General features: G+C 73.0%; 50 protein-coding genes (2 of these 50 running past the window's edge). 10 read left to right on the forward strand and 40 right to left on the reverse strand.

Going from position 1 to position 57,671, the window contains the following annotated elements; translation table 11 throughout:
• From Q1V71_RS15980 to Q1V71_RS16035, 12 genes are all read right to left on the reverse strand, one after another.
• A protein-coding gene (locus Q1V71_RS15980) for an Ig-like domain-containing protein (RefSeq protein WP_300645053.1) crosses the window boundary here: on the reverse strand, nucleotides 1-74 show its start. It extends 940 nt beyond the left edge of the window; 74 of the gene's 1,014 nt are visible here — the first part of the coding sequence; the start codon lies at nucleotides 72-74; its stop codon lies off the left edge, out of view.
• Nucleotides 75-206: 132 nt separating this feature from the next.
• A complete protein-coding gene (guaA, locus tag Q1V71_RS15985) occupies nucleotides 207-1,790 on the reverse strand; it encodes a glutamine-hydrolyzing GMP synthase (protein WP_300645054.1) in 1,584 nt (527 codons plus the stop codon).
• Nucleotides 1,791-2,137: 347 nt separating this feature from the next.
• A complete protein-coding gene (locus Q1V71_RS15990) occupies nucleotides 2,138-3,862 on the reverse strand; it encodes a GMC family oxidoreductase (RefSeq protein ID WP_300645055.1) in 1,725 nt (574 codons plus the stop codon).
• A gap of 5 nt (nucleotides 3,863-3,867) precedes the next feature.
• The gene (locus tag Q1V71_RS15995; protein WP_300645056.1) at nucleotides 3,868-5,490 is read right to left on the reverse strand and encodes a succinic semialdehyde dehydrogenase; all 1,623 of its coding nucleotides are present in this window, start codon (nucleotides 5,488-5,490) and stop codon (nucleotides 3,868-3,870) included.
• A gap of 177 nt (nucleotides 5,491-5,667) precedes the next feature.
• A complete protein-coding gene (locus Q1V71_RS16000; protein WP_300645057.1) occupies nucleotides 5,668-6,903 on the reverse strand; it encodes a hypothetical protein in 1,236 nt (411 codons plus the stop codon).
• 260 nt (nucleotides 6,904-7,163) lie between these two features.
• Nucleotides 7,164-8,618: an aldehyde dehydrogenase gene (locus tag Q1V71_RS16005; RefSeq protein WP_300645058.1), complete on the reverse strand. Its 1,455-nt coding sequence runs from the start codon at nucleotides 8,616-8,618 to the stop codon at nucleotides 7,164-7,166.
• A gap of 55 nt (nucleotides 8,619-8,673) precedes the next feature.
• Nucleotides 8,674-9,825 carry a hypothetical protein gene (locus Q1V71_RS16010; protein ID WP_300645059.1) on the reverse strand — a complete coding sequence of 384 codons (1,152 nt, stop codon included), beginning with the start codon at nucleotides 9,823-9,825 and terminating at the stop codon, nucleotides 8,674-8,676.
• Entirely contained in the window at nucleotides 9,825-10,973 is a 1,149-nt protein-coding gene (locus Q1V71_RS16015) for a phosphotransferase family protein (protein WP_300645060.1), read from the reverse strand. The genes Q1V71_RS16010 and Q1V71_RS16015 overlap by 1 nt, the downstream gene beginning before the upstream one ends.
• Before the next feature lie 73 nt (nucleotides 10,974-11,046).
• A complete protein-coding gene (gene glpD / locus Q1V71_RS16020) occupies nucleotides 11,047-12,777 on the reverse strand; it encodes a glycerol-3-phosphate dehydrogenase (RefSeq protein ID WP_300645061.1) in 1,731 nt (576 codons plus the stop codon).
• Between the two features lie 30 nt (nucleotides 12,778-12,807).
• Nucleotides 12,808-14,271, reverse strand: a complete 1,464-nt coding sequence (locus tag Q1V71_RS16025) for an alpha/beta hydrolase domain-containing protein (RefSeq protein WP_300645062.1) — start codon at nucleotides 14,269-14,271, stop codon at nucleotides 12,808-12,810.
• 163 nt (nucleotides 14,272-14,434) lie between these two features.
• Nucleotides 14,435-14,665: a hypothetical protein gene (locus Q1V71_RS16030; RefSeq protein WP_300645063.1), complete on the reverse strand. Its 231-nt coding sequence runs from the start codon at nucleotides 14,663-14,665 to the stop codon at nucleotides 14,435-14,437.
• Nucleotides 14,666-14,779: 114 nt separating this feature from the next.
• Nucleotides 14,780-15,778, reverse strand: coding sequence for a nitronate monooxygenase family protein (locus Q1V71_RS16035; RefSeq protein WP_300645065.1), 999 nt, complete (start codon nucleotides 15,776-15,778; stop codon nucleotides 14,780-14,782).
• Between Q1V71_RS16035 and Q1V71_RS16040 the strand changes: the two genes are divergently transcribed.
• A complete protein-coding gene (locus tag Q1V71_RS16040) occupies nucleotides 15,777-16,463 on the forward strand; it encodes a hypothetical protein (RefSeq protein WP_300645067.1) in 687 nt (228 codons plus the stop codon). The genes Q1V71_RS16035 and Q1V71_RS16040 overlap by 2 nt on opposite strands.
• Nucleotides 16,464-16,479: 16 nt before the next feature.
• On the opposite strand, the gene rnhA is transcribed toward Q1V71_RS16040, so the two are convergent.
• The 3 genes from rnhA to Q1V71_RS16055 are packed head-to-tail and all read right to left on the reverse strand — an operon-like array spanning nucleotide 16,480 to nucleotide 18,984.
• The gene (gene rnhA / locus Q1V71_RS16045; RefSeq protein WP_300645068.1) at nucleotides 16,480-16,962 is read right to left on the reverse strand and encodes a ribonuclease HI; all 483 of its coding nucleotides are present in this window, start codon (nucleotides 16,960-16,962) and stop codon (nucleotides 16,480-16,482) included.
• An 11-nt stretch (nucleotides 16,963-16,973) separates the two neighbouring features.
• Nucleotides 16,974-17,957, reverse strand: coding sequence for a carbon-nitrogen hydrolase family protein (locus Q1V71_RS16050; RefSeq protein ID WP_367280155.1), 984 nt, complete (start codon nucleotides 17,955-17,957; stop codon nucleotides 16,974-16,976).
• Entirely contained in the window at nucleotides 17,878-18,984 is a 1,107-nt protein-coding gene (locus Q1V71_RS16055) for a GuaB3 family IMP dehydrogenase-related protein (protein WP_300645070.1), read from the reverse strand. Before Q1V71_RS16055 ends, Q1V71_RS16050 begins: the two co-directional genes overlap by 80 nt.
• Nucleotides 18,985-19,064: 80 nt before the next feature.
• Between Q1V71_RS16055 and Q1V71_RS16060 the strand changes: the two genes are divergently transcribed.
• Nucleotides 19,065-21,161, forward strand: a complete 2,097-nt coding sequence (locus Q1V71_RS16060) for a hypothetical protein (RefSeq protein WP_300645071.1) — start codon at nucleotides 19,065-19,067, stop codon at nucleotides 21,159-21,161.
• 18 nt (nucleotides 21,162-21,179) lie between these two features.
• On the opposite strand, the gene guaB is transcribed toward Q1V71_RS16060, so the two are convergent.
• Both guaB and Q1V71_RS16070 read right to left on the reverse strand, forming a co-directional pair.
• Nucleotides 21,180-22,682 (reverse strand): IMP dehydrogenase, encoded by a 1,503-nt coding sequence (guaB, locus tag Q1V71_RS16065; protein WP_300645073.1) that lies wholly within the window; start codon nucleotides 22,680-22,682, stop codon nucleotides 21,180-21,182.
• A 9-nt stretch (nucleotides 22,683-22,691) separates the two neighbouring features.
• A complete protein-coding gene (locus tag Q1V71_RS16070) occupies nucleotides 22,692-23,636 on the reverse strand; it encodes a GNAT family N-acetyltransferase (protein ID WP_300645075.1) in 945 nt (314 codons plus the stop codon).
• Between the two features lie 135 nt (nucleotides 23,637-23,771).
• On the opposite strand from Q1V71_RS16070, the gene Q1V71_RS16075 reads away from it, so the two are divergent.
• A complete protein-coding gene (locus tag Q1V71_RS16075; RefSeq protein WP_300645077.1) occupies nucleotides 23,772-25,292 on the forward strand; it encodes a hypothetical protein in 1,521 nt (506 codons plus the stop codon).
• Between the two features lie 55 nt (nucleotides 25,293-25,347).
• Here the strand turns inward: Q1V71_RS16075 and groL are convergent, their stop codons facing one another.
• On the reverse strand, nucleotides 25,348-26,976 hold the full coding sequence (groL, locus tag Q1V71_RS16080) for a chaperonin GroEL (protein ID WP_300645079.1): 1,629 nt from the start codon (nucleotides 26,974-26,976) through the stop codon (nucleotides 25,348-25,350).
• A gap of 117 nt (nucleotides 26,977-27,093) precedes the next feature.
• Nucleotides 27,094-27,390 carry a co-chaperone GroES gene (gene groES / locus Q1V71_RS16085; protein WP_179530124.1) on the reverse strand — a complete coding sequence of 99 codons (297 nt, stop codon included), beginning with the start codon at nucleotides 27,388-27,390 and terminating at the stop codon, nucleotides 27,094-27,096.
• 211 nt (nucleotides 27,391-27,601) lie between these two features.
• On the opposite strand from groES, the gene Q1V71_RS16090 reads away from it, so the two are divergent.
• Complete coding sequence (locus Q1V71_RS16090; protein WP_300645080.1) at nucleotides 27,602-28,771, forward strand: class I SAM-dependent methyltransferase; 1,170 nt, start codon at nucleotides 27,602-27,604, stop codon at nucleotides 28,769-28,771.
• Between the two features lie 56 nt (nucleotides 28,772-28,827).
• Here Q1V71_RS16090 and Q1V71_RS16095 read toward each other — a convergent pair whose 3' ends face one another.
• Nucleotides 28,828-29,448, reverse strand: a complete 621-nt coding sequence (locus Q1V71_RS16095) for an MBL fold metallo-hydrolase (protein ID WP_300645081.1) — start codon at nucleotides 29,446-29,448, stop codon at nucleotides 28,828-28,830.
• Complete coding sequence (locus Q1V71_RS16100) at nucleotides 29,448-30,548, reverse strand: S-(hydroxymethyl)mycothiol dehydrogenase (protein ID WP_300645083.1); 1,101 nt, start codon at nucleotides 30,546-30,548, stop codon at nucleotides 29,448-29,450. Before Q1V71_RS16100 ends, Q1V71_RS16095 begins: the two co-directional genes overlap by 1 nt.
• 156 nt (nucleotides 30,549-30,704) lie before the next feature.
• On the opposite strand from Q1V71_RS16100, the gene Q1V71_RS16105 reads away from it, so the two are divergent.
• A complete protein-coding gene (locus Q1V71_RS16105) occupies nucleotides 30,705-31,211 on the forward strand; it encodes a SigE family RNA polymerase sigma factor (RefSeq protein ID WP_300645085.1) in 507 nt (168 codons plus the stop codon).
• Nucleotides 31,208-32,410, forward strand: coding sequence for a hypothetical protein (locus Q1V71_RS16110; RefSeq protein WP_300645086.1), 1,203 nt, complete (start codon nucleotides 31,208-31,210; stop codon nucleotides 32,408-32,410). The genes Q1V71_RS16105 and Q1V71_RS16110 overlap by 4 nt, the downstream gene beginning before the upstream one ends.
• Nucleotides 32,411-32,426: 16 nt before the next feature.
• On the opposite strand, the gene tsaD is transcribed toward Q1V71_RS16110, so the two are convergent.
• Nucleotides 32,427-33,482, reverse strand: coding sequence for a tRNA (adenosine(37)-N6)-threonylcarbamoyltransferase complex transferase subunit TsaD (tsaD, locus tag Q1V71_RS16115; RefSeq protein ID WP_300645088.1), 1,056 nt, complete (start codon nucleotides 33,480-33,482; stop codon nucleotides 32,427-32,429).
• 32 nt (nucleotides 33,483-33,514) lie between these two features.
• Here tsaD and Q1V71_RS16120 point away from each other — a divergent pair, with 32 nt between their 5' ends.
• The gene (locus tag Q1V71_RS16120; protein WP_300645090.1) at nucleotides 33,515-34,264 is read left to right on the forward strand and encodes a GNAT family N-acetyltransferase; all 750 of its coding nucleotides are present in this window, start codon (nucleotides 33,515-33,517) and stop codon (nucleotides 34,262-34,264) included.
• Here Q1V71_RS16120 and Q1V71_RS16125 read toward each other — a convergent pair.
• From Q1V71_RS16125 to Q1V71_RS16190, 14 genes are all read right to left on the reverse strand, one after another.
• Nucleotides 34,227-34,868: a uridine kinase gene (locus Q1V71_RS16125; protein WP_300645092.1), complete on the reverse strand. Its 642-nt coding sequence runs from the start codon at nucleotides 34,866-34,868 to the stop codon at nucleotides 34,227-34,229. The genes Q1V71_RS16120 and Q1V71_RS16125 overlap by 38 nt on opposite strands.
• Nucleotides 34,865-35,638, reverse strand: a complete 774-nt coding sequence (locus tag Q1V71_RS16130; RefSeq protein WP_300645093.1) for a sulfite exporter TauE/SafE family protein — start codon at nucleotides 35,636-35,638, stop codon at nucleotides 34,865-34,867. The genes Q1V71_RS16125 and Q1V71_RS16130 overlap by 4 nt, the downstream gene beginning before the upstream one ends.
• 61 nt (nucleotides 35,639-35,699) lie before the next feature.
• The gene (locus Q1V71_RS16135; RefSeq protein WP_300645094.1) at nucleotides 35,700-36,185 is read right to left on the reverse strand and encodes an N-acetyltransferase; all 486 of its coding nucleotides are present in this window, start codon (nucleotides 36,183-36,185) and stop codon (nucleotides 35,700-35,702) included.
• On the reverse strand, nucleotides 36,182-36,829 hold the full coding sequence (gene tsaB / locus Q1V71_RS16140) for a tRNA (adenosine(37)-N6)-threonylcarbamoyltransferase complex dimerization subunit type 1 TsaB (protein WP_300645095.1): 648 nt from the start codon (nucleotides 36,827-36,829) through the stop codon (nucleotides 36,182-36,184). Before tsaB ends, Q1V71_RS16135 begins: the two co-directional genes overlap by 4 nt.
• 32 nt (nucleotides 36,830-36,861) lie before the next feature.
• Nucleotides 36,862-37,608: a lytic murein transglycosylase gene (locus Q1V71_RS16145; protein ID WP_300645096.1), complete on the reverse strand. Its 747-nt coding sequence runs from the start codon at nucleotides 37,606-37,608 to the stop codon at nucleotides 36,862-36,864.
• Nucleotides 37,609-37,656: 48 nt separating this feature from the next.
• Nucleotides 37,657-38,526 (reverse strand): phosphate ABC transporter ATP-binding protein, encoded by an 870-nt coding sequence (locus tag Q1V71_RS16150; RefSeq protein ID WP_300645097.1) that lies wholly within the window; start codon nucleotides 38,524-38,526, stop codon nucleotides 37,657-37,659.
• A gap of 91 nt (nucleotides 38,527-38,617) precedes the next feature.
• Nucleotides 38,618-40,132: a substrate-binding domain-containing protein gene (locus Q1V71_RS16155; RefSeq protein ID WP_300645098.1), complete on the reverse strand. Its 1,515-nt coding sequence runs from the start codon at nucleotides 40,130-40,132 to the stop codon at nucleotides 38,618-38,620.
• Nucleotides 40,133-40,286: 154 nt separating this feature from the next.
• The gene (locus tag Q1V71_RS16160) at nucleotides 40,287-41,081 is read right to left on the reverse strand and encodes a sortase (protein WP_300645099.1); all 795 of its coding nucleotides are present in this window, start codon (nucleotides 41,079-41,081) and stop codon (nucleotides 40,287-40,289) included.
• A gap of 212 nt (nucleotides 41,082-41,293) precedes the next feature.
• The gene (locus tag Q1V71_RS16165) at nucleotides 41,294-43,912 is read right to left on the reverse strand and encodes a hypothetical protein (protein WP_300645100.1); all 2,619 of its coding nucleotides are present in this window, start codon (nucleotides 43,910-43,912) and stop codon (nucleotides 41,294-41,296) included.
• The gene (locus tag Q1V71_RS16170) at nucleotides 43,909-45,561 is read right to left on the reverse strand and encodes a substrate-binding domain-containing protein (RefSeq protein WP_300645101.1); all 1,653 of its coding nucleotides are present in this window, start codon (nucleotides 45,559-45,561) and stop codon (nucleotides 43,909-43,911) included. Before Q1V71_RS16170 ends, Q1V71_RS16165 begins: the two co-directional genes overlap by 4 nt.
• A complete protein-coding gene (pstA, locus tag Q1V71_RS16175) occupies nucleotides 45,558-46,877 on the reverse strand; it encodes a phosphate ABC transporter permease PstA (RefSeq protein WP_300645102.1) in 1,320 nt (439 codons plus the stop codon). Before pstA ends, Q1V71_RS16170 begins: the two co-directional genes overlap by 4 nt.
• A complete protein-coding gene (gene pstC, locus Q1V71_RS16180; RefSeq protein ID WP_300645104.1) occupies nucleotides 46,877-47,893 on the reverse strand; it encodes a phosphate ABC transporter permease subunit PstC in 1,017 nt (338 codons plus the stop codon). Before pstC ends, pstA begins: the two co-directional genes overlap by 1 nt.
• 234 nt (nucleotides 47,894-48,127) lie before the next feature.
• Entirely contained in the window at nucleotides 48,128-48,748 is a 621-nt protein-coding gene (locus Q1V71_RS16185; protein WP_300645106.1) for an HAD family hydrolase, read from the reverse strand.
• A 16-nt stretch (nucleotides 48,749-48,764) separates the two neighbouring features.
• Entirely contained in the window at nucleotides 48,765-49,559 is a 795-nt protein-coding gene (locus tag Q1V71_RS16190) for a 3'(2'),5'-bisphosphate nucleotidase CysQ (protein WP_300645107.1), read from the reverse strand.
• 438 nt (nucleotides 49,560-49,997) lie between these two features.
• Here Q1V71_RS16190 and Q1V71_RS16195 point away from each other — a divergent pair, with 438 nt between their 5' ends.
• The gene (locus Q1V71_RS16195; RefSeq protein ID WP_300645108.1) at nucleotides 49,998-51,488 is read left to right on the forward strand and encodes an HNH endonuclease signature motif containing protein; all 1,491 of its coding nucleotides are present in this window, start codon (nucleotides 49,998-50,000) and stop codon (nucleotides 51,486-51,488) included.
• Nucleotides 51,489-51,809: 321 nt separating this feature from the next.
• On the opposite strand, the gene pth is transcribed toward Q1V71_RS16195, so the two are convergent.
• Both pth and Q1V71_RS16205 read right to left on the reverse strand, forming a co-directional pair.
• Entirely contained in the window at nucleotides 51,810-52,412 is a 603-nt protein-coding gene (pth, locus tag Q1V71_RS16200; RefSeq protein WP_300645109.1) for an aminoacyl-tRNA hydrolase, read from the reverse strand.
• A 52-nt stretch (nucleotides 52,413-52,464) separates the two neighbouring features.
• On the reverse strand, nucleotides 52,465-53,133 hold the full coding sequence (locus Q1V71_RS16205) for a 50S ribosomal protein L25/general stress protein Ctc (RefSeq protein ID WP_300645111.1): 669 nt from the start codon (nucleotides 53,131-53,133) through the stop codon (nucleotides 52,465-52,467).
• A 264-nt stretch (nucleotides 53,134-53,397) separates the two neighbouring features.
• On the opposite strand from Q1V71_RS16205, the gene pepN reads away from it, so the two are divergent.
• On the forward strand, nucleotides 53,398-55,839 hold the full coding sequence (gene pepN / locus Q1V71_RS16210) for an aminopeptidase N (protein WP_300645112.1): 2,442 nt from the start codon (nucleotides 53,398-53,400) through the stop codon (nucleotides 55,837-55,839).
• 19 nt (nucleotides 55,840-55,858) lie between these two features.
• On the opposite strand, the gene Q1V71_RS16215 is transcribed toward pepN, so the two are convergent.
• Nucleotides 55,859-56,713: an SDR family oxidoreductase gene (locus Q1V71_RS16215; RefSeq protein ID WP_300645113.1), complete on the reverse strand. Its 855-nt coding sequence runs from the start codon at nucleotides 56,711-56,713 to the stop codon at nucleotides 55,859-55,861.
• A 118-nt stretch (nucleotides 56,714-56,831) separates the two neighbouring features.
• Between Q1V71_RS16215 and Q1V71_RS16220 the strand changes: the two genes are divergently transcribed.
• Nucleotides 56,832-57,200 carry a helix-turn-helix domain-containing protein gene (locus Q1V71_RS16220; RefSeq protein WP_300645114.1) on the forward strand — a complete coding sequence of 123 codons (369 nt, stop codon included), beginning with the start codon at nucleotides 56,832-56,834 and terminating at the stop codon, nucleotides 57,198-57,200.
• A 192-nt stretch (nucleotides 57,201-57,392) separates the two neighbouring features.
• Here the strand turns inward: Q1V71_RS16220 and Q1V71_RS16225 are convergent, their stop codons facing one another.
• Nucleotides 57,393-57,671 carry the final stretch of a ribose-phosphate diphosphokinase gene (locus Q1V71_RS16225; RefSeq protein WP_300645115.1) on the reverse strand. Its footprint extends 702 nt past the window's final position, so 279 of the gene's 981 nt are visible here — the last part of the coding sequence; the start codon falls outside the window, past its right edge — the gene reads right to left on this strand; its stop codon occupies nucleotides 57,393-57,395.

A 57,671-nucleotide genomic window follows, 5' to 3' on the forward strand; every position in this document is an offset into this window, starting at 1 on the left:
AGCGAGGTGACCAGGGTGGCGCCGAGCGCTCGACGTCGGAGGGGTCGGGGGGCGGTGGTGCTGGGGGCGGACATGGTGGTCCTTCCTGTGGGGGGTCGGTTCGGTGGACCGACCCTCGCGGTCCCCGCGTCCCGGCCCCCAGGGGCTGCAGCACCCCTCGTGTCCCCCCGTTGTCCCGGCTCCCCGGGACACGGCTCAGCCCCGGGTCACTCCCACTCGATGGTGCCCGGCGGCTTGCTGGTGACGTCGAGGGTGACCCGGTTGACCTCGGGCACCTCGTTGGTGATCCGGGTGGAGATCCGCTCCAGCACCTCGAAGGGCAGCCGGGCCCAGTCGGCGGTCATGGCGTCCTCGGAGGTGACCGGGCGCAGGACGACCGGGTGGCCGTAGGTGCGACCGTCGCCCTGGACGCCGACGGACCGGACGTCGGCGAGCAGCACGACCGGCATCTGCCAGATGTCACGGTCCAGGCCGGCGCGGGTCATCTCCTCGCGGGCGATGGCGTCGGCCTCGCGCAGGACGTCGAGCCGTTCGCGGGTGACCTCGCCGATGATCCGGATCCCCAGGCCGGGTCCGGGGAACGGGTGGCGCCACACGATCTCGGGCGGCAGCCCGAGCTGCTCGCCCACCAGCCGCACCTCGTCCTTGAACAGGGTGCGCAGGGGCTCGACGAGCTCGAACTCCAGATCCTCGGGCAGTCCGCCGACGTTGTGGTGGCTCTTGATCGTCGAGGCGCCCGCTCCTCCGCCGGACTCCACGACGTCCGGATAGAGGGTGCCCTGCACCAGGAAGGCGACCTTGTCACCGTCGTCGCCGCTGACGGCGTCGGCGAGGATCTCCCGCTCGGCGGCCTCGAAGGTGCGGATGAACTCGCGGCCGATGATCTTGCGCTTCTCCTCGGGGTCGCTGACCCCGGCGAGCGCGTCGAGGAACTGCTTCTCGGCGTCCACGACCCGCAGGTCGACGCCGGTCGCGGCCACGAAGTCCCGCTCGACCTGCTCGGTCTCGCCCTTGCGCATCAGGCCGTGGTCGACGTAGACGCAGGTGAGCCGGTCACCGATCGCGCGCTGCACGATCGCCGCCGCCACCGCGGAGTCCACGCCGCCGGACAGCCCGCAGATGGCCTGGCCACGGTCGCCGATCTGGCTACGGATCTTCTCGATCTGCTCCTCGACGATGTTGACCATCGTCCACGTCGGGCGGCAGCCGGCGATGTCCCACAGGAAGTGCTCGAGCACCTTCTGGCCGTGCTCGGAGTGCAGGACCTCCGGGTGCCACTGCACCCCGGCCAGGCCGCGGCCGACGTCCTCGAAGGCCGCCACCGGGGTGACGTCGGTGGAGGCCAGCACGGTGAAACCGGCCGGGGCGGCCGAGACGGAGTCGCCGTGCGACATCCACACCCTGTGCTCGGCGGGTACGTCGGCGAGCAGCGTGCCCGGCTCGGTGACCCGGACCGGGGTGCGGCCGTACTCCCGCGCGCCGGTCGCCGCCACGGTGCCGCCCAGGCCGCGGGCCATCAGCTGGAAGCCGTAGCACATCCCGAAGACCGGGGTCCCCGAGGTGAAGATCGCCTCGTCGATGCCGGGCGCGTCCTCGGCGTACACCGAGGAGGGCCCGCCGGAGAGGATGATCGCCTTCGGGCCACGGGCCAGCATCTCCGCGACCGGCATGTGGTGCGGCACGATCTCGGAGTAGACCCGCGCCTCGCGGACGCGCCGGGCGATCAGCTGCGCGTACTGCGCCCCGAAGTCGACGACGAGGACCAGGTCGTGCTCAGGGGCATCCGTCATGGGCCGCATCGTATCGGCGGGCGGCGTCCCGCTCCCCCGCCAGGTCGGCGTCTGGGCACCAGCCGGCACGGGCCGGAGGGACAGCCGTAAATGCACCAGGGCCCGGCCGGGGAGGGAGGGTGGCCGGGCCCTGATCGTCCACGCTCTGCTGGACAGCGCCTGGACCGCGACCCGGCCTTGTGGGAGGGAGCATGACTGCCGGGTCTGACCACCTCAACGACGGCCCGGGGCCGGGGTTACGTCCGGGTGACGCCGGTCGTGGGAAAACTTTCCCGGTCTAGACGTCGACCCCTCCCGGCCGGTGGCCGGGAGGGGTCGAGGTGGGTGTCCAGCGATGCGGCTGCGGGTCAGGAGACCCCGACGATCGGCAGCCGCAGCGCGCCCGGGGCAGCCTCGGGCACCGCAGGCGCGGCCGGCGGCACCGGGGCGATGCGCTGGTAGTCGGCGCCGAGCGGGGGCCGCGCGTCGGCCTCGCCCTTGTTGGGCCACATCGCCATCATCCGCTCCGCCTGGGCGGTGATGGTCAGCGACGGGTTGACGCCGAGGTTGGCGCTGATCGCCGAGCCGTCGGCGATGTGCAGGCCCGGGTAGCCGTAGACGCGCTGGTAGGCGTCGATGACGCCGGTCTCCGGCGAGTCACCGATCGCGCAGCCGCCGATGAAGTGCGCGGTCAGCGGCATGTTGAACGGCTCGCCGATGTTGCCGCCCGGGGTGCCCCCCAGGACGCCGGCGATGCGGCGCACGGCGTCGTTCGCGACCGGGATCCAGGTCGGGTTCGGGGCGCCGTGGCCCTGGCGGGAGGTCATCCGCCAACCCAGCAGCCCCTTCTTGCCGTACGTCGTGATCGAGTTGTCCAGCGACTGCATGACCAGCGCGATGACGGTGCGCTCGGACCAGTGCTTGAGGTCGTAGAGCTCCTTGATGTTCGAGCGCTGCGTCCACAGCTCCTTCAGCCAGGCGCGCCAGCGCGGGCCGTCGCCGTCACCGTCGGTGAGGACGGTCTGCATCATCGCCATCGTGTTGAAGCCCTTGCCGTAGCGGCAGGGCTCGATGTGGGTGTCCTCGTCGGGGTGGAAGCTCGAGGTGATGGCGACGCCGTAGGAGTAGTCCGTGGTGTCGCTGGACGGCGCGATCGCCCCGAGGATCGACTCGGAGTTGGTGCGCGAGAGGTAGCCGAGCCGGTCGGAGAGCTTGGGCAGGACGCCCTCGTCCTTGAGCCGGTGCAGCAGCTTCTGGGTGCCGAGCGAGGCTGCGGCGAAGATGACGTGCTCGGCGGTGAGGGTGCGCGTGGTGCGCGGCGTGGCGCGCTTGGCCTTGGTGAACTTCACCGCGACGTCGTACCCGCCGCCGTCGCGGGGGCTGACCTGGGTCACCGTGGTCAGCGGCATCACCTTCGCGCCGTTCTGCTCGGCGAGGTAGAGGTAGTTCTTGACCAGGGTGTTCTTGGCGTTGTGGCGGCAGCCCGACATGCACTCGCCGCAGTTGCGGCAGGGGTTGCGGTCGGGGCCGGCGCCGCCGAAGTAGGGGTCGGCCACGACCTGGTCGGGGTCGGCTCCGGGCCCGCCGAAGAAGACGCCCACCGGCGTCGGGTGGAAGGTGTCGCCGACACCCATGTCCGAGGCGACCTTCTCCATCACGTCGTCGGCCGGCGTGCGGACGGGGTTCTCCACGACGCCGAGCATCCGCTTGGCCTGGTCGTAGTAGGGCGCGAGCTCCTCGCGCCAGTCGGTGATGTGGCTCCACTGGGCGTCCTTGTAGAACGCCGGGAGCGGTTCGTAGAGGGTGTTGGCGTAGACCAGCGAACCACCGCCCACGCCGGCACCGGCGACGATCAGGGTGTCGCGCACCGCGTCGATGCGCTGGATGCCGTAGCAGCCCAGGGCCGGTGCCCAGAGGTACTTGGTGATGTCGAGGGTGCCCTTGGAGAAGTCCTTGTCCTCGAAGCGGGGACCCGCCTCGATGACGCCGACCTTGTAGCCCTTCTCGGTCAGCCGCAGCGCGGAGACCGAGCCGCCGAAGCCGGAGCCGATGACGAGGACGTCGTAGTCGAACCGGCGCGTGGTGTCGCTCATGTGTGTCAGGCCCTTCCCAGCTTCTTCATCAGGCGCAGGTTCGCCGTCATGACGGCGGCGTACTGCTCGTCGGACATGCCCAGCATCGGGGCGAAGCGCACCAGGCGCTGCGTGCCCACCGACTGGGACTCGGTGTAGCGGTGGATGCCCTCGCTGCCCTGGCGACGGCCCATGCCGGACTCGCGCATGCCGCCCATCGGGGAGTCGATGCTCGCGAACGTGGCCCCGAAGGCCTCGTTGATGTTGACGGTGCCGCACTTGACCTGTCGCGCCATGGCCCGGGCGCGGGCCCCGTCGCGGCTGTAGATCGAGGCGTTGAGGCCGTACTCACCGTCGTTGGCACGGGCCACGGCCTCGGCCTCGTCGTGGAAGCGGTAGACCGAGATGACCGGTCCGAAGGTCTCCTCGCCGAAGCACGTCATGTCGGGGGTGACCCCCTCGAGGATCGTGGGCTCGAAGAAGAACGGGCCGAGGTCGGGGCGCGCCTTGCCGCCGGCCAGCACGCGTGCGCCCTTGGCGACGGCGTCCTCGACGTGGCGGGTCACGGTGTCGAGCTGGTCCTGGCTGATGAGCGAACCCATGTCGGTGCCCCACTCCAGGGTCGCGCCCAGGGTCATCGCCTGCGTGCGCGCCACGAACCGCTCCACGAACCGGTCGTAGACCTGGTCGGCGACGAACAGCCGCTCGGTGGACACGCAGAGCTGGCCGGCGTTGGAGAACGAAGCCCGCACGGCCCCCTCGGCGGCGCGCTCGACGTCGGCGTCGCGCAGCACGAGCATCGGGTTCTTGCCGCCGAGCTCCAGCGAGCAGCCGATCAGCCGCTCGGCGCAGCCGGCCGCGACCCGCTTGCCGGTCGCGGTCGAGCCGGTGAAGCAGATGTAGTCGGCCTTCGCGATGACCGAGGTGCCCACGCGGGAGCCGGGGCCCGCCAGGACCTGCCACAGGTCCTTGGGGAAGCCGGCCTCCTCGAGGAGCTGTGCGCCGTAGAGGGCGGTCAGCATGGTCTGGGCGTCGGGCTTGGTGACCACGGCGTTGCCGGCGAGCAGGGCCGGGAGGCCGTCGCACAGCGCCATGGTGAAGGGGTAGTTCCAGGGCGAGATGATGCCGACGACGCCCTTGGGCACGCGGTTGACCTCGACCCGGGTCAGGCCGGGCACCACGCCGAGCTTGCGCTGGGTGCCGAGGTGCTGCTGGGCGGTGCGTGCGTAGTAGCGCGCGGTCAGCGCGATGTGCAGCGGCTCGTCGAACGCGTGCTTGCGGGCCTTGCCCGACTCCCACACGATCAGGTCGAGGATCTCCTCCTGGCGCTCGAGCACGAGGTCGTGCAGACGCATGAGGATCGCCGAGCGGTGCTCCAGGCTGGTGCGGGCCCAGGACTCCTGCGCGCGCCGGGCCCGGGCGAAGGCCTCGACCACGTCCTCCTCGCGCGACTGCGGGATGTGCGCCAGCGGCGCGCCGCTCAGCGGCGTGCGCACCTCCTTGGTCTCCCCCGAGGTGGCCAGGATCCGGCGCGTCAGCGCCTCGACGTACTCCGGCTCCAGGGCGTACGCCGCGGTCGGGTCGTGCTCGGGGTCGTGCGGCCCGTCGACGAGCGGGCTGCCTGCGGGGTCGGGGCTCGAGGCGCTCATGTACCGAGAGTATGTGACCGGGGTCTCCGTCACTACCCTTCGGTAGACAAGTGAGGCGCTTGACACATTCCTTTGCTCTGTCAAGCAGTCTGTGCCGAGCGCAGGCCCCCGGACCGGAGCGGTCCGGGGGCCTACTCCCGCGGGGTCGGGACGGACCGCGCGGGTGGGGGGCACAGGTCAGGGCACCTCGACGTCGACGTCCTTGGTGACCGTCGTGGTGCCACCGGCGGCGAGCACCAGGACCAGGGCGTCGACCGCGGCTCCCGGCACCAGGTCGGCGCGGCTGACCGCCAGCCGCATCGGTGTCGCGGGGCCGGAGTAGCGGACCTTGCCCGTGGCGACCCGTGGGCCCCGCGAGCCGTCGGGGTTCTGCACGAAGGCCTTGGCCACGACCGTCCCGCACGACGCCGGGAAGTTCGAGCACGTGACCCGCGCGGCGAGGAACGGCTTGCCCCCGATGACCCGCTTGTTGACCTTGTCGTTGTCCTCGGTGATGGTGCGCGGCGGCGGCGGGACCGCTGCCGAGGTGAGGCAGACGACGTCGGTGCTGACCGTGCTGGAGGCTCCGGAGTCGTTGTAGAAGCGCTGGCGGAAGTCCCGTGTGGCGGACTCCGCCCCCAGGTGGTAGACCCCTGCGCCCAGCGTCTCGAACGTGCCGGCGACAGCCAGCGAGTCCACGGGGCAGCTGCGGGTGGCGTCCCAGCTCGACCCGTCCGCCACCACGCTGGACGTCGGCGGGACGGCGGCGGTCGGCAGCAGGCCGATCGTCACCGCCTCGGTGCCGGCGACGGCACCGTCGTCGACGCAGTAGACCCAGGAGCTCACCGCGGTGGCGCCCGCACCCTCGAAGGAGTAGGTCCAGCTCGATCCGTCGCTGGTCGAGGCGTTGAGGTAGGCGTCCCCACCGGTCAGCTCCCACCCGGCTCCGACCGCGATCGGCTGCGCCGCCGGGCAGGTCGCGGTGGTGTCGCCGAACCCGTCGAGCTCGACGTCACCGAAGGGGTCCGACGCGGCGCCCTGGCCGAACCCGAGCACGTGACCGCCGGCCGTGGTCGTCCCCAGGCAGGTCACCCGGACGTTGCCGGTGATGCGCACGGGCGAGCCGTTGGAGACCGTGGCGGTCCAGTCCCGGAAGCCGGTACGGCGGTTCTGGCCGATCCCCAGGTCGGCGGCGCGCCCCGTGTGGTCGCTGTCCACCTGGAAGCTGCCGTTGATGGCGATCGTGCCCACCGGGCAGGTGGCCGTGGCCGACGCGGTGGCGCCGGGGTCGACGGCCACGAAGGTCTGGGCCCGCGAGTAGGTCAGGTCCGACGAGGCCGCGTGGGCCGGAGTCGTTGCTGCCGCGAGCGGCAGTGCGAGGGCCAGGGCGCACAGCAGCGCCCCCGTCCTGCGTCGAGCGCGCCAGATGCGCATGGTGATTCCTCTCCCCCTGACGTGGCACCCTCCCGGGCCACGTTCCATCGCGACGCTAGCCACGGGGAGCCCTGCTGCCCACAGGTAAAGACTTCAGGTTCTCTTCACGGCGCCCGGGACGTCGCGACGGGCCCCGCGAGCCCCTCGCCCACGCTCCGGTCCAGCCCAGCTGACCAGTCACCCCGACCGGACAACCCGACCAGTCATCCGGACCAGACAGGCGGGTCGGAGGGGTGGACCGGATGGTGGCCGGTCGGCGATCAGCCGGCCGGGAGCGGGGTGTAGATCGACTTCAGCTCGGTGTACTGGCCCAGGCCCTCGGGGCCGAACTCGCGCCCCAGCCCGGAGGCCTTGAAGCCGCCGAAGGGGGCGGCGAAGTCCATCGTGTAGGTGTTGATGCCGTAGGTGCCGGTGCGGACGCCGCGGGCCACCTCGAGACCGGCCTCCACGTCGGCGGTCCACACGGTGCCGGCGAGCCCGTAGTCGGAGTCGTTGGCGATCCGCACGGCGTCCTCGACGCCGTCGTAGGCGATGACCGACACGACCGGGCCGAAGATCTCCTCCTGGGCGATCCGCATCCGGTTGTCGACGTCGGCGAAGACGGTGGGCCGGACGTACCAGCCGTGGTCGAGGCCCTCGGGCATCCCGACGCCGCCCGCGACGAGGCGGGCGCCCTCCTCCTGCCCGAGCGCGATGTACTTCTGCACCCGCTCCTGCTGGCGCTGGGCCACCATGGGGCCGATCTCGGTGGCGGGGTCCATCGGGTCACCGACGCGCATCCCGCCGATGCCCTGGGCGATCGCGTCGACCAGCTCGGCCTGGCGCGAGCGCGGCACCAGGACGCGGGTCTGCGCGACGCAGGCCTGCCCGGAGTTCATCACCGAGAGGAACTTCAGCCCCTCGACGGTGGTGGTGAGGTCGGCGTCCTCGAGCACGATCGCGGCCGACTTGCCGCCCAGCTCGAGGGAGACCCGCTTGAGCTGCTCGCCGCACACGGCGCCGATCGCGCGGCCGGCGGCCGTGGACCCGGTGAAGGCGACCTTGTCCACGCCGGGGTGCGCCACCAGGTGCTGGCCGACCTCGCGACCGCCGGCGACGATGTTGATCACGCCGGCCGGGACGCCGGCCTCCTGGAGCAGCTCGGCCATCAGGTAGCAGTCCAGCGGCGACTCCGGCGCGGGCTTGACCACCACGGTGCAGCCGCTCAGCAGGGCCGGCACGACCTTGGACAGCACGGTGAACTGCGGGACGTTCCACGGCGGGATGGCCGCGACCACGCCGACCGGCTCGTGCCGCACGACCACGTCGGAGCCCAGGGCGCCGGGGCGGGTGGCCTCCCACGGGAACTCCCGGGCGATCGCCAGGAAGGCCTCGATCTGCATCCACGGCGCGGGGGCCTGGGCCAGCTGGGAGAAGGAGGTCGGCGAGCCCATCTCGAGGGTGATCAGCTCGGCCATCTCGGTGAGCTTGCCGGCGTAGAGCATCGAGAACGCCTCGATCACCGCGATCCGCTCGGCCGGCGACATCCGCGGCCACGGGCCGTGGTCGAAGGCCTGGCGGGCAGCGGCGACGGCCGCGTCGACGTCGGCGTACGACGCCTCGGGGACGGTGGCGATGACCTGCTCGGAGTGCGGGGAGACGACCTGGATGGTCGAGGTGGTCTCGGGGGCGCGCCAGCCGCCGTCGATGTAGAAGGCGTCGCGGTCGAGGGTCATGTCGGCTCCAGATGTGAGGGAGTGGATGGGTTTCGAGACGGGACTTCGTCCCTCCTCAACCAGCGGCCACGGAGAAGAAGTCGGTGAAGCCGGACGGCTCGTGCTTGCCGACGCAGAAGTGCTCGAAGAGGCCGAAGCCCTCGGCGGTGCCGCTCCCCCGCGAGGGCTCGGTGACGACGGCGCGGCCGACGTGGTCGACGCAGCCGAACATCAGCATGCTCCGCACGGCGTCGCTGGTGAGGTCGTAGGTGCGGCGCTCGACGAACTCCTCGCCGTGCCACTGCCCGTGCAGCCAGTCCTGGTCACCGCCGTACCCGCCGCCGAAGTGCAGCGGAGCCGCGAGCCGGGACTCGACCTCGAGGCGCAGCGGGCCCTGGCGGGTCTGGCACTCGATGCTCGCACCGGTGGGCAGCCGCCCGCCGGGGGTGTAGTGGATGGTGACCTGCGGCCAGCCGAGCTGCTCGACCCGACCGTCTCCCCACACGCGGGTGCAGTCGTTGAGGGTGCGGGTGCCCTCGCCGTCCTCCTGGATGATCAGGCAGATCATGTAGTCGTCGAAGCGCATCGGGACGTAGAGCCACCACATGCCGTCGAAGTCGGCCGGTCGTCCGGCGGGCTCGGCCTCCCCCACCGGGCGGATGCCCCAGGAGCGGTCGCGCGAGCCGACCCAGGTGTCCGGGCTGACGGCGATCTCGGTGCCGTCGACCGACAGCGAGCCCGACCAGGTGCCGACCTGCGCGAAGCGCTGGGCGTCGAGCACGACCCGGGTGCCCTGGCGCATGACGTGCCGCTGCTCCTGCACGACCTCGAAGGAGCCCTCCCAGGTCAGGTCGCAGGCGAGGCCCTCGGTCTCCTCGAGCACCATCCGGATCTTGTGCAGCGGCTCGATGACCTCGAGCCGGTACCCGCCGACCCGCTGGTCGAGCTGGCTGTGGCCGTCGTCGATCGCGCCGCCCAGGTGGACGGCGGTCTGCTCGGTGCCGCGCGTGACGAGGAAGTAGGCGTCCTTGGTGCGCAGGTTGGGGTAGTAGCCCATCCCGCTGATCACGAAGATGTCGCCGGTGCGGTCGTGGGCGTTGAAGTAGCAGCGGTCGTAGAAGTGCCGGTCGCTCGGCCCGGGCCAGCCGATCGGCTGCGGGACCTGGTGGATCGGGTACTCGTCGAGGGGGCCCAACCCGCCGCGGGCGCTGCCCTGAGATGCGGCCATCAGGCGCCGACCCTCTCCAGGATCGAGAGCAGCAGCGGCTTGCAGTGGAACAGCGACTCGATGTCGTCGGGCATCTCGATCTCGCCGAAGTGCACCTGGCGCGCGCCGGTGCGCATGAAGACGATGCACCACATCAGGCCGTTGTAGACGTGGTACCAGTCGAGGTCGCCGAGCTGGACTCCGGACTTCTCGGCGTACGTCGCCACCACGTCCTCCTCGCGCAGGAAGTGCGGCATGCCGGGCAGCTCGAGCATCCCGACGATGGACTCGAAGACCTGGTGGGCGAAGAGCAGCCAGCTCACGTCGAGCGCGCGCGGGCCGAGGGTGACCATCTCCCAGTCGAGGACGGCGACCGGCTCGAAGTCGCGGTAGATCACGTTGCCGATCCGGGCGTCGCCCCAGCACAGCACCGGCTCGCCCTGCTCGGCCTCGGACGGGATGTGCGCCTCGAGCCAGGCCAGCGCCCGCTCGGCGGTCGGCGAGGGCGCGAGGTCGCGGACGGCGAAGTCGTACCAGGCGCGGACCTTGGCCAGGTTGCGGTGCAGCAGCGTCTCGCCGACCTGCTCGGGGGCGAGGTAGCCGAACCGGTCGAGCGGGTCCGGGATCGCGTGCAGCCGGGCGAGGACGTCGACGGTGGCGTCCTGGAGGCGCCGCTGGTCGGCTCGTTCGGCGTCGTAGAGCCAGTTGTCGCCGAAGGGGTAGGGCAGCACGTCGGGCGGGACGACGCCCTCGACCCGGTCCATGAGGAAGGAGGGGGTGCCGAGGACCTCGCCGGCCTCGTCGAGCCACCGCACGCCCGGGACCGGGACGTCGGTGAGCTCCCCGACCTGGCGGATGACCTCGAACTGGTGGCCGAGGTCGTAGCGCGGGAAGACCGGGAAGTCCTGGGGAGCGGGGGCGACGCGGGCGACGAGCGGGTGCGACGTGCGCTGCCCACCCTCGGTCCAGGTGGCGTCGAGGACCAGCGTCTCGGAGGACATGCCGTTGGAATCGATGCCGCTGTGCAGCACGACCTCGGGGTCCGCGCCCTCGGGCAGCAACGTGGACAGCCACCGCTCGAGCGCCGCGGGCACCAGCGCGGCGTCCCGGCTGCTGCGCTGCATCTTCAGGTCGGCCGGGGGCGCCTCGGGAGGTGTTGCCTGGGTCACACGGACACCTTCCTAGAACGTGTTCTAGGTGTCAACAGATTCGTTGACACGTGTCAGGTGACCGGCGCCTCGCTCAGACGAGGTCGGTGACCTGCACCCGCGCCTCGTCGGCCTCCTGGTCGGTGAGCTTGAGCTGGGACTGCCGCTCGGCCTCGACCCGGCGCAGGTAGTGCGCGACCTCCTGGGCGATCCGGGCCTCGTCCCAGCCGAGGACCTCGGCCATCAGCCGGGCGGCGTGCGGGGCAGCCCGGACGCCGCGGTCGAAGGTCTCGATCGAGATCCGGGTGCGTCGGGTCAGCACGTCGTCGAGGTGCAGCGCACCCTCGTGGGTCACGGCGTAGACGACCTCGGCCGCGAGGTGGTCCTCCGCGCCCTCCAGCGGCAGCGCGAGCTGGCGTCGGGAGGCGACGAGGGCCAGCAGGTCGTCGACCTGCCCGCCGTACCGGCCGAGCAGGTGGTCGATCCGCGCCACGTGCAGCCCCGAGCGTCGCGCGAGCAGCACGCGCTGGTTGCTGCGGGTCTCGTAGGACTCGGCGCCGTCGAGGGGGACGCGGTCGGTGATCGACTCGCGCACCGTGCCCGTGCCGGTGGCCTTGAGGCTGTGGGCGGCGGCGTCGATGGCGTCGCGCGCCATGACGCGGTACGTCGTGTACTTCCCGCCCGCGATCATCACCAGGCCGGGCACGGGGGTCACCACGGTGTGCTCGCGCGAGATCCGCGAGGTCGGCTCGGACTCCCCCGACAGCAGCGGCCGGAGCCCGGCGTACACGCCCTCGACGTCCTCGTGGTCCAGCGGCTCGCGGAGGATCCGGTTGACGTGGTCGAGGATGTAGTCGATGTCCTTGCGGCTGGCCGCGGGGTGGGCCTTGTCGAGGTCCCACGGGGTGTCGGTGGTGCCGATGATCCAGTGGCGACCCCAGGGGATGACGAAGAGCACGGAGGTCTCGGTGCGCACGATGAACCCGGTCTCGGAGCGGATCCGGTCGCGCGGGACCACGATGTGCACGCCCTTGGACGCCTGCACGTGCAGGGCGCCGCGCCCGCCGACCATGTCCTGGATCTCGTCGGTCCAGACCCCGGCGGCGTTGACCACGACCCGGGCCCGGACCTCCAGGTCCTGGCCGTTCTCGAGGTCGCGGGCGGTCACGCCGACCACCCGCTCGCCCTCGCGCAGGAAGCCGGTGACCTTGACCCGGGTGGCGACGTGGGCGCCGTGGCGGGCGGCGGTGCGGGCGACCGCGACGACCAGGCGCGCGTCGTCGACCTGGCAGTCGTAGTAGCGGATGGCGCCGGTGATGGTGTCGGTGCGGAAGTCCGGGGCCATCCGGGCGACCTGGCGGCGGGTGAGGTGCCGGTGCAGCGGCACCCCCATGTCGTACTTCCCGGCCTTGGCCATGCCGTCGTACAGGGCCAGGCCGGCGCCGACGTAGGCGCGCTCCCAGACCGGCTTGGTCAGCGGGTAGAGGAACGGCACCGGGCGCACGAGGTGCGGGGCGAGCCGGGTCAGCAGCAGCCCGCGCTCCTGCAGGGCCTCGCGGACCAGGCCGAAGTCCATCATCTCCAGGTAGCGCAGCCCGCCGTGGATCAGCTTGCTGCTGCGGCTGGAGGTGCCGCTGCCGAGGTCGCGCTGCTCGAGCAGGCCGGTGCTGAGGCCGCGGGTGACGGCGTCGAGCGCCACCCCGGTCCCGGTGATGCCGCCACCGACGACGAGCACGTCCAGCTCGGGCTCACCCGCCTGTCCGGTCATCGCGGCCAGGGCGGCGTCTCGCGCGTCGGGTCCGAGGGCTCCAGGCGTGGGAGTCATGGCTCCACTGTGCCAGGTCCCTCGACGACCTCAGCCGCCGAAGCGCGGCGGCCGGTAGTCGGTGCACTCCTCGGTCGCCGTCGGGTAGCGGTCTCGCACCGCGCAGGCCCGCCGCATCTGGTCCCGGGCGTCGGCGGGCAGCAGCCAGCCCCGCCGCACGGCCCGGTCGGTGGCCCGGGCCAGCCGCTGCTCGTAGTCGGCGTACGTCGAGTAGCGCTGCTGCAGGGTCAGCGGGTCGAACGGGACGGTGGTGCCGCCGAGCTCGCAGTCCGTGGAGCGGTACGTCGCCACCGGGACCTCCACGGGCGGCAGCCGCATCCCGCCGAGCACGTTGCCGTCGGCGTCGCGGGCCGGGGTCACGCCGTCGGCGGCGTACTCGAACCGGGGCGCGGGGCGCGGCCGCTCGCCGGTGCGGATCCACTCCTCGAGCTCGCGGAGCGCCGTGTTGACGGCGTACCTCATGGGGAAGGAGGCGCCGGCCACGATGCAGCCGGCGTAGAGCGGGTTGAGCGCGGACTGGCCGTAGTCGCCGGCGGCCTCGATGGCGTCGCGGTAGCCCTGCTCGTCGACCTGGGGCAGACCGACCACGCGCTGGCCGGAGCCGAAGACCTGCTGGTAGCCGATGAAGAGGCCGGCGTGCGCGGAGCCGGCGACCTCCCAGAGCCGGTAGAGCGGGTCGTCGTCGGCGGTGCCGGTCGACTCGGCCCAGTCGCTGTTGAGCTGGAGCACCGGGACACGCAGCCGCGGCTCGTACTCCAGCCCGGCCAGGCCGCCGTGGACCAGGAACCCGTCGATCACGCCCGCCCCGTCGCGGAAGGCCCGCACGATCCCGGCCAGCCGGCCCGCGGACTGCGACTGCCCCGCAGCCACGACCCGCTCGACCCGCAGCCCGCCCATCGGGCGGACGTCGCCGACCTGCCGGGTGCGGAGCGCGCGGGCGACCTGGAGGAACATGTCGTCGGCGTACGCGTCGCCGGGGTGGTCGATGGCGGCGTAGCGCACCGGGTCCCACACCTGGGGGGTCAGCGGAGTGCAGCACAGGCCGGCGGCCTGGGCGCTGACGTGGACGAACGCCCAGCCGCTGCGCAGCAGCTCCTCGCGACCCTCGAGGCTGTCGACGGCGTTCTCGAACTGGGCGGTGACGTTGACCCACTCCAGCATCACCGCGCCGTTGAAGTCGCGCTGGCGCTGGGGACGGGTGATGACCACCCGCGTGGTGTACGGCGCGGTCGACCCGTCGGCGGCGCGGGCCGTACCGGAGACGAAGAGCTCCTGCTCGGTGTAGCCGAAGGGCTCCAGCTGGTGCCAGGAGTCCCACATCGGGCGGCCCTGGATGCCGGCCGGCGGGAGGCTGAGGGTCGGGAGCGGGACCCGGGCCCGTCCGCCCTCGGCGGCTCCGGCGCTGCTGGGCGCCGCGCCCGCGACGGTCGGCACCGGCGGCGTCGCCGCCAGCAGGGTCAGGAGCAGAAGGACGACGAGCAGTCTGCGGAGCACGCCGCCTCAACGAGCCGCGTGTGACGGCGGTTACGTCCGGGCCGGGCGACGGATGCTCGTCAACGAGCGGGCACACGTCGCCTGGCGACCCGAGTCGAGAGCCGAGTCCCGCGGCGAGGCGGTACCAGCTCGGGACTTGTGCCCGCTGGTTGACGACGCGGACTCAGGAGCGTCCGTGACCGTTCCTGCCGTCGCCGACCGAGCGGGCCGTCATCGAGCCGAAGTCGCGGTTGATGGTCTTCTCGCCGCGCACCTGGAAGTGGTCCAGGTCGTCGCGGCCCTGCCCGCCCTGGAGCCGCCGACGCTGGCGGCGGCTGTCCCACAGGTCGACGAGGAGGTAAGCCACCACCCCGAGCACGACCAGTCCGACGAAGATCATCCAGCCGACCGACATCACACACCTCCCGACGGGCCCGGCGCCCGGAGGACCAGTCTGCCCCCACCGTCAACACCCACCGTCACCATGCGGCGCGATGCGCCGTCAGGATCCGTCCGTGCCGAGCCCGGGTCAGCCCAGGCGCGCGTGACCCGCGTCGAGGGCGGCCCGGCACCCCACCCACATCTCGCGTACGACGTCGGCGACCGGGCGCACGGAATCGATCCGGCCTGCGACCTGCCCGGTGTTGGCGAGGCTGGCGTCCAGGTCGCCGTCGAAGTAGAGCTCCTGCACCCGGTCCATCAGCTTGTCCGCGGGCGGGTCGGCCGCCCACGCGTGGGCGCGCTCGGTGGCGATGACCCGCATCGTCGGGTTGCCGGGGACGCTGACGAGCATCGTGCCGGTCTCGGGGGCCGCGACGACGGCGTCGGTGAAGGCGGGGTGCACGCCGGACTCGTGGGTGGCCAGCATCCGGGTGCCCATCTGCACGCCCTCGGCGCCGAGCACCATGGCGGCTGCCATCGAGGTGGCGTCGCAGATGCCGCCGGCGGCGATGAGCGGCAGCGAGGTGCGCGAGGCCACCAGGGGCAGCAGCACCATCGTGGAGGCGCCCGTCGCGCCCTTGAACCCGCCGCCCTCGACGCCCTCGACCACGAGGCCGTCGACGCCGGCGGCCTCGGCCTTGAGCGCGGCACGCAGCGTGCCGACGACGTGGAAGACGGTGATGCCGGCGTCCTTGAGCCGGGCGGTGAACAGCCCGGGGTCACCGGCCGAGGTGGCGACGTACGAGACCCCGGACTCCACGAGGGTGTCGACGATGGAGTGGTCGTGCTTCCAGCCTCCCACCAGCAGGTTGGCGCCGACCGGCTTGTCGGTGAGCTCCTTGACCCGCAGCAGGTCCTCGCGGCCCTCGGGGGTGAGGGTCTCGATGATGCCCATGCCCCCGGCCTCGGAGACGGCCGCGGCGAGCCGGGCCCGGGCGATGAAGGTCATCGGGGCCTGGACGATCGGGACGTCGACGCCGAGGAGCTGCTGCACGCGGTTCACGCCAGGCACCGTAGCCGCCGCCACCGAGCGGTCGCTCGGGCGGGTGGGCGTGCCCGGGCGTACCGCGGGGAACCACAAGGACATGTGGACGACCCTGCTCTACGCCGGTGGCGCCTCCCTCCCGCTCGCGGTCGGGGCGGCCGTCGGCGTGCGCTGGCAGCCGCCGCAGCGACTGGTCGCCGCGCTGCTGGCCTTCGCCGCCGGCGCACTCGTGGTGAGTGCGGCCTTCGAGCTGTTCGAGCCGGCGTACGAGGACGGCGGGGCGGGGCGGGCGACGGCGGCCTTCCTGGCCGGCGCGGTCGTGTTCGTCGTGGCCGACGGCCTGCTGGAGCGTCGCACCGCGGGCAGCACGGCCGGCTTCGCGCTGCTGGCCGGCGTGACCCTGGACGGCATCCCGGAGAACGCCGCGCTCGGGGTCTCGCTCAACGACGCCGCGAGCGTGGCCCTGCTGGTCGCGATCTTCGTGTCCAACGTGCCGGAGGCGGTGGCCGGGGCCCGCTCGATGGTCGAGCGCGGCCGCAGCCCGCGATTCGTCCTGGGCGTCTGGTGCGCCACGACCGTGCTGCTGGCGCTCGCCGTGGTCGCCGGCCGCTACCTCTTCGCCGGGGCCGGCCCGCAGGCGCTGGCCTGGCCGCTGGCCTTCGCCGGTGGTGCGGTGCTCGCCTCGGTGATCGACACCCTGGCGCCGGAGGCGTTCGGCGAGGGAGGTCCGTTGATCGCGCTCGCGAGCGCGGCCGGCTTCGTCACGGGCTTCCTGCTCGGCGCGTGACCGCGCAGTACGAAGCTCAGCCGACCGGCCCGGCCGCTCCCCGAGCAGTTTCGACGGCCTCGGTCAGCCCGCGCGCGGCGAGCCGGTCGGCCCGCTCGTTGCCCTCGTCGCCGGCGTGGCCCTTGACCCAGTGCCAGGTGACGTCGTGCAGCTGGCAGGCGGCGTCGAGCTCCTTCCAGAGGTCGACGTTCTTGACCGGCTGCTTGGCCGAGGTCAGCCAGCCGTTGCGCTTCCACCCGGTGACCCAGGACGTGATGCCCGAGCGGACGTAGGTGGAGTCGGTGTAGAGCTCGACCCGCACCCGACGGGTCAGCACGGTCAGCGCCCGGATCGGGGCGGTGAGCTCCATCCGGTTGTTGGTGGTCTGGCCGGCCTCGCCGCCGCACAGCTCCAGCTCGTGGGAGCCGATCCGCAGCAGCGCGCCCCAGCCGCCGGGGCCGGGGTTGGGCACGCACGCGCCGTCGGTGTGGATGGTGACGGTCTCGGGCTGGTCCTGCACGAAGGACATCCTCACCCGAGTCGGTCGGCGTGCATGGTCTGGCGCGCGCGCACGTCGGCGAGCCACGCGAGGTCGACGTCGGCGACCGCCAGCCCGGGCTCGGTCCCGAGCGCCGCGAGCTCATGGCCCTCGGGGTCGAGCACGCACGAGCCGCCGGTGATCGGCCGGTCCCCGCAGCGCCCCAGGGCGGCCCCGGCGACGACGTACATCCCGTTGTCGAGCGCCCGGGCGGGCAGCGAGACCTCGCGGCCGCGGGTCGAGCCCTCGAGGTAGGCCGTCGACACGGCGTACACCTCGGCGCCGGCGGCGGCGGCCGCCGCGGCGTGCTCGGGGAAGCGGCTGTCGTAGCAGATGGCCAGGCCGACGCGGACGCCCTCGACGTCGAGCACGCACGGCCGGTGCGGGCCGGGGGTGAACCAGCCGGTCTCGAGCCGGTCGACGTGCTGCTTGTCGTACGCCGCCTCGACCGAACCGTCGGGGCGGACCACCACGGTGCTGAGCCGCATCCGGTCCCCGCGCAGCAGGGGCGTCGACACCAGCACCGTGCAGGAGACCTCCCGAGCGGCCCGACCCAGGGGCGCGAGAAGCTCGTCAAGCACCTCCACCCGCGGTCGGCCGCTGGCACGCACCTGGTCGAAGGCGTCCCAGTCGTAGCCGGTGAGGAAGGCCTCGGGCAGCACCAGCAGCCGCACGCCACGCTCCCCGGCGTCACGGGTGAGCCCGGCGGCCAGGGCCACGTTGGCCGCGAGGTCGCCGTTCACCGGGACCGCCTGCCCCGTCGCGACCCTCAGCACCGCCGAGCCGTCACCTTCGAACCCTCGAGACGTCACTTCCGCGTCCACGGGGTATCGGGACCGGTCCGGCGCTGGACAGAACTGACGGGTCGGTGGTTCAGAAGTGACGGTTCGGCCATCGCTACTCGACGACGACCTCGACGCGCTGGAACTCCTTGCAGTCGGTGTAGCCAGTGGTGGCCATCGACCGCTTGAGGGCACCGATGAGGTTCATCGTGCCGTCGGCGACGCGGGAGGGGCCGAAGAGGATCTCCTCGATCGTGCCGACGGTGTCGAACTGGACCCGCTGGCCACGCGGCAGCTCGGGGTGGTGGGCCTCGGTGCCCCAGTGGAAGCCCCGGCCCGGGGCGTCGGTGGCGCGGGCGAAGGGAGAGCCGACCATGACCGCGTCGGCGCCGCAGGCGATCGCCTTGGCGATGTCGCCGGAGGTGCCGATCGAGCCGTCGGCGATGACGTGGACGTAGCGGCCGCCGGACTCGTCGAGGTAGTCGCGGCGGGCGGCGGCGACGTCGGCCACCGCGGAGGCCATGGGTACGGCGACGCCGAGCACGGTCCGCGTGGTGTGGGCCGCTCCCCCGCCGAACCCGACGAGCACGCCGGCGGCACCGGTGCGCATGAGGTGCAGCGCCGCGGTGTGGGTCGCGCAGCCGCCGACGATGACCGGGACGTCGAGCTCGTAGATGAACTCCTTGAGGTTCAGCGGCTCGGCCTGGCTGGAGACGTGCTCGGCGGAGACGGTCGTGCCGCGGATGACGAACATGTCCACGCCGGCGTCGACGACGGCCTTGGCGAACTCCTTGGTGCGCTGGGGCGACAGCGACCCGGCGACGGTGACGCCCGCGGCGCGCATCTCGCGCAGCCGCTCGGTGATGAGGTCGGGCTTGATCGCCTCGGTGTAGATCTCCTGCATCCGGCGGGTGGCCTCGGTGCCGGTGAGCGCGGCGACCTCCTCCAGCAGCGGCTCGGGGTCCTCGTAGCGGGTCCAGAGGCCCTCGAGGTTGAGCACGCCGAGGCCGCCGAAGCGACCCATCGCGATGGCGGTGCTGGGCGACATCACCGAGTCCATCGGCGCGGCGATCACGGGCAGGTCGAAGCGGTAGGCGTCGATCTGCCAGTGCGTGCTGACCTCCTCCGGGTCACGGGTGCGCCGGGACGGCACGATCGCGACGTCGTCGAAGGAGTACGCACGCCGGGCGCGCTTGGCCTGGCCGATCTGGATCTCGGTCACCGGAGCAGGTTATCGGCTGCGCTCTTCCGCCGTCGCCGCGGACGGAGCAGGATGCGAAGCCCGACCTCCGAGGAGCGACCGTGCGACTGCTGACCCTCGCCCTGACCCTCGCCCTCACCCTCTCGGCGAGCCTCATGCTGGCGCCCGTCCCCGCCGCCCACGCGGCCACGACCTACACGTGGCAGGGCACCGAGAGCAACGACTGGGGCAACCGGAAGAACTGGCAGCCCGAGGGCGTGCCGCAGAACGGCGACTCGGTGGAACTGGGTCCCGGCCCGCGTCCGACCATCACCGGCGTCCGCGACGTCACCCTCGCCAGCCTCAAGGTCACCGGTTCCGACGCCGGCCTGGTCTCGATGTCCGGCGACGCGACGGTGACGGTCGGCAACCTGCAGTGGCAGGGCGGCGACATCAACGTCGGGCTGACGATCTCGGCCCCGCCCTTCGACCCGCAGCCGTCCTTCATCGCGCGCCAGGAGGTGCCGATGCGCTTCGGCGGTGCGCCCGACCAGACCCTGACGGTGCTCAGCAGCCTGTCCCTGCTCACCGGGCCGATCGGTGGCGACGACCCCTGGCTCACCCTCACCAACGACGCCGACATCCGGGTCGCGAGCACCGGCACGTTGCTGCTCGACCCCGGGGCCGAGATCCTCGGCAGCCGCTGCTGCACCGCCGGCACCTCCACGATCACCGTCGACGGGAAGCTGGAGGTCTACTCCGTCACCGGCGCGACCGGTTTCGTCGCCGACCTGCGCGAGGTCGGCCTCGACCTCGCTGGCGACGTGACGGTGCCGCCGGGGAACACGCTGCGGATCACCGGCGGCCCTGTCCGGGTCGGGGGTGACACCGTCGCGGGCACGGTGGGCGACGCCACGATCGGCGGCGGAGGCGTCGTCGACGTCGCGGAGACCGAGGGCCCGTCGTACGACCCGGCGAACCCGCGGCGACCGGACAACTCGATGAAGTTCCTCGACGACGGCGAGGAGCTGACGCTGCGCGACGACACCGTGCTGCGTCTCGGGCCCGCCAGCGAGGTCTCCGGCGTCGGCAGCATCGTGGGCGACGGCTCCGTCCGTCTGGCAGGTACGACGGTGCAGGGGCGCCTCACGATCGCCGACGGCGTCTCCGCCAGCACCGAGGCCGGCACCCGCACGACCCTCGACCCCGACGGGTCGCGCCCGAACGTGACCGGTGTGCTCGTCCCCGAGGGCGACCTGCGCCTGGACCCGGGTTCCACGCTGCGGGTGCTCGGGGGCGGCGGGCGGCTCGCCGTGCCCGATGACGCGACCCTCGAGGTGCCGGCTGGGTCGGTGCTCGACTCCGGGGGCTGCTGCGTCGACACCGGGCGGGTCACGCTGGCCCCGGACGCGCGGATGGTGGTCGGTCGGGACACGGGCGGGGGCGACGGCGACCCCGCGGTGCTGCGCTGGGTCGAGCTGGGCGGCAACGGCACGATCGAGCACACCGGGGCCTCGACCTGGGACGTGCCGCCCACAGCCTTCACCAGCGGCGCCCGGATCACGGGCGAGGGCACGATCACCGGCGACCTCCCGGCCGGGCCGTCCGAGGTGCGCCCCACCGGCGTGCTGACCGTCGACGGCGATCTGACCACCAACCCGGCCGGCAGCTACCGCCCCGAGCTCGACATCCGCCGCGACGTGCTGCTGGCCCCGAGACGGCTGGTCGTCACCGGCACCGCGGCGCTGTCCGGGCGGCTGCGACCCATCGGCGACACCACCTACCCCGCAGGACGTCGCGTGGTGGTGCTGGAGGCCGGGCGGGTCACCGGCGGCTTCCGCTGCGCGGTCGCGGGCGGCACGCTCATGGACCAGCGGGCCACGGACGTGGGACTGGTCGGCATCCGCGCCCGGGTCTCCGACTGCCTGGCGCCGGCCCCGGCGGCGCTGCCCACCGAACGGGTCCGTGGCGGGGTGCGGGCGGACCTGCAGCCGCCGGCCGGTGCGACCGGGGTCCTCGTGGAGGTGGCACTGTCGCGGGTGCGGCGCGCCACCACGATGCGGCTGGACGCCGGCCGGGGCACGGTCCGGGTGCAGGTGCCGCGCGGCTCCTCGACCCGGCTGCTGGAGGTGCCGATCGCGACCGGCGAGGACCTCACCGTCCGGCTCGGCGCCTCCGGTCGGATCCGGCTGGAGCAGGTCGGCTGGGTCAGCCCCTGAGGCCCTCGGCCCCGGGCGTCAGCGACCCGTGTAGTTGGGCGCCTCGACCGTCATCTGCACGCCGTGCGGGTGCGACTCGGTCAGCGAGGCCTGGGTGATCCGGACGAACCGACCCTTCTGCTGCAGCTCGGTCACGGTGCGCGCGCCGACGTAGAACATAGTCTGGTTGAGCCCGCCGATGAGCTGGTGGGCGACGGCGGCCAGCGGGCCGCGGTAGGCCACCTGGCCCTCGATGCCCTCGGGGACGATCTGGTCGTCGGAGGTGACCTCGGCCTGGAAGTAGCGGTCCTTGGAGTAGGACTTCTTGCCCCGTGAGGACATCGCACCGAGCGAGCCCATGCCGCGGTAGGCCTTGAACTGCTTGCCGTTGACGAAGACCAGGTCGCCCGGCGACTCCTCGCAGCCAGCGAGCAGCGAGCCGAGCATCACGCAGTCGGCGCCGGCCACGATCGCCTTGCCGATCTCGCCGGAGTGCTTCATGCCGCCGTCGGCGATGAGCGGGACGCCGGCGGGCTTGGTGGCCAGCGAGGCCTCGTAGACCGCGGTGACCTGCGGGACGCCCACGCCGGTCACGACGCGGGTGGTGCAGATCGAGCCGGGGCCCACGCCGACCTTCACGGCGTCGGCACCGGCGTCGACGAAGGCCTGGGCGCCCTCACGGGTCGCGACGTTGCCGCCGATCACCTGCACGTGCTTGGTGGCCGGGTCGGTCTTGAGCCGCTGGACCATCTCCAGCAGCATCCGCACGTTGCCGTGGGCGGTGTCGGCCACGAGCACGTCGACCCCGGCCTCGACCAGGGTCGTGGCGCGCTCCCACGCGTCGCCGAAGTACCCGATGGCCGCGCCGACCAGGAGGCGGCCGTCGGCGTCGTACGTCGCTTTGGGGAACTGCTCGCCCTTGACGAAGTCCTTGACCGTGATCAGCCCGACCAGGCGGTCGTCGTCGTCGATGAGCGGGAGCCGCTCGCGCTTGTGCTTGCGCAGCAGCAGCGTCGCCTCCTCACGGGAGATCCCGGCGTGACCGGTGATCAGCGGCATCGGCGTCATCATCTCGTCGACCTTGGTGGTCGCCCACTCCGCGACCGGGGTGAAGCGCAGGTCGCGGTTGGTGATGATGCCGAGCAGGCGGTTGTCGGGGTCGACGACGGGCAGGCCGGAGACGCGGTACTCACCGCAGATGCGGTCCAGCTCCTCCAGCGTCGCGTCGGGGCCGATGGTGACGGGGTTGGAGATGATCCCGGTCTGGGTCCGCTTCACCAGGTCGACCTGGTAGGCCTGGTCCTGGATCGACAGGTTGCGGTGCAGCACGCCGATGCCGCCCTGCCGGGCCATCGCGATCGCCATCCGCGACTCGGTGACGGTGTCCATGGCCGCACTGAGCAGCGGCACGTTGAGGGTGATCTCCCGGGTCAGCCGCGACGAGGTGTCGATGTCGGCCGGCGCCAGGTCGGAATGACCCGGCAGGAGCAGGACGTCGTCGTAGGTGAGACCGAGGGCGGCGAACTTCTCCGGGAGCTCCACTCCCCCATCCTACGGTCGGGCGAGCGGCCTCAGGTCACGGACCGGCACCCGCACGGTCAGCCGGTCCCCGGCCATCCGGATGCGACCTCGCATGCCGGCCGAGAGCACCATCGGCAGCACCGCCTGGTTGTCGGCCTGGGTCTCCAGCACGACGTCCGTGGCACCGATCGTGTGCGCCAGCCGGCACACGTCGCCCAGCAGCCGGGTCCCGATGCCGCGACGCTGCCAGGCGGCGTCCACCCTCAGCGTGACCGGCCGCACGACCGCGCCCTCGTCGTCGGGACCGGGCGGCACCGGGGCGTGCACGGTCGCGAGCCCCACGACCGCCCCGTCGACGACGGCGCGGACCACGTCCCCGTCCACGACGTACGACGGCACCGACCCGACGCCGAGCCGCCGGTTGCCCGCCGGGGCGACCGGCGGTGGCGCCGGGGTCGCGCTGCGGCGCAGCACGTCGCTGACCAGGTCAGCGAGAGCCGCGCCACGCACCCGCTCCACGTCGGTGAAGGGCACCGCCCGGCGCACCTGCACCTGCACGTCGCCGACGGTCACCTCCAGGGCGTCGAGGACCCGGTCCTCCGGCGCGCCGGCGGGCGCGGGCTCGGACACGGCGTCGAAGAGCTGCGCGACGACCTCGGGGAACGCCTGCGGTCGTTGAAGGATCCGCCGCGCGGCCGCGACGTAGCGCGCCGGTTGGTCGGTGAGGGCCTCGGCCGTGCAGGGCAGGGCAGCGAGGTGTCGCCAGCCCGCCGACTCCACCAGCAGGGCCACCTCCGCCACCCCCCAGCCCTCAGGGGTCTCGACCACCAGCTCGTCGGTGACGGCGTCGACACCGGGGAACACCTGCACCGCACGGATGTCCACGCCCCGCTCCGCGCACTCGCGTGCGAGGTCGGCGAGGCCGCCGGGCCGGTCGGGCAGGCTGGCGCGCACTCTCCACAACATGCGGCCCATGGCAGCAGGCTCGTGTTTCGCGGTTGTTGCAGCGAGGTGACCCGGGCGACCGCGCGCCCGCCCGGGGACCACTGGTCGCTGCCAGGAGGTGGCACGCTGAGCGCCGTGTGGAGCAGCGGGTCCTGGCGGGGGCGGGTGAGCAGGGCGGTCGAGGACCGTCGGGCGCCGCTGGTGCTGGCCCTCGTGGCGGTGCTGCTGCGCCTGGCGACCCTGGGCCGACCGCCCGGGCCCGACGAGGCGGGCCTGCTCCTGGTCGCCCGGTCGTGGGCCCCCTCCGCCGAGGAGCTCTACGGCCCGTTCTTCGTGGACCGTCCGCCCCTGCTGCTGGCACTCTTCCGGCTGGGGGACGCCCTGGGCGGCCTCGCCGGCACCCGGGTGTTGACCGCGCTGGCCTGCGGGGTCACCGTCCTCCTGGCGGCGTACGCCGGCAGGTCGGTCGCCGGCGAGCGGGCTGCCGGCTGGGCGGCCCTCGCAGCCGCGGCGACCTGCACGAACCCGCTCATCGCCGTCGGCACGGCCATGCCCGAGCTGCTCGGGCTCCCGCTGGTGCTGGGCGCAGTCGTGCTGGCCCTGTGCTCGGTCCGGCAGCGGCGGGAACACCGGTGGCGCGCCGTGGCCCTGGCGGGTGCGGCGGGCATCAGCGGGGCCAGCGCCGTGTGCGTCAAGCAGAGCCTGGGCGGCGGCCTGGTCTTCACCGGGGTGCTGCTGGTCGCGGCGACCGTGCTGGGCCGGCTGGGACCGCGCCGGCTCGTCGCGACCGTCCTGGCCGCCGGCGCCGGCGCGGCCGTGCCGGTGCTCGCCTGCCTGGGGTGGGCGGTGGCGGCCGGGGTCGAGCCGGGGACCCTGTGGTACGCCGTGGCCACCTTCCGCGAGGACGCCTCCGTCGTGCTGGCAACCCAGCCGGCCGCGGCGCCCCTGGGTCGCGCCGGAGTGCTGGTGCTGGCCGCGGTGGCGACCGGGCTCGTGCTGGTCGTCGGGGGCTTCGTCGTGCACGCCCAGGGCGAGTGGAGCGACGACCCGACGCTCACGTCCGCGGTTGCGGCGATGCTGGCCGCCGACCTCGCCGCGCTCGTGGTGAGTGGCAGCTACTGGCGCGACTACCTCTTCGCGCTGGTGCCCTCCACGGCCCTCGCGGCCGCCCTCCTGGCCCGGCGTCGACCCGCCCGACGGGGCACGGCCATGCGCGGGGCCGTGACGTTCACCGCGCTCTCGACCGTCGTCGGGCTGGTCGGGTGGGCGCTCCTCCAGGTCAGCGGGGCGCAGGGCTACCCCGAGCGCGACACCGCCCGTGCCCTGCGGGAAGCGTCCGCACCCGGTGACACCCTGACGGTCTTCGGGGGTCGGGCGCACCTGCAGCTGGGCAGCGGGCTGGACTCGCCCTACCCGCACCTGTGGTCACTGCCCATGCGCACCCTGGACCCCGACCTCGAGCAGCTGCGTCGCCTGGTGGACGGGGAGGGGCGCCCGACGTGGCTGGTGGAGTGGGTCGACTTCACGACCTGGACTCCGGCCGCCGGGACGCTGCTCGCGGACGCCGTCGCCGAGCACTACGAGCGGGCCGGGACCACCTGCGACGGGCACCCGGTCTGGCTGGCGCGCGGCACCGACCGGCCCGCCGTCGTACCCGACTGCGGGGGGTGGGCGGACCTCGGATGAGGACGACCCCCGCCGGACCAGGTCCGACGGGGGTCGTCTCGAGGAGCTGAGGCGGTCAGTGACCGTGCCCGTGGCCGTGGCCGTGGCCACCGGCGGCGGAGGCGTCCTCGTCCTCGGGCTTCTCGACGATCAGCGTCTCGGTCGTCAGCAGCATCGCCGCGATGGAGGTCGCGTTGACCAGCGCGGAGCGGGTCACCTTGACCGGGTCCAGGACGCCCTGGGCGACCAGGTCGCCGTACTCGCCGGTGGCGGCGTTGTAGCCGTTGCCGAGACCGAGCTCGCGCACCTTGGTGGTGATGACGTAGCCGTTCTCGCCACCGTTCTCGGCGATCCAGCGCAGCGGCTCGTCGGCGGACTTGCGCACGATGCGGACACCGAGCGCCTCGTCGCCCTCGAGGCCGAGGTTGTCGTCGAGCACGGAGACGGCGTGGACCAGCGCGGAGCCGCCGCCGGGGACGATGCCCTCCTCGATGGCCGCACGGGTCGCGGAGACGGCGTCCTCGATGCGGTGCTTCTTCTCCTTCAGCTCCACCTCGGTGGCGGCGCCGACCTTGATCACGCACACGCCGCCGGCCAGCTTCGCGAGGCGCTCCTGGAGCTTCTCGCGGTCCCAGTCGGAGTCGGTGGCCTCGATCTCGGCCTTGATCTGGGAGACGCGACCCTCGACGGCCGAGGAGTCACCGCCGCCCTCGACGATCGTGGTGTTGTCCTTGGTGACCACGACGCGGCGGGCGGTGCCGAGCACCTCGAGACCCACCTGGTCGAGCTTGAGCCCGACCTCGGGGGCGACGACCTGGCCGCCGGTGAGGACCGCGATGTCCTGCATCATCGCCTTGCGGCGGTCACCGAAGGCGGGGCTCTTCACCGCGACGGCGTTGAAGGTGCCGCGGATCTTGTTGACCACCAGGGTCGAGAGCGCCTCGCCCTCGACGTCCTCGGCGAGGATGAACAGCGGCTTGCCGGCGGCGATGACCTTCTCCAGCAGCGGGAGCAGCTCGGAGACCGAGGAGATCTTGCCCTGGTGCAGGAGGATGTAGGGGTCCTCGAGGACGGCCTCCATACGCTCGGGGTCGGTCACGAAGTACTGCGACAAGTAGCCCTTGTCGAACTGCATGCCCTCGGTGAAGTCGAGCTCGGTGCCCATCGTGGAGGACTCCTCCACGGTGATGACACCGTCCTTGCCGACCTTGTCGAAGGCCTGGCTGAGCAGGTCGCCGATGTGCTTGTCGCGGCTGGAGATGGTGGCGACCGAAGCCATGTCCTCGACCGACTCGACCTCGCGGGCGGCGGCCTTGAGGGCCTCGCCGACGGCCTCGGCGGCCTTGTCCATGCCGCGCTTGAGACCCATGGGGTTCGCGCCGGCGGCCACGGCGCGCAGGCCCTCGTGGACCATCGCCTGGGCGAGCACGGTCGCGGTGGTGGTGCCGTCACCGGCGACGTCGTTGGTCTTGGTGGCGACCTCCTTGCACAGCTGGGCGCCGAGGTTCTCGAACGGGTCGTCGAGCTCGATCTCACGAGCGACGGTCACGCCGTCGTTGGTGATGGTCGGCGCGCCCCACTTCTTGTCCAGCACGACGTAGCGGCCCTTGGGGCCGAGGGTCACCTTGACGGTGTTGGCGAGCGCGTCGACGCCGCGCTCGAGGGCGCGGCGGGCGTTCTCGTCGAACTCCAGGATCTTGGGCACTACTACTCCTTGTTCAGGGGCCCGGGCTCAGGGCACGGACGGGGAAAGCAGATCGGGTCGTGCGCCGGCGCCCGTCGGGACACAGGCGCACGACCCGGGGTCAGCCGAAGGGGTTGGTCAGCCGACGATGGCGAGCACGTCGCGGGCCGAGAGGATGAGGAACTCGTCCCCGCCGTACTTGACCTCGGTGCCGCCGTACTTGCTGTAGATGACCTTGTCGCCCACGGAGACGTCCATGGGGATGCGCTCGTCGCCGTCCTCGTTGAAGCGGCCCGGGCCCACGGCCACGACCTCGCCCTCCTGGGGCTTCTCCTTGGCGGTGTCCGGGATGACCAGGCCGGAGGCCGTGGTCTGCTCGGCGTCGAGCGGCTTGACGACGATCCGGTCCTCGAGGGGCTTGATGTTGACCGACACTGTTGTCGACCTCCACTTTCTGCACGGTGGGTTCACGAACGTGGGTGCCGCCTGCGGGGGTGCGCCGTCGCGGGGGCCGCACCGGTGCAAGCGCTGGCACACTCGGGTCGAGAGTGCCAAGGCAGAAACTAGCACTCACCCCCAGCGAGTGCCAGGGGAGGCCCTCCCCCGTCCAGCCAGGTCCGGGCTCGGACCTGGGAGGATCGCCCCCGTGGACCTCGAGGCCTTCCGGTGGCTGCTGACCGACGACGGGCAGGCGCTCCTCGCCGAGGCGGAGGGGTACGCCGACGTCGACCCGCTGGCGGCGCAGACCCGGCTGCGGCGTACCGCCTCGGCCGAGCACGCGGCCGCGGCCCTCACCCAGGTCAGCCTGCGTCGGCGGGCCGAGCCGAAGTTCGGCGACCTGGCCGCCCGGCTGTACTTCACCCCCGACGGGCTGGAGCAGGCCACCCGCCCGGCCGTGGCCCGGCACCGTGCGGCCCGGCTGCAGGCCTTCGAGGCCCGCAGCCTGGTCGACCTGGGGTGCGGCATCGGTGGCGACCTGCTCGCGGCCGCCGAGGTCGGGATCGTGTGCGCGGGGGTCGACCTGGACCCGGTGCGGGTGGCCGTCGCCGAGGCCAACCTGGCCGCGCTCGGGCTGCCTGGTGCGGTGATGGTGGCCGACGCGACCGAGGTCGACACCACGCCGTTCGACGTCGCCTTCGCCGACCCCGCGCGCCGCTCGGCCCGCGGGCGGAGCTTCTCGGTCGACGACTGGACGCCGCCGTGGTCCTTCGTCGCGGGGCTGCTGCGCCGGGACTCCTGCGTCAAGGTCGCCCCCGGCATCCTGCACGACCTGGTTCCGCCCGGCGTCGAGGCCGAGTGGGTCAGCGACCACGGCGAGGTCAAGGAGGCAGCCCTGTGGGCGGGCTCCCTGGCGACCTGCGCGCGGCGCGCGACCGTGATCGGCCGCGGCGGGCTGGCCACCCTCACCGACGAGGACGACCCCGGCGCGGCCGCCGTCGGCACCGGACCGGTCGGCGCCTACCTCTACGAACCCGACGGGGCGGTGATCCGCGCCGGCCTGGTCACGGCGGTCGCCGCGGGGGTGGGCGGGTGGCTGCCGGACGAGCACCTGGCCTACGTCAGCAGCGACGCGGCGTACCGCTCCCCCTTCGCGCGGGGCTACCGCGTGCGCGAGGAGCTGCCCTACCGCGAGAAGCAGCTCAAGGCCGCGCTGCGCGAGCGCGGGATCGGCCGGCTGACGATCAAGAAGCGCGGCGTCGACGTGGTCCCCGAGGAGCTGCGCAAGCGGCTGGCGCTCTCCGGCGACGACGAGGCCACCCTGGTCATGACCAGGGTGGCCGGTGCCGGCACGGCGCTGCTCGTCGACCCGCTCTGAACGGGTCGTGCCCCCCAGCGTGCGTCGGTGCGCACGCTGGGGGGCACGAGTCGACCTCAGCCCAGCAGGGCCTTCTCGGCGCCGATGGTGGTGTCGTCGCCGTGGCCGGTGTGCACGACGGTGTCGTCGGGCAGCTGCCACAGGTTCGCGCGGATCGAGGCCTCGAGGGTGGGGCGGTCGCTGAAGGAGCGGCCGGTCGCGCCGGGGCCGCCCTGGAACAGGGTGTCGCCGGTGAAGACGACCCCGAGCGCGGGCGCGTGGAAGCAGACCGCCCCCGGGGCGTGGCCCGGAGTGTGGATCGCCCGCAGCGTGGTGCCGCCGACCTGCACCTCGAAGCCGTCGGCGAGGTCGACGTCCCACAGGTGGTCGGTGTGGGTGAGCTCCCACAGCGGCTTCTCCGCCGGGTGCAGCATGATCGGCGCACCCTGCCCACCGTTGGCGCGCTCGCGCAGCGCCGGCGCGACGCGGCAGTGGTCGTCGTGGGCGTGGGTCAGCAGGATCGCCCGGACGCTGCGCTCCCCCACCACGGCCATGATCGCCTCGACGTCGTGCGGCGCGTCGATGACCACGCATTCCTTCTCGTCACCGACGACCCAGATGTTGTTGTCCACCTCGTGGGTCTCCCCGTCCAGGGAGAAGGTGCCGGAGACGACCGCGTGGTCGATGCGTGCCGTCATCAGAGGACCACGACCGAGCGCAGCACGCCGCCGTGGTGCATCGTCTCGAAGGCCGCCTCGACGGCGTCGAGCCCGATCTCCTCGGTGACGAACGCGTCGAGGTCGAGCCGGCCCTGGCGGTAGAGGTCGACGAGCATCGGGAAGTCCCGGGAGGGCAGACAGTCGCCGTACCAGCTGGACTTCAGCGAGCCGCCACGGCCGAAGACGTCGATCAGCGGGATCTCGGGGATCTTCATGTCCGGGGTCGGCACGCCGACCAGGACCACGGTGCCGGCCAGGTCGCGGGCGTAGAACGCCTGCTTCCAGGTCTCCGGACGACCCACGGCCTCGACCACGACGTCGGCGCCGTCGGCACCGTCGTAGTACCGCGCGCAGATCTCCTTGACCGCCTCGACCGGGTCGGTGGTGCTGGAGTCGACGGTGTGGGTGGCGCCGAGCTGCTTGGCCTTCTCCAGCTTCTTGGCGTCGATGTCGATGGCGATGATCGGGCTGGAGCCGGCGAGCGCCGCGCCGGCGACCGCTGCCACGCCGACACCACCGCAGCCGATGACGGCCACGCTGCGACCGCGGGTCGCACCACCGGTGTTGATGGCGGCACCGAGGCCGGCCATCACGCCGCAGCCGAGCAGACCGACCGCGGCCGGGCGGGCCTCGGGGTCGACCTTCGTGCACTGACCGGCGGCGACCAGGGTCTTCTCGGCGAAGGCGCCGATGCCCAGCGCCGGGGACAGCTCCGTGCCGTCCTCCAACGTCATCTTCTGCTTCGCGTTGTGGGTGGCGAAGCAGTACTGCGCCTCCCCGCGCTTGCACGCCCGGCACTGGCCGCAGACCGCACGCCAGTTCAGCACCACGAAGTCACCCGGCGCCACCTCGGTCACGCCCTCGCCGACGGCCTCCACCACGCCCGCGGCCTCGTGGCCGAGCAGGAAGGGGAAGTCGTCGTTGATGCCGCCCTCGCGGTAGTGCAGGTCTGTGTGGCAGACCCCGCAGGACTGCACCTTCACGACCGCCTCGCCCGGACCCGGGTCCGGGACATTGATGGTGACGACCTCGACGGGGGCGCCCTTGCTCATGGCCACGACGGCCTTCACCTGCTGCATGGGTCACAGCCAACCCGATGGCCCAAGCCCATGCCAACCATCCTGTTTCCAACCATCCGTCCGGCGCGCGCGTCCCACGGTCATGGACATCGGAGCACCACGATGAGGACCGCGACGGAGGTGAGGACGACGGGCACCAGGGACGAGCAGGGGCGCGTGGACGCCGAGTTCACGGCGTACCTCCACGCCCGGCAGGGCGCGCTGCTGCGCACTGCCTACCTGCTGACCGGCGACCGGCACCAGGCCGAAGACGTCCTGCAGACCGCACTGGCCAAGCTGTACCTCTCGTGGGACAGGGTGCGCGAGCGCGAGGCGCTCGACGGCTACGTGCGGCGGATCCTGGTCAACGAGACCACCTCGCTGTGGCGCCGACCCTTCAAGCGGCGCGAGCGCGCGACCGACGTGCTGCCCGAGGGCGGCGTCGAGCCGACGTACGACGAGGGGCAGCGGGCGGCCGTGTGGGCGGTCGTCTCCACGTTGCCGCCCAAGGCGCGCGCCGTCGTCGTGCTGCGCTACTACGAGGGACTCACCGAGTCCGAGACCGCCGAGGTCCTCGGCGTCAGCGTCGGCACCGTGAAGTCCCAGGGCAGCCGGGCGATGGCCCTGCTGCGCGACCGCACCCCGGGCCACCTGGCCCCCGGCTCCCGGGAGGAGGAGCGATGAGCACGCACGACGAGCAGGCCTTCACCGAGGCCCTGCGCATCCAGGCGGTCGGAGCCGGTACGCCGACGCTGACCCTCGACGACGTCCGCGGCCGCGCCCGGGGCATCCGCCGGCGCCGCGCTGCGGTCGTCGCCGGCGGCGCCGCGGCGCTGGTCGCTGCTGCCGTGCTGCCGGTCGCACTGCTGGTCGGCGGGGGTTCCTCGCCGGACTCGCTGCCGCCCGCCGGGACGCCGACGGTGGTCGACACCGCGAACCCCGAGGGCTCGGGCGAGCCGGTCAGCCAGCTGGGCAGCTGGCTGGAAGGCCGCACCATCCACCCGGCCACGGGCGAGCCGTTCGAGCCGGACGTCGAAGGCGAGATCGCCAGCACCAGGTGGCTCAGCGACGGCCGCTGGCTCCTGGCGACCTACCCGGGCACCGACTACGCCCTCGTCGCGGTCGACGCCCGGGGCGAGCCGCTCACGGCGTACGAGGGGGTCGACAGCGGACTGGCCTCCGACGACGCCGGCACGGCGGTGGCGTGGACCGGTGCCGACGGTCGTGTGCGGGTGCTGCTGAGCGGGTCCGAGGAGCCGGTCGTGCTGGCCGCCCGCCTCGACGACCGCCGTGCGGCCGCGAGGCCGCTGGAGGTGCTGCCCGGGTGCACGCCACAGGAGTGCGTGGCGCTGGTGGAGGTCTACGACGACAGCCCCGACGGCTCCAGCCAGCTGGCGGTCGGTCTCCAGGGGCAACCCCAACGCCTGGACCGCCTCGGGCTGCTGTCGATCAGCGACGTCTCCCCCGACGGCGCGCTGGTGGCCGGGCTCGTCGAGGCCGACGAGCTGGAGATGCGCTACTGCAGCGCCGTGGTCGTCTTCGCGACCGGCGAGGAGCTGTGGCGCACCTGCGACGCGGGGACCTTCCGGTTCTCCCCGGACGGGACGCGGGTGCTCGGCATCGATCCCAACCTCGACGGGCTCGGACACTCCTTCACCGAGGTGCGGGACGCACTCGACGGAACGGTGGTCGGGCGCTACGAGGGCGGCACGGTCTTCGACGAGACCTGGGCGAGCGGCGACTCCTACCTGGTCTCGATCCAGACGAACGCCGGGGAGAACCTGCTGCTGCGGGTCGGCGTGGACGGCGACGAGCCGGAGGTGCTCGAGCGGGTTGCGGGGACGCCGGGCGACCCCGAGGGGATGGTGCGTCTCACCGGGTGAGGCTCGCCGGTGGGCGTCAGCCCGCCAGCACCTCGGTCACCGGCAGGCTGGAGTCGGCGGGGAGGTCGAGCGAGGACGGGGTGCGGCCCCGTGCGACCATCTCCGACCCGAGCGCGGCGACCATGGCGCCGTTGTCGGTGCACAGGCCCGGACGCGGCACGCGGACCCGGATGCCGAGCTTCGACGCACGCTCCTCGGCGAGGTGGCGCAGCCGGGAGTTGGCCGCGACGCCACCGCCGATGAGCAGGTCCTCGATCCCCTCGCTGGCGGCGGCGTCCAGCGCCTTGCGCACCAGCACGTCGCAGACCGCCTCCTGGAAGGAGGCGGCGACGTCGTTGACGGGGACCGGCTCGCCTGCGCGCTCCTTGGCCTCGACCCAGCGGGCCACCGCGGTCTTGAGCCCGGAGAAGGAGAAGTCGAAGCGGTGCCGCTCCAGGTCGCGACGGCTCGTGAGGCCGCGCGGGAAGTCGATGGCGACGGTGTCGCCCTCACGGGCGGCGCGGTCGATGTGCGGGCCGCCCGGGAACGGCAGCCCGAGCAGTCGCGCGACCTTGTCGAAGGCCTCGCCGGCCGCGTCGTCGATCGTCTGGCCCATCGGGTCGACCCCGCCCTCGTGGCCGGTCACGTCGGTAACCCGCAGCAGGCTGGAGTGGCCGCCGGAGACGAGCATCGCGATGCAGGGCTCGGGCAGCGGGCCGTGCTCGAGCTGGTCGACGGCCACGTGCGAGGCGAGGTGGTTGACCCCGTAGATGGGCTTGCCCAGCCCCAGCGCGAGCGCCTTCGCGGCGGCGACACCGACGAGCAGCGCGCCGGCCAGGCCGGGGCCGTTCGTCACCGCGATCGCGTCGACGTCGTGCAGCCGGATGCCGGCGGTCTCGCAGGCGCGCTCGATGGTCGGGACCATCGCCTCCAGGTGGGCCCGGCTCGCGACCTCCGGGACGACGCCACCGAAGCGGGCGTGCTCGTCGACGCTGCTGGCCACCGCGTCGGCCAGCAGGGTGTGGCCGCGGACGATGCCGACACCGGTCTCGTCGCAGGAGGTCTCGATGCCGAGGACGAGGGGCTCGTTCACGGGCTCATCGTGCCACCGGTGAGGATGGGCGCGTGGAGGGCCTGCGCGAGATCGATCCCCACGAGCTGGTGGCCACGTCGCAGCACCCGTTCGTCCGGCACCAGGTGGACCCCGACGACACCGTGCTCGTCCTGTCGCTCGGCGACGCGCTGGTCGTCGACGGCAACCGGAACCGCACCGGCCCCTCCGACGGGCGGCCGTCGCTGTGGTGCCTGGGCCCGCCCGCCGACCTCGCGCGCCTCGCTCACCTCGCGGTCGACCGGGTGGACCCGCCTGGTCGCGTGAGCGTGCAGGCGGCGTCGTACGACGGGTTGCCGGAGACGTGGCGCTTCCCGACGGAGGGCCACTGGCACTGGATGCTCACCCACGACCAGCCGCCGGCGCACCCGCTCGAGGGCTCGGTCGTCGAGGTCGACGACGCCGCGGCGATCGACGCGCTGCTCGACGTCGCCAACCCGGGCTCGTTCGCGCGGCCCGGCTCGCGCGGGGTCGAGTGCTGGCTGGGCGTCCCGGGTCCGGACGGGCTGCTCTCCGTCGGTGCCCTCTACCGCGACCCCTCCGGCGCCGGGCACCTGCGCTCGGTCACCACCCGTCCCGACGCCGCCGGCCGCGGCCTCGGCACGGCGGTCTCCGCCGCACTGACCCGGCGGGCGCTGGGACGCTCGGGCACCGCGACCCTGGGGGTGTACGTCGACAACGCCCCCGCGCTCGCGGTCTACGACCGGCTGGGCTTCCGGACCGTCGTCACGTTCCGCTCGGGTCGGGCTCCGGGTCGAGGATGATCGAGGCCCGCTCGCGCGGGTGCTCCTCGGCGACGTAGGTCCGGCAGGCCGCCTGGTAGCGGGCGTCGTACGCCGCCGCGGCCGCCTCCGGTCCGCCCAGTGCCTCGGCATCGCGGGCGATGCCGCGCGCGGTCGCGGTCGGCTCGTCGGTGTCCACCCACACGACCTCGTCCCACAGGTCGCGCAGCGCCCCGCGCTGGACGAAGGTGGCCGCGAACACCACGACCGCGTCCTCGGGCACCACGACCGTGCGTCCGGTCAGCACCTCGTCGGTGGCCAGGTCGTGCACAGCGGTCGCGATCGTGCGGTCACCGCCGGGCCCGAGCGGTCGCAGCACCCGCTCGGCCAGCGCCTCGAGGTCGTAGGCGTCGTCGTAGTAGCCGCGGGCCGAGTCGCGACCCTGCCGGTAGCGGCGCTCCCTGACGTGGTGGAAGCCGTCGGAGTCGACGTGCAGCGCCGGCCGCCCGGCGCGCCCCAGCTCCGCGACCAGCCACCGGGCGAGGGTGGTCTTGCCCGCGCCGCAGTACCCGTCGATCCCCACCCGCACCGGCCGTCCCAGGTCGAGGTCGCCCAGGTGGGCGAGGAGCTCGTCGCGGCTGCTCACGACACTCCCTGGGCGAGGTACAGCGCGCCGACCACTGCGGCCAGCACCCCGAGGAGCACGCGCAGCCCACGCTCGGGCAGGTGCGGCTGCAGCCGCGCCCCGAGGTAGCCGCCGACCAGGCCTCCGAGGCCGCACGCGATGCCGACCGGCCAGTCGGGGGCGACCGGCCCCGGTGCCACCGTCGCGAGGACGGTGAAGGAGGCCGCCCCGACCAGGGACGTCAGGAACGTGGAGGCCAGCGCGGCCGGCGCGACGGCGGCCAGCGTCATGCCGGAGCCGACGAGGACCGGGCTGAGCAGCGAGCCGCCCCCGATGCCGTAGACCCCTCCGACCAGGCCGACGCCCAGCGCCAGGACGACGATCGCGCGGGGTCCGAGCGGGCGCAGGGCACGGGGCGGACGCATCGTCCGTCCCACCAGCCACCCGCCGAGGGCGAGCAGCACCAGCCCGGCCACGACCCGGAAGGTGTCGGGACCGGGCAGCAGGTAGACCCGCACGAGCGCGCCGAGGACGACGCCGGGGAGGGTCCCTGCGACGAGGAGACGGGTGAGCGGGGTGAGGAGGAGGCCGTCGCGGCGGTAGCGCAGGAGGGCGCCCGGCGTGGCGATGACGTTGTAGAGCAGGTTGGTGGAGGTGACGGCCGGGTTGGGTACCCCCAGCACGCTGAGCTGGACGGGCAGCACGAAGACCGCACCGGACACGCCGACCGGCGCGGTGAGGGTGGCGATGAGCAGACCCGCGGCGAAGCCGACGAGCAGGTCCGCGAGCACACCCGGACCCTAGCGGCGCCCGCGACGGACGGCCGGTGCGGACCCCGCCGCCGGGGCCGGGTCAGCCGCCGCAGCGCGGGCCGACGCCCAGGCGCATCACGACGGCGGTGGCGCCGTCGCGGTAGTAGCGCGGGCGCCGGTCGACCTCGGTGAAGCCGCGGGCGGCGTAGAAGCCGAGGGCGCCGGCGTTGTCCTCACGGACCTCGAGCAGCAGCCGGTCGGCGCCACCGGCACGGGCGGCGACGACGCAGGCGTCGAGGAGCGCGGAGGCCACGCCACCGCGGCGGTGGTCGACGTCGACGGCGATCCGCTGCAGCTCGGCGACGTCGACGACCACGGAGACGACCGCGTGCCCGACGACCTGACCACCTGTTGCGCCACCCACCTCCGCGACGAGGTACGACGTGTGCGGCACCCGGCCGGCCACGCCCTCGGCCAGCAGCCCGGGCGACCAGGCGTCGGCGCCGAGGTTGGCCTGCTCGGACGCGACGACCGCGTCGAGGTCGGCCTCGACGGCTGCCCGGACCTGCACCGGGCGGGTCGTCACGAGACCTGCTTGCGCTCGCCGGGGGCGACGGCGTCGGGGCGCCGGAGGTACATCGGCTCGGGGTCGAGCAGCTCGGCGCGCTCGTCGGCGACGACCCGCGCCAGCCAGCCGGCGCTCGGCCGCACCGGGCCGACGGAGGTCGGGAAGTGCTCGGGGTAGAGCAGCGCCCCCTCCCCCACGACCGGCAGCGCGGAGGCAGCGGCGGCCGGCTTCACGACGACCGGGTCGGTCAGCCGCACCCCGTCCCCGTCGTACGACGCGAGGTAGACCTCCTTGCGCCGGGCGTCCGTGGCCACGAGGAACTCCTCGGTGCCGGCGGGCAGCGCGCCGGTGTCGGCGGCCTCGACCGCGAGCACGTCGAGCGAGCACACGCCGTAGACGGGCACCTCGAGGACGAAGCCGAGGGTGCGCGCGGTGACCAGCCCGACCCGCAGGCCGGTGAAGGGCCCGGGGCCGACGCCGACCCCGATGGCGGTGAGGTCCTGGCGGACGATGCCGACCCGGTGCATGGCGGCCTCGATGAGCGGGGCCAGCTGCTCGCCGTGCTTCATCGGTCGGTCGGCGACCAGCTCAGCCACGACGTCCGTGCCGTCGTGGAGGGCGACCGTGACGAGCGGGGTGGCGGAGTCGAGCGTGAGCAGCACGACCGAGAGGCTACTGCGCGACTGCGGGGCGGCTACTGCCCGGCGCGCTCGGCGTAGGTCGTGGCCGCGGCGTGCACGGCGTCGACGTACTCCCGGCTGCGGTTGTAGCTCAGCACGGCGTCGGTCCAGGCCGCACCGTCGGTGAGGTCGCGGCCCGAGGCGCACAGGTAGCGCGCCGCGGTGGCGGCGGCGTCGTCGAGGTCGTGGGGGTCGGTGACGCCGTCGTCGTCGCCGTCGGCCGCCCACGGCTCCCACGAGGAGCGGAGGAACTGCATCGGCCCGACCGCGCGCTCCCACACCTCGTCACCGTGCCAGGCCGCAGAGGCGGGGGTGGAGCGGATCGCCGCGACCGGGCCGCGACCGTTGAGCGGGACCCCGATGATCGGCGGGTCCGAGCGCCCGTCGAGGGTCAGGACCCGGTCGTCGATGGTGCCGTGGTGCGACTCGACCCAGCCGATGCCGGCCAGCGTGGTCCAGCCGAGCTCGCAGCCACCGACCCCGGAGAGCTGCGCATCGGCGTACGCCCGGAGCGCGGGGAGCGGGATGCCGGTGCGGCGCGAGGTCTGCTCGAGCCACCGCTGGTCGACCAGCTGCCCGCCCGCTGGCGCCGCGGCCGGAGCGTCGGCCGTCACCGGCACGGGGGCGGAGAGATAGGCCACGGGCGGCGTGAGGTCCAGAGCGCGCGGCGTGGCGTAGAGCCGCGAGAGCGCGAACGCGGCCGCGGTCACCACGACCAGCAGCGTCGCGAAGAGCGCGATCGAGCGCGGGCCGGAGATCACGAGAAGAGTGTGCGGCAGGTCACCGGAGGTCCGGAAATCCGTCTCGGCTCAGCCGAAACGGCCGTGGACGTAGTCCGCGGTCCGGGAGTCCTGCGGGTTCTCGAACATGGCGCGGGTGTCGCCGTGCTCGACGATGACCCCCGGGGTGCCGTGTGCGGCCAGGAAGAAGGCGCACTGCGAGGAGACCCGCGCGGCCTGCTGCATGTTGTGGGTGACGATGACGATGGTGACCTCGCGGGCCAGCTCGAGCATCGTCTCCTCGATCACCCGGGTCGAGGTCGGGTCCAGGGCCGAGCAGGGCTCGTCCATCAGCAGCACCCGCGGCTTGACCGCCAGCGAGCGGGCGATGCACAAGCGCTGCTGCTGGCCACCGGAGAGCCCGCCGCCCGGTGCGTCGAGGCGGTCCTTGACCTCGTTCCACAGTCCGCCCTTGGTCAAGCAGGACTCCACGAGGTCGTCCTTCTCCGAGCGGGACGCCTTGGTGCCGGTGAGCTTCAGGCCGGCCAGGACGTTCTCCCGGATCGACATCGCCGGGAAGGGGTTGGGCTTCTGGAAGACCATGCCGATGGCCCGGCGGGCGTCGATGAGCTTCTTGGCCGGGTCGTAGATGTCCTCCCCGTCGAGCCACACCTCGCCGGCGAGCTGGGCCGAGGGGACCAGCTCGTGCATGCGGTTGAGGATGCGCAGGAAGGTCGACTTGCCGCATCCCGAGGGGCCGATGAGCGCCGTGATCGCACCGGCGGACATGGTGAGCGAGACCCGGTCGAGGACCTTGCGCTCCCCGAACCACGCCGTGATGTCGCGGGCGTCCAGCTCCGCGAGCCGCTCCGCTCCTGCGGGGGCGTCCTGGCCGGGAGCCCCGGGCACGGAGCCGCCGGGAACGGCGGGGAGGACGGTGGTCGCGTCGGTGCTGCTCATCTGGGGTCTCTTTCGTGGGCGATCTGGTGCAACCGGGTGTGCGGGCGACCGCCCTCGCGGAGGGAGGTCGCCCGCACTGGAGGAGCCGGGACTACTTCTTGACCTTCACCAGGACGGTGACGGTCTGGTCGCCGAAGGCGACGGTGTAGCGGGTGTTCTTCTTGACCTTCTTCGCCAGCAGCGTGGCCTTCCCGCCGGACAGGGTCGCGGAGTCGATCTCCTTGGCGCCCTTGAGCAGCGTGACCGTGCCGGTCGCGCCGGCGATGGTCACCTGGATCTTGGCGGTCTTGCCCTTCGCGACCGGCTTGGCCTGCGCGGCGATGTCAGCGCGGTCGGAGACCGTGACGGTGACGTCGTCGGTGGAGCCGAGGAAGCCGTCGCCGGGGTTCAGCGTGGCGGTGTAGGTCCGCGAGCCGGCCGCGACGCCGTTGAGCGTGGCGGTGGCACGACCCTGGACGATCGGGACGTCGGCGGCGACCACGGTGCTGCCCTCGGTGAAGGTCACGGTGCCGGTCGGCGTACCCGCCGCGGAGGCGACGGTGGCCACGAGCACGACCCGACCCGGCGAGGGGTTGGTGGCGGTGAGGTCGGTGGTGGTCTCGGCGACCTCGTTGACGGTGAAGTTGCTGGTCGAGGACTGGGTGGGCACGCCGCACGCACCGCCGTTGGCCTCGCGGGCGAGCTGGAAGAATCCGGCAGCCTCGATCAGCGGCGCGGCAGCGTCGGAGCAGAGGAAGCCGTCGGGGCCGAACGCCGCCAGCAGGTCGGCACGGCCGACGTCGGCGCCGCGCACCACGTTGTAGAGCGCACGGTTCGCGGAGAAACCGTCGGTGAGCTTGATGACCGGACCGGCGGCACCGGCGCGACCGGTGGAGAACGGCGCGACGGCGTTGGGGTCGGACTGGACCGGAGCCGGGTCGTGCTCCTGGACCTCCTGGACCGACGCGGCCAGCGGCACGGCCACACCGCCGTTGGCGGCCTGCAGCTGCGCGACGAAGAACGAGCGGGTGCCCGAGCCGGCCTGCGGGATGAGCGGCTTGATGACACCGGGCTGGCCGCCCAGCTCGCTCCAGTTGGTGATGCTGCCGTCGTAGATCTTGACCATGTCGGCGGCGGAGATGCTCGCCGGCGCGTTGGTCGCCACGGTGTTCGACACCGCGAGCTTGAGGCCGTCGACGGCGAAGGGGAAGTTCTGCAGGCCCGCGGCGCGCTCGGCGTCGTTGAGTCCGGAGGAGGATCGGGCGAAGTCGATCTCGGGGAGGTTGTTGGCGCCGTACAGGCGACCCTTGCCGGCGCCCGAGCCGTTGGGGCGGGTGATGGTGGTGCCACCCGGGATCGTGATCTCGCCGCCGCCGCCCGCCTGGAAGGAGGCGATCCGGCCGGTGCTGCGGCCCTCGTTGTAACCGGCCGTGCCCTCGAAGCCCTCGGCGAGGTAGTGCATCGAGATCTCGGTGGTGTCCGAGCCGACGCCCACCAGGTCCGCGGAGGCGGGGGTGAAGGTGGGGTCGAAGGGCAGCGCGGCCGACGCGGTCGGGGCGCTGAGGGCGATCGCCGACGCGGCGAGGGCCGCGGTGACGAGTCCGCTGAGGGTCTTGCTCGACTTCATGGATTCGCTCTCTCTGGTGGGGGTGCTTCCTGGGTGGAGCCGGGTGGAGCTGCTCCGCAAGCCCCGAGACCTGCGGCGGCGTGGTGATCGTGGGGGGCGCGAGCCGGTCACGGCAGCGACTTCGGACGGGGTTGCGCGACGGTTCACGAAGGCGTCACATCACGTTCGGCAGCAGTCGGACCAGGACCTCCGTCGTGGCCCAGGCCAGGGCCGCGACCACCGGGCTGGCCAGCAGCCACACCTGGACCGTCGACCAGCGCTGGCGCGCGGAGATGATGGTCAAGGTGGCGAGCACGAGGGCGGCCAGGCAGGTGGCCAGCAGCGGCAGCACCGCGGTCTCCCCGGCGAGCAGCTGCTCGGCGGCCGGCACGGCGGCAGGTCGGCCCGCGGGTGCGGGGAAGGCGTCCTCGGCCTCGGCGTCGACGTAGACCGCCTCCCCCGGCGTCAGCCCGGCCAGACGCCCCTGACCCTCGGCGCTGGCCAGCACGAGCCGGGCCACCCCGGTCGCGCGCGGCTGGGGCAGCGGGTCGCCGGTCCGGCGGACCCCCAGGACCCGGAACTCGCGGGTTCCCTGGGCGACGACGACCTCGATGACGTCTCCGGGCCGCAGCTCGGTGATCCGGGCGAAGGGGCCGCCGTACGTCGCGGCGCGGCCCATCACGACGGAGGTGCCGTCCTGGCCCGGGAGCACGGTGTTGCGCTGGTGACCAGGGCCGGCCCGCAGGTCGCCGGACGCCGTGCCCTCGACGACCACCTGCTCCAGGTCGATGGCAGGGATGCGCAGCAGCGCGACCGGGGCGCCGACGGGGACCACCGGGCCCACGGGCGCCGTCGCAGCGGCTACCTCGGTGCGGAACCGGTCGTAGAGCAGGTCCTGGGAACGCTCGTGCTTGAGGTCGCCGAGCAGCAGGAGCTGGACGAACACCCACAGGCAGACCACGGCCAGCATGAAGGCGGCCGACTGCGTGGCGGCCTGCGCCCCGGTGGGCAGCGGCCGCGCCGGCCGCGGACCAGTACGGCCCCGCCGTAGCGACGAGCGGCGCGTCGGCTTCGCCAGGCGACGGGCGCGGGGCGACCGGGGCGGGCCGACAGGTGCGGCACCGGCTCCGGCGACGTCGGGTGCGACCGGCCCGGACGGGGGGCTGGCCGGCTCTGTCATCGTCATCGGCCCAGGCCCGCCCGGGGAGGTCGGACGAAGAAGCGGCCGGCTGCGACGACGAGGGCCCCGAGCAGTCCGCCTAGGAAGAGCAGCGGCAGCAGCATCCCGGCGACCCGCGAGGAGATCGGCGTGGTCGCCGGCATCGCCACGGGCTCGGTGCTCGCCTCGACCGGGTCCAGTGCGGGCCCGGCGGCCGGCTCCTCGGCGGCGTCCGGGACCTCCGCGACCGGCACGTCGGGCAGGTCCAGCGGGCCGCCCGCGCCCCCCGGCGTACCCCCGCCTGTGGTGTCGGGTCCCTCGGTCTCCTCGGGCGGGGTGCTGCTGGCGGGGGGCGTCTGGGTCGCGACGGCGTCGGCGGTCTGCCGCGCGGCCGCGAGGAGCGGCGCGGTCGGACCCGCGCTGCGCAGAGGAAGGAAGCCCCCCGGGAGCTGGCCGTTCCCGGGCCCCTGGCGCTGCCCCTCGGTGGTGGCGATCCGGATGAACTGCGCGACCGTCGCCGCATCGGCCTTCGGCAGGTTCTTCATGCGCGCCGCGGTGTAGACGACCATCGTGCCGGGGTAGGCCTTGCCGCTGCGGCGCACGTCCTGCTGGTCCAGGACGAAGGGCTGCGTGGGACCCTGCGGCTCCATCAGCGCGACGGCGGCGGCCAGCGAGTCCGCGTCGGGCGTGACGAAGCTGCCCGGCTCGGCCTGGAGTGCCGCGGTGCGCAGACCGAACCGCGCGGCGTCACCGAGGCTGACCACACCCAGCATGAAGCGGGCACCGAACGACTGGCGCGGGATCCGCCCGAGGCGGAACAGGCCGGTGTCCGGTTCGAACTCGCACCGCGTCTGGACGTTGGGGTGGGCGTCGAGGATGGCCTCGCTGATCCGGCGCAGCGTGGTGACCGGGGCGGCAAGCTGGTTGAAGTAGACCGCCGGGTTCTGCTGACGGCAGGTGTTGCCGGTCTCGGGCACGTAGTCGTCGAGCAGCGGGATCGAGGACGCCGGGAGCGCCAGGTCGCGGTAGTTCGGGTTGACGACCATGCCCCACGGGTCCTCCTTCCCGGCGATGAAGTCACGGGCGTCCTTGTCGGCCACGACCCATTCGGTGAGCTGCTGGACGACGTCGGACTCGTTGGAGAGCGAGAGCAGGGTCGCTCCCGCCTCCTGGTTGATCTGCGGGAGCCCAGGGTTCAGCTCGACGAACTCGGGGTCCTGGATGATGGACAGCGGGTTCTGCTCGATGCCGGGGTGACCGCGGCCGAGGTCGGAGCCGAGGTAGGACTGGGTCAGCAGCTTGGCGACCAGCCGCGGAGTGAGGCGCAGCGTGGTGACCTCTCCGGCGTTGTCCGGCTTGTCGACGACGTACGCCACGGCGAAGCCGGTGACCGCGGTCGGTGCGTAGCCGACCGGGTCGGACCCGGTCTGCTCGTGGCCCGAGCTCACCAGGGCAGCGGGGCCGCCGCCGTTCTCCATGAGGGCGAAGCCGGCCTCGTCGGACATCTGGTTGTGCTGGAACTTGAACCGGTCCTTGCGCAGGCAGTACGCCGGCGCCCACTGCAGCGCGGCCTGCGCCAGCAGCTCGGTGCCGTAGAAGCCGGTCGGCGCCCGCGGGTCGAGCACGTCGCAGGTGTCCGGCGGCAGGCCGAAGCTGATCGGGATGGAGAAGCGGTGCTTCCAGTTCGAGGCCGACCACCACAGACCCGGCGAGACCGCCTGGTCCACGCCGTTGGCGGCGAAGTTGCCGCTGCCGGGGGTGAAGCGGCCGGTGCGCCGGCAGGCCTGGTCGCCGGTGGACGGCGGGGTCGACGGCGCATCGCAGGAGAGCCCGACGATCGGGATCACCACGATCGAGCACGCGACCTCGTTGTTGCAGCCCAGGGACTCGTTCTCGACGTCCGAGCGCACCTCGAACTGCACCTCGCCGTTGCCCTCGAGGTCGGTGAACGCCGCGAGCTCGGCCGGCGGGAACGCTGCGCCGACGGCGGCCTCGGGGGGCATCTGGTCGGACTGGCAGGCGGGGAAGACCCGGCCGGAGGCTGCCTCGAAGGGGGTCAGCCGGGTGCTGAAGTCACCGAGGTCGACCGTGGGGCACACCTGCGCGGACGGCAGCGGGTCGAGACCGGAGACCCGGACCTTGTCCGCCTCCTCGGCGTCGAGGTCGCGACGCCAGGTCGACTCGGCGTTGCCCCGCGTGATCTGCGAACGCTGAGCCACCGAGGCGGTCCAGCACGTCTCCGGCCGCAGCTGCTCCTCGCCAGGACCGGGGTCGTCGACCCCGCGGCACTGCATGATGACGACCGGGTACTCCTGGGCCAGGCCGCTCTCGCCGTACGGGTTGCTGGCGCGACCGCCGCTGGGCTGGGCGCCGCTCCACGCGATCCGGATGCGCTGGCGGCCACGGAGCTCCGTGGTCTGGTCGGCGGTGACGGTGACGTCGTACGCCGGGAACTCCTGGCGGCTGCCGTCGGCCCGTTCGAACACGCGCTGCACCGTCTTGGTCTCGGAGTAGGCCGGCTTCGCACGCGCCGCAGGCTCCTCGACGCCGGTGGCCGGCGTCGGGACCAGGGCCAGGGTCCCGGCGCCGAGGGTGCCGGCACCCAGGACCGCTGCGACGACGGTCGCGACCGCGCGCCTCACGAGCGGGCTCCCGTCGGGCGACGCCGCAGCGCGGCGACGTAGAGGCCGGGCAGGACGACGAGGACCACCAGCAGCAGGCCGGAGAGCCAGGCGAAGGCACGGGTGTCCCCGGCCCGGTCCGAGACCAGGATCGTGCTGGGGTCGGCGTACACCGCACCGGCCTCGGCCACGCCGCCCGTCGCCCCGCCGATGACCTCGCCGGTCACGGGGTCGATCGAGGTCGGGGCTCCGCCCGCGCCTCCCCCGCCGCCTGCGCCACCGACGTCGACACCCGTCTCGCCGCCGGCGCCGCCCGCTCCCGCGGCGCCCTCGGTCCCACCGCCGGCCCCGCCCCCGTCGGTCGAGGGCTCGCCGGTGCCGGTCGCGGTGCCGCACGGACCGGCCCCGACCTTGTCGCACGAGGCCGGCTGCGGGGCGATCTGGGCCAGCTTGTTGCTGCTGAGGTTCTTGCCGTCGAAGGTGGGGTTGTTGCAGGAGCGGACGTCGCGGTTGCTGAGGTCCACGTTCTTGTCGGCCTTGCCGAGCTTGGCGATCTGCTCGAAGCCGGCCTGCACCAGGTTGAGCGGGAGCGGCGAGTACCCGTAGGGCCCCGCCTTCGTCTGCCCGGCGCACAGCGAGTAGTACATGAAGTCGGCCAGCGTCTGACGCTTCGCCGTCGTCATCCGCGGGTCGTCGGCCGCGGTCGGGATGATCATGTAGGAGTACGACGAGATCGGGTAGGCCCGCGGGTCCGGGTTGCGGTAGACGTCGTCGAGGATCTGCGTGAGGTAGGTCCTCGGGTCGTTGGGGTTCGAGGTGTTGATCCGCGCCTTCGTCAGCGCGACGGCCACGTTGAACTGGGTCGGCTCCACGTAGTAGCCGCCCTGGTTCAGCACCTTGACGACCGGGAAGTTCTTGTCGACGGGGTAGGAGTACTCGACGTAGCCGATGAACCCGTTCCCGGTGCTAGAGGCGATCGCGTTCATCACCTGGTCCGACCCGGCCTGGCTGACCGTGCGCGACCCCGGCTTCTTCGGGTAGTACGACGTGAGCCCGGACTTGCCGAAGTAGGGCCGCCAGATGCTGGGGTGCTCCTTGTCCAGCCAGCTGGTGAACTGCGCGGTGGTGCCCGATCCGTCGGCCCGCACGACCGGGGTGATCGGGACGCTCGGGAAGGCGCGGCCGTTGTTGTCTTTCGTGATCGCCGGGTCGTTCCAGTTGGTGATCTGGTTGGTGAAGATCTTCGCGATCGTCTCCCCCGAGAGCCGCAGGTTGCGGACCAGCTCGTTGCCGATCTTCAGCTGGTAGGTGAAGGCGGTGCCGCCGGCCACGATCGGGAGGTAGGCGAAGTCACGGCCGTTGGAGGTGTCGGCGTTCCCCTGCTCGTCGGTGCCCTGGTAAGGGATCTCGGAGATGGCGAAGTCGTTGGTGTCCTGGGAGAAGTCCTTGCGGCCCTTGGTCGAACCGCCGCCGGTGTAGACGACCTTCATGCCCGAGGCGTCCACGTCGGCGATCCACTGCTGGACGATGATCTCCGACCAGGTCGAGCCGGTCCCCTCGATCTGGGCGTACGTCGCGGCCTGGGCTGCCGACGGCAGCCCCGCGACGCCGGCGACGGCGAGCACGAGCGCGGTGGCGCAGCGGGCGAGGACGGAGAGGGGGCGGTTCACCGGGGCTCCTGGGGCGGGCGGGACTGGTCGTCCGGACTGGTCGGGAAGGCGGGGTCGGGCGGCGGGGGCGCGGGTGCCGGGGCGGGGCTCACCGCACCGGCGACCGAACCGGGGTTGGCCCGGGCCAGGTCCAGGCCGCGCTGGGACCAGCCGCCACGGGGCGTGAGGGAGAAGCGGCGCCGCTTGCTGGCCCGCGGCGGACGCGCCAGCAGGCGGGCGATGACGAAGAGCAGGAGCACGAGCACGAGCAGGACGCTCGCCGCCCCGAAGGCGCGCAGGATCGCGGTGTCCTCGCCGCTGCGGACGTTGGAGTAGATGAACAGTGGGAGCGAGTTCATCGCCCCGTCGGTCGGGCCGACCACGAAGAACATCGCGGCGCCCGAGGTCAGCAGCACCGGGCTGGTCTCCCCGACCCCCCGCGCCGAGCCCAGGATGACGGCAGTGGCCAGGCCGGGTCGAGCCGTCGGCAGGACGACGTGCCACACCGTCTTCCAGCGGGAGGCCCCGAGCGCCAGGCTCGCCTCGCGCAGTCCGCCGGGGACGACGCGCAGCACCACGTCCGCGGCGCGGGCGATGATCGGGAGCATCATCACGGCGATCGCCAGGCCGGCGGCCAGTCCGGAGCGGGGCTGCCCCAGCGTCAGGATGAAGACGGTGTAGACGAAGAGACCGGCCACGATCGAGGGCAGGGCGGTCATCGCCTCGACGATCGTGCGGACGAGCCTGGCGAAGCGACCACCGACCTCGGTCATGAAGACGGCCGTGCCGATGCCCAGGGGCAGGGTGATCGCGAGGCCGATGCCGAGCTGGATGAGCGACCCGAGCACCGCGTGGGCGATGCCGCCGCGGGTGAACGGGTCCCGCGGGCCGACGCCGGCCATGTCGTCGGTGAAGAAGTTCAGGTGGAGGAGCGGCTCCCAGCCCTCCCAGAAGACGAAGCCGACGGTCGACACCAGGGCGACGCCGACGGTGACGGCACCGCCCGTGATGATCGAGGCGGCCAACCGGTCCTTCACTGCGATCGAGCCGCCCTGCATGCCCGCCAGCACGGCCGTCACGAGCAGACCGAGGGCAAACCACGCGACCACGAACCACGGCAGTCCCGGCAGGGGCAGCAGCTGTTGCGTCAGGAGCCAGGCCAGCGCCCCCGCCGACAGCCACGGCCCCCACTGGACGAGCTGCTCGTCGGCGCTCGGCCGACCGATCGAGGTGCGCGGTACCGCCGGCGGGGCGTCGTCGTCGACCCGGGGCAGGTGGGTGGTGCCGGCCGGGAGGCCGACGCCGGTCGCGGTGGGGCGGGTCTGCTGGATCGTCATCAGGCGTCCGTTCCCGCTCCGGAGCGGCTGCGGTTGACCACCACGGCGGCCAGGGTGTTGACCAGCAGCGTGATGAGGAAGAGCACGAAGCCGGCCGCCAGGAGGGCCGAGAGCTGCGCCGGGCTCGCCTCGCCGAACTGCAGGGCGATGTGGGCGCTGACGGAGTTGCTGCCGATCTCCGTGAGGTTCCACTTCACGTCGAAGGTCGGGCTGATGATGAGGACGACCGCGATGGTCTCGCCGAGCGCGCGACCGAGACCGAGCATCGTCCCGCCGATGATGCCGCCGCGACCGAAGGGCAGCACGACGGACCGGATCATCCCCCAGCGGGTGGCCCCCAGCGCGAGGGCCGCCTCCTTCTCCCCCTGCGGGGTCTGCGAGAAGACCTGCCGCATGACGGCGCACGCCATCGGGAGCACCATCATCGCCACGGCGATCCCAGCGGCGAAGGAGCTGTAGAGGTAGCGGCTGGCGTCGGGGACGGCCGCGTCCGGGTCGGTGCCGCGGATGTCGAAGAACGGGATCCAGCCCAGGTTGGCGTGCAGCCACTGCGCGAGCTCCCCGGCCCGCGGCATGATCAGCAGGTAGCCCCACAGGCCGTAGACGATCGAGGGGACGGCGGCCATCAGGTCGACCATCGCGACGAGCGTGGACTTGATCCGTTCGGGGGCGTACTCACTGATGTAGAGCGCGGTCAGCAGCGCCAACGGGAAGGCGAAGGCCATCGCCACGAGCGCGATCGACACCGTGCCCGTGAGGACCGCCGCGATGCCGACGACGTCCTCCTCGGGCAGCCAGCGACTCTCGGTGAAGAAGTCCAGCCCGTAGCGGCTCAGCGTGGGGTACGCCTGCCAGCCGAGGAACAGGCCGACCCCGCCGGTGATGACCAGGACCGAGGCACCGATCGCGCGGGCCGAGTGCTCGAAGACCGCGTCGACGCCTCTGGCCTTGCGGGAGACACGACGCGGCACGACATCGAACCCGGTCGCCTCGTCGTAGGACGGCAGCGTGGTCACAGGGCCTCCCCCCGAATGTGGTCGTGCTTCCGGCGGGCGCCGCAGCGAGAGCATCCTGAGGGTGGAACCCGGGCCGTCCGGGGTGTCCCTGGTGAACTGTCGGGGAACGCTCGGCCAGCCTTTCCCGAACGGGCTAGGCGCGGCTGCGAGACGTAGTCCGAAAGGGCCAGGTCCTCGGGACCGGAGTAGCCCGGACGGGGTTGACGGCAGGTGAACGCCGTCCAAACCGTTCGATCAGGCGGTGGGCGGCCCGGTCAGCACCCCGTGGGCTGCGAGCAGTCGCTCGAGCGCCGCGTGCCCCTGGTCGAGGTGCCAGTGCTCGGCACGCAGGCCGACCGCCCGGGCGGCCTCGACGTTGGTCTCCATGTCGTCGACGAAGAGCACCTCCGCCGCCGGGGCACCGATCCGCTCGACGGCGATTTCGAAGTAGGTCGGCTCGGGCTTCTTGGTGCCCATCTCCCAGGAGTAGCAGGAGACGTCGAAGAGCGCGTCGTAGCCCAGCTCGGTCGCCATGTGCTCACCACGCTGCCGGTGCTGGTTGGTGCCCAGGTGGACGCCGAGACCGGCCGCGCGGAGCCGCCGGACCAGGGCGAGGCTCTCCGGGGACGGGGTGATGTCGTGCCAGAGCCGGCGGTAGACCTCGTGCGGGTCCACGTCGGCGTACGACGGCACGACGGCCTCCACGACGTGCAGGAAGTCGCCCTCGCCCCTCAGCGGGCCGCGCTCGGCGGTCCACAGGGCGCGGCCGAGCTCCTCGGCCCGGTCACCGGCCCACTCGACCAGCAGGCCGATCGGGTCGGGGGCGCTGCGCTGCAGCACCCCGTCGGCGTCGAGCAGGACGTGGCGGACCGGCACCGTCGGTCGGTCCGGCTCAGTCGGTGCCGTGCTCGGCGATGAAGGCGAGGATCCGCTCGGAGAGCTCCGGGCGGCACACGATCAGGTCGGGGAGGTAGACGTCGTCCTGGTTGTAGACCAGCTCGTCGCCGTTGACCCGCGAGGTGAAGAGCCCGGCGGCCCTGGCGACGGCGACCGGCGCGGCCGAGTCCCACTCGTACTGCCCGCCCGCGTGGACGTAGGCGTCCGCGACGTCGCGCACCACCGACATCATCTTCACCCCGGCCGACCCCATCGGGACCAGCTCGGCGCCCATCTCCTCGGCCAGCGCCTGCACGAAGGCCGGCGGCCGGCTGCGGGAGACCGCGATGCGCGGCCGCTCCGAGGTGCTCGGCGGCACCACCGGCGGGTTTCCGGTGTTGAAGGTCTCGCCCAGGACGGGCTGCGCCACGGCGCCGGCGACGAGGGTGCCGCCCTGCCCCGTCGACTGCCACAGCGCCACGTGCACGGCCCAGTCGTCGCGCGGGGGCTCGGAGAACTCGCGGGTGCCGTCGAGCGGGTCGATGATCCAGACACGCTCGGCCGAGAGCCGGGCCTTGTCGTCCTTGCCCTCCTCCGAGAGCACCGCGTCCTCGGGACGGTGCTCGGCGACCAGGCGCATCAGCAGCTCGTGCGCGGCAGCGTCGCCGGCGTCCTTGAGCTCCTTGCCCTCCAGACCCTCGGCCCGCACCTCGAGGAGGCGGCGGCCGGCCACCTCGGCCAGCCAGGTGGCGAGGACGTGGTCGTCGGCGTCGGCGGGGGGCGTTCCGGGCTCAAAACCAGAGGAGGTCACGCCCCGCAGGCTATCGGTCACCGGGCCGACGCCGACCTGGTGGTCGCGCGGGGGGACGTCGGCGAGACCGAGCCGCGCTGGTTGGTCGAGCAGGCGAGCGCCAGCGCCGTTCTGCGGTGGTCGAGCAGGCGAGCCGCTAGGCGAGCCGTCGTCGAGACCCCGGTACGCCGGTCGCCCTGCTGTCATCCCGGGGTTGCTCCCTGGGTCGCCGTCGGTGGGTCGTGGCGCGTTCGCGCCGCAGCAGGTCCTGAATTTGAGTAGAGCGTGGTCGCCCTGGGTGCCGCTTGGGCTTCTTGGTTGCGGTCTGCTCGGCCCTCGCCCCCGCCTGGGGTGCTCGCTTCGGCTGGGCATCGATCGGACGGCGAAAATGTCACGGAAAAGTGCAGCTGACCTGGGAAAACACTGTCCATCGAACGTGTGTTCGACTAAACTTTCACCATGTCCACCAGCCCCCTCCTCGACGCGATCCGCGCCGCCAAGCAGCGCGAGGACGACGCCGCCCGGGAGCTGCTGATCGGAGTTGCCGAGTGGGCCGATGCGCACACCACCGGTGCGCTGATGCCGGACCTGTACGGCACCTACTCCCACCCCGACGAAGAGGCCCTTCAGGTTGCTGAGGACGCGTGGGTCGCTCGGTTCGGGATGCCCGGTGCCGACACGATGCTCGAGCTCGCCGGCGCCGGTGCCCCCGAGGTCTCCGACTTCGCCGTCACCGAGCTCGCCACCGCCCTCGGCCGCAGCCGTGAGTCCGGCCGCCTCCTCGTCGGGGACGCCATCGAGGCCAAGCACCGCCTCCCGAAGGTTTGGGCCAGGCTCGTGGCTGGCCAGGTCACCGCATGGCGGGTCCGCCGCCTCGCGCAGGCCACCCGAGGGCTCTCCGCCGAGGCCGTGGCGTTCGTGGACGCCCAGGTCGCGCACGTCATCCACACCACCGGCCCCGCCACCGTCCACCGGTTGGTGCTCGAAGCAGCCGCTCGGTTCGATCCCGAGTCGGTCGAGGTCGCCGAGTGCGACACCCGCGCCAACCTCTACTTCGACCTCGACCTCGCATCCCCCGCCACCTCGGTCGGTGCGGCCTCCGCCGTCAGTGCCGACGGACTGCTCGACCGTGCCGACGCCGAGGACCTCGAAGCCGCGATCCGCCACATCGCCCACCAACTCCACCTCGACGGCTCCACCGACGACCTCGCGGTGCGCCGCGCGAAGGCACTGGGCTACCTCGCCCGCGGCCAAGACCTCCTCCCCGACACCCACCCCGAGGCGACTGAGGCCGAGGCGACTGACCCCGAGGCGACGCAGGATGGTCGAGCAGCGAGCGCCAGCGAGCGTCGTCGAGACCGCGCAACCGACGCACCCACCGGCCCCGGCACCCGTCCCGACCCCCGCCCGACTCCCCGCCGGGTCGTGGTCCTCACCGTCCACCTGAGCGACGCCGCGTTGACCGGCGCCCCGCAGATCGACCCCGTCACCGGCACCCTCGGACTCAACCTCGCCCGCCTCGACAACCACCGCCAGCTCCTGACCGCCGACGCTGTCCGCGACTGGTGCGGCACCCCCGGCACCCAGGTCATCGTCAAGCCCGTCATCGACCTCCACGACACCGTCGCAGTGTCCTCCTACGAGGTCCCCGACCGCATCGCCGCACGGGTCAGGCTGGCCAGGACGACCTGCTCCTTCCCCCACTGCAACCGACCAGCCGAGACCGCCGACCTCGACCACACCGTCGAGTACTCCGACACCGGCCCGCCGGACCAGACGTCGACCGACAACCTGGCCCCGCTCTGTCGCCACGACCACCGCGCCAAGACCCACCCCTCACCAGCAGGGACACCCTGGCGAGTCACCGGACTCAGTCCAGGCCACTGGCTCTGGACCAGCCCCCACAGCCAGCACTACCTCGTCCACCCCGACGGCACCACCCCACTCTGAGCCCCACCGCCTGACCCTGTTGACAGCCCGACCACCACCCCGTGGCCGGGCTACCAGCACGCCCACCCCCTCGCCGCCAACGGCCCGGCGATCAGACCCCCCAGGGTGGAGGTCCCCTCCGGCACCAGGCGCCGGACACCACCTCCAGCTACGTCGCTCTCCTCGGATGACAGCGAGGCGACCGGCCGGGCAGGCGTGCGCGCGGCTGGGCGGGCTCGGGCGCATCCGGCTGTGCACAACTGCCGACCGCACACCGGTGCCAGCCGGTGGCGACAACGGCCCGCGCACTCGTCGGCCCGGCGGGACGGCGGGCAGCGACGCTCAGCTGTTGAAGCGCTGCTGGGTCTTCTCCAGCCCGTCGGAGACGAGCGACTCGACCGCGTCGGCGGCGGTGTCGACCACGAAGGGCAGGACCTTGCGCTCGGCCGAGGAGTAGTCCGACAGCACGAAGTCGGCGACCTCCTGGCGACCCGGGGGGCGGCCGATGCCGACCCGCACCCGGTGGAAGTCGCCGGTGCCGAGGGACGAGCGCATGGACTTCAGCCCGTTGTGGCCGTTGTCGCCGCCGCCGAGCTTGACCCGCATCGTGTCGAAGGCGATGTCGAGCTCGTCGTGGATCGCCACGACCTGGGCGGGGGCGACCTTGTAGAAGGTGGCCAGGGCCTTCACCGGCCCGCCGACCTCGTTCATGTAGCAACGCGGACGGGCCAGGACCACCCGCGGCCCGGGGACGCCGGGCGGGGTCAGCCGGCCCTCGACGACGTCGGCGCGGCCGGACTTGTGGGCCCGGAAGCCCGAGCCCATCCGCCGGGCCAGCTCGTCGGTGACCATGTAGCCGATGTTGTGCCGATGACCGGCATAGCTCGGGCCCGGGTTCCCCAGCCCGACGACCAGCCACACGTCAGTGGTCGAGTCGTCGCTCATCTGGGGATCCCGGGCCCGTCTGCTCAGAAACCGCACGAAGTGACGGGGTGCGTCACTCGGAGTCGGCGTCGCCCTCGGTCGACTCGGCCGGAGCGTCGGCGGCGTCCTCGTCGGACTCCTCGCGCTCGATGCCGGCCTCGGCCTCGGCCTCCTCCAGCTCGGCCTCGAGGGCCTCGGCGGAGACCTGCTGGGCGACGTTGACCACGAGGGTCTCGGGGTCGGTCAGCAGGGTGGTGCCCGAGGGGAGCGAGAGGTCCGAGGCGTGGATGAGGGTGCCGGCCTCGGCGCCCTCGACGGAGACCTCGAAGGACTCGGGGATGTGGGTGGCCTCGGCCTCGACGGAGACGGTGGCGTTCTCGGTGACGACCAGGGTGTCGGGGCCGGCCTCGCCGACCACCACGACGGGGACGTCGACGGTGACCTTCTCGCCGCGCTTGACCGCGACGAAGTCCACGTGCTCGAGCACGCGGCGGATCGGGTCGACCTGGACCTGCTTGGTCAGCGCCAGCTGGGTCGTGCCGTCGATGTCGAGCTCCAGCAGCGCGTTGGCGCCACCGTGCTTGAGGGCCATCATCGTGTCGTGGCCCGGCAGGGTCAGGTGCTGCGGCTCGCCACCCTGCGAGTAGACGACGGCGGGCACCTTGTGCTCGCGACGGATGCGGCGGGCGGCGCCCTTGCCGAACTCGGTGCGGACCTCGGCGGTGATCTTCTCGCTGGACATGCGCTCTCCTCGTGCTGCGGTGCTGCTGACGTGTCGGGGTGTGGTGCGGGGCCGTGCGTGACGTGTGGGAGCCGGGCGGGCCAGGGGCGGACGCAACAGCGCCGCGCTCCCGGTGGTGACGAGGCAGCGCGGCGCGATCTCCGCCCTGTCGATCACGGAGCCCCGCGACCTTGTCGGACCGCGCGCTCCCTCGCCGAGGCAACCGCACCAGTCTAGGTCGGCCCGCAGGCGAAGGCGAATCGGTGACCGCCCTACGGTGGGCCCATGTCGCTCACGCTGGCCGAGGCCCGGGACCGCGCCGCCACCGTCGAGGTCGCCTCCTACGCGATCGACCTCGACCTGACCGGCTGGGAGCGGGGTCGCTACGCCTGCACCACCACGGTCCGGTTCACCGCGACGACGCCCTCGACCTTCCTCGAGCTCACGGCCGCCACGGACGTCACCGTCGACGGCGCCCACCCGCTCACCTGGACGTACGACGGTCGCCGCATCCATCTGGAGGGCCTGCCGGTCGGGGAGCCGGTCGAGGTGGTCGTCCACGCCGAGGTGCCCTACGTCAGCGACGGCGACGGCATGCACCTCATGACCGACCCGGAGGACGGCGAGACCTACGTCTCGGCGTACCTCTCCCTCGACGTGGCGCAGCGGGTCCTCCCCTGCTTCGACCAGCCCGACCTCAAGGCGACCTTCGACCTGGCGGTGACGGCCGACCCGCGGTGGACCGTGCTCGCCAACGGCCGGGTGCGCGAGCACGACGAGGCCGCGGGACGCTGGCGGTTCGCGACCACGCCCCGCATCTGTCCCAGCCTCTTCGTGGTGTGCGCGGGGCCGTGGCACTCGGTGACCTGGGAGCACGCGGGGCTGCCCTTCGGCTGGCACGCGCGCGCCTCGCTCGCCGCCGAGCTCGACCGCGACGCCCAGGAGCTGCAGCGCACGACGGAGGCCTGCTTCGACCACTACGCCACGCTCTTCGACCAGCCCTACGCCTTCGACTCCTACGACCAGCTCTTCGGGCCCGGCCACAACTGGGGCGCGATGGAGACGCCCGGCTGCGTCACCTACCGCGACGAGCTGCTGCCGCGCGGGCGGATCACCGAGGACCAGCGCGCGCGCCGCGCGACGGTGATCGCCCACGAGATGGCGCACATGTGGTTCGGCAACCTGGTGACGATGCGCTGGTGGGAGGACACCTGGCTCAACGAGTCCTTCGCCGACTACATGGGTTACCGGGTCGCCGAGGACGGCGCCGGGTTCGCCGAGACGCTCGTGGTGCACGAGTCCTCCCGCAAGCCGAGCGCCTACACCGCCGACGAGCGCCGCTCCACGCACCCGGTGGCGCCGGCGCCCGAGGACGTCCCCGACGTCGACTCGGCCTTCGCCAACTTCGACGCCATCTCCTACTCCAAGGGCAACTCCTGCCTGCGCCAGCTGGTCACCTGGCTCGGCGACGAGGACTTCCTGGCGGGGGTGAACGCCCACCTCACGCGGCACGCCTTCGGCAACGCCACGCTCGACGACCTCGTGTCGGCGCTCGACGCGGTCTCGCCGCGCGACGTCCGGGGCTGGGCCGAGGTGTGGCTGCGCAGGCCCGGCTTCGACACCCTGACCGTGCGCCGCGACCCCTGCGGCACGCCGGTGCTCGAGCGGGACGGGGTGCGTCCGCACCGCTTCACCGTCACGGCGTACGCCGAGGACGGCACCGTCGCCGGGGAGCGGCTCGTCGACCTCGACGACTCCCCCGTCCCCCTTCCGGAGTGGTCGGGCCTGGCCGTCGTCCCCAACAGCCGTGGCGAGTCGTTCGTGCGGCTGCGCCTCGACGAGCACTCCTCCGCCCTGGTGCACCGACGTCTCGCCGACGTCGGCGACGACCTGCTGCGCACGGTGCTGTGGGCCCACTGCTTCGACGAGGTCCGCACCGGGGCCCTCCCCGTGGCGGCGTACGCCGACCTGGTGGCCGCCCACCTGCCCCGCGAGCCGCACGCAGCGCTCGTGGCCGCCGTGCTCGACCGCACCCTCGGACCGGTCCGCACCAGGGTCGCCACCGCCGACGCCGTGCCGGCCCTCGCCGACGCCGTGGCCGCCGCCTGCGCCGCCGGTCTCTCGGTTGGCCCCGGCGCCGAGGACGAGCAGGTGGCCATCGCCCTGGTCCGCGGTCTGGTGTCCACGACCCGCGACCCCTCACTGCTGGAGCGCTGGCTCGCCGCCGGCCGCACGGACACCGGTCCGGTCGGCGGGGTCGACCTCGACCCGTCCCTGCGCTGGTCGGCCCTCGCCCGCCTGGCCGCGCTCGGCGCCGTCGACGGCGACCGGCTCGAGGCCGAGCGGGTCGCCGACGGCTCCTTCGCCGGCGACCTCGGCGCCGCCTGCGCGCTGGCCGCCCGCCCCACCGCCGAGGCCAAGGCCTCCGCGTGGGGGCAGATGACCGAGCCGGAGGTGTCCAACCGGCTCTTCGAGTCCCTCGCCCACGGCCTCTGGGACGCCGAGCGGCCCGACCTCTGCGCGCCGTACGTCGACGCCTACCTCGACGCCGCTCCTGACATCGCGCGCCGCCGCGGCCAGGGCTTCAGCCTGGTGCTCGGCCGCAACGCCTTCCCCGCCCTGACCCTCACCGACGCCCAGCGGTCACGACTGGCGGAGGTGCTGGCCGGTGACGTGCCCACCGTCCTGGCGCGTCAGTGGAACGACGCGCTGGACGACCTGGGCTGAGGGTCCGGAGGGGCTCGGTTCAGGCCAGCGCCTCCTCGACCGCCTGGCGCAGGTCGGTGGCCGGGCGGCCGAGCAGTGTCTCGAGGTCGGTCGTCGGGACCAGCAGCTCGCCGGCAGCGATGCCCCTGTCGACATCGGCGAGCACGGCATCCATCGGGGCGGGCACGCCGGCGCCGGCGAGGATCTGCTGGAGCTGCTCGACCGGCACGTCGGTGTAGGTGATCTCCTGGCCGATGGTCTCGCCGATGACCGCGGCGACCTCGGCCAGCGTGTGGGCCTCGCCGCCGAGTTCGTAGACCTTCCCCAGGTGGCCGTCGGTGGTGAGCACCACGGCCGCCGCCTCGGCGTACTCGCGGCGCGGGGCGAGGGAGACCCGCCCCTCGCCGGCGGCTCCGACCATCCCGTGAGCCCGGTAGGTCTCGACCTGGGCGGTGTAGTTCTCGACGTACCACGCGTTGCGCAGCACGGTGTGCGGCACGCCTGAGGTCTCGAGCAGCTCCTCGGTGGTGGCGTGGTCGGCCAGGAGCTGCACCGACGAGCCCCGCGCGTGCGGGCCCGAGGTGTAGACGAGCTGCTCGACACCGGCCTCGCGTGCGGCCTCGACGACCCTGCGGTGCTGCTCGACGCGGCCGGGCTCGGTCCCGGACACCAGCAGCACGGCGGCGGCGCCGCGCACGGCGTCGGCGACGGCTGCCTCGTCGTCGCGGTCGACTCGGAGGACCTGCACGCCACGATCGGCGAGGTCGGCGAGCCGCTCCGTGGCGCGCCCGGTGGCGCGGATGTCGGAGGGGGCGACGCCGCGCTCGAGAAGCGCCTCGACCGTGAGGCGTCCGAGGTGGCCGGTGGCTCCGATGACGGTGATGGTGCGGGACATGGGTGGTTCCTCTCGTGGGTGACGCTGACACCCGCACCAACCGGACCCAGCAGCCGTTACTTCCCTATCGGAAGTAGGCACCTTGAAGTGCCGCGGTTACCTGAGGGATAGTGAGGGCGTGAGCACGGCACCGATCGCGGACCCCTACGCCGCCGCCTGCCCGACGCGCACGGTCCTGGACCGGATCGGCGACCGCTGGACGGTACTGGTCCTCCTGCTGCTCGCCGAGCGCACCTGCCGGTTCACCGAGCTGCAGCGCCGGATCGAGGGCGTGAGCCCGAAGGTGCTGACCCAGGTGCTGCGCGCGCTCGAGCGCGACGGCCTGGTCACCCGCGAGGTGCACGCGGAGGTGCCCCCGCGGGTGGAGTACAGCCTCACGTCGCTCGGCGGCACGCTGGTGCAGGCCGTCGCCGGGCTCGACGCGTGGGCGCGCGCCCACATCGACGAGGTGGAGCGGTCGCGGGCGGCGTACGACGCTCGCGCCTGACGTCAGGGCGCGCAGGCGCCGGGGGCAGCCTCAGCCTGGATCCACCGATGGTCGCCGTCGCGAGCGGCACCAGGTGGGTGGCCTGGCAAGGCGCCCGACGCGAAGGCCTGCTGGATGCCCGTCGAGCGTCGGCAACGCAGCCAGGGCGCCCAGCTGGTGTCGCGCAGCAGGCGAGAATCGGTGGATCCAGGCTCAGGCGTGCCCGTCGAACATGGACGTGACCGACCCGTCCTCGAAGACCTCACGGATGGCCCGGGCCACGAGCGGGGAGATCGAGAGGATCGTCAGCTTGTCGAAGCGACGGTCCTCGGGGATCGGCAGCGTGTTGGTGACGATCACCTCGACCGCCGAGCAGTTCTTGAGGCGGTCGACGGCGGGGTCGGAGAGGATCGCGTGGGTCGCGGCGATGATCACGCCCGCGGCACCGTCGGCGACCAGGGCCTCGGCGGCCTTCACGATCGTGCCGCCGGT

Origin of the sequence: Nocardioides sp. (genome assembly GCF_030149505.1) — a bacterium.
Taxonomy (GTDB): Bacteria; Actinomycetota; Actinomycetes; order Propionibacteriales; family Nocardioidaceae; genus Nocardioides.

Bases quoted from the DNA above. Each gene is read 5' to 3' on its own strand.
- guaA (WP_300645054.1), bottom strand. From the start codon at position 1,790: ATGACGGATGCCCCTGAGCACGACCTGGTCCTCGTCGTCGACTTCGGG.
- Q1V71_RS15990 (WP_300645055.1), bottom strand. From the start codon at position 3,862: ATGAGCGACACCACGCGCCGGTTCGACTACGACGTCCTCGTCATCGGC.
- Q1V71_RS15995 (WP_300645056.1), bottom strand. From the start codon at position 5,490: ATGAGCGCCTCGAGCCCCGACCCCGCAGGCAGCCCGCTCGTCGACGGG.
- Q1V71_RS16000 (WP_300645057.1), bottom strand. From the start codon at position 6,903: ATGCGCATCTGGCGCGCTCGACGCAGGACGGGGGCGCTGCTGTGCGCC.
- Q1V71_RS16005 (WP_300645058.1), bottom strand. From the start codon at position 8,618: ATGACCCTCGACCGCGACGCCTTCTACATCGACGGCGGCTGGCGCGCC.
- Q1V71_RS16010 (WP_300645059.1), bottom strand. From the start codon at position 9,825: ATGGCCGCATCTCAGGGCAGCGCCCGCGGCGGGTTGGGCCCCCTCGAC.
- glpD (WP_300645061.1), bottom strand. From the start codon at position 12,777: ATGACTCCCACGCCTGGAGCCCTCGGACCCGACGCGCGAGACGCCGCC.
- Q1V71_RS16030 (WP_300645063.1), bottom strand. From the start codon at position 14,665: ATGTCGGTCGGCTGGATGATCTTCGTCGGACTGGTCGTGCTCGGGGTG.
- Q1V71_RS16040 (WP_300645067.1), top strand. From the start codon at position 15,777: ATGTGGACGACCCTGCTCTACGCCGGTGGCGCCTCCCTCCCGCTCGCG.
- Q1V71_RS16035 (WP_300645065.1), bottom strand. From the start codon at position 15,778: ATGTCCTTGTGGTTCCCCGCGGTACGCCCGGGCACGCCCACCCGCCCG.
- Q1V71_RS16070 (WP_300645075.1), bottom strand. From the start codon at position 23,636: ATGGGCCGCATGTTGTGGAGAGTGCGCGCCAGCCTGCCCGACCGGCCC.
- Q1V71_RS16095 (WP_300645081.1), bottom strand. From the start codon at position 29,448: ATGACGGCACGCATCGACCACGCGGTCGTCTCCGGCACCTTCTCCCTG.
- Q1V71_RS16100 (WP_300645083.1), bottom strand. From the start codon at position 30,548: ATGCAGCAGGTGAAGGCCGTCGTGGCCATGAGCAAGGGCGCCCCCGTC.
- Q1V71_RS16110 (WP_300645086.1), top strand. From the start codon at position 31,208: ATGAGCACGCACGACGAGCAGGCCTTCACCGAGGCCCTGCGCATCCAG.
- Q1V71_RS16150 (WP_300645097.1), bottom strand. From the start codon at position 38,526: ATGAGCAGCACCGACGCGACCACCGTCCTCCCCGCCGTTCCCGGCGGC.
- Q1V71_RS16155 (WP_300645098.1), bottom strand. From the start codon at position 40,132: ATGAAGTCGAGCAAGACCCTCAGCGGACTCGTCACCGCGGCCCTCGCC.
- Q1V71_RS16160 (WP_300645099.1), bottom strand. From the start codon at position 41,081: ATGCTGGCCGTGGTCTGCCTGTGGGTGTTCGTCCAGCTCCTGCTGCTC.
- pstA (WP_300645102.1), bottom strand. From the start codon at position 46,877: ATGACGATCCAGCAGACCCGCCCCACCGCGACCGGCGTCGGCCTCCCG.
- Q1V71_RS16195 (WP_300645108.1), top strand. From the start codon at position 49,998: ATGTCCACCAGCCCCCTCCTCGACGCGATCCGCGCCGCCAAGCAGCGC.
- pth (WP_300645109.1), bottom strand. From the start codon at position 52,412: ATGAGCGACGACTCGACCACTGACGTGTGGCTGGTCGTCGGGCTGGGG.
- Q1V71_RS16205 (WP_300645111.1), bottom strand. From the start codon at position 53,133: ATGTCCAGCGAGAAGATCACCGCCGAGGTCCGCACCGAGTTCGGCAAG.
- pepN (WP_300645112.1), top strand. From the start codon at position 53,398: ATGTCGCTCACGCTGGCCGAGGCCCGGGACCGCGCCGCCACCGTCGAG.
- Q1V71_RS16215 (WP_300645113.1), bottom strand. From the start codon at position 56,713: ATGTCCCGCACCATCACCGTCATCGGAGCCACCGGCCACCTCGGACGC.